Source organism: Cognatundibacterium luofuense (genome assembly GCF_018139685.1).
Lineage (GTDB): Bacteria > Pseudomonadota > Gammaproteobacteria > Burkholderiales > Burkholderiaceae_D > Undibacterium > Undibacterium luofuense.
In genome coordinates, this window is sequence record NZ_JAGSPN010000004.1 from 230,686 (window position 1) to 288,356 (window position 57,671).

Consider the following 57,671-nt stretch of genomic DNA (forward strand, 5'->3'; position numbering starts at 1 on the left):
ACGAAGGTACGTCCGCGCATAAAGTTCAGCGATTTGATCTTGATCTTGGAGCGGATCAGGTCCTGCGTCGCTGCACGTCCCCAGTCACCGGCATCGTTATCAGACTTGTTCAGCACTTCCAGATTGTCGTCAAACGCGCCCATCCATGGCGACATTTTTTCTTCCTCAGTGCCCGGCAGGAAGCCGATGTCTTCGCCAACCGGCACAGTTACACGGGTAACGATAATCTCGTTATAGGTTTTGCTTTCCAGCACCTGCGCCAGACCGGATGCCAGCGCCAGCAGCGTTTTACCGGTACCAGCCTGACCAAGCAGCGTCACGAAATCGCATTCCGGATCCATCAGCAGATTCAGTGCGAAATTCTGTTCGCGGTTACGCGCGGAAATGCCCCAGATGCTGTGCTTGACGTGGCTGTAATCACGCAGGGTTTGCAGCACGGCAGTTTTGCCATTGATCTGACGCACCTGACCATAAAACGCCGCTTCGCCGTTTTTCGGTTCCAGATATACAAACTGGTTCACCAGCAAACTAGGAATCACAGGGCCGGTAATACGGTAGAAGGTGGTACTGATACCGTTTTTGTTTTCCTGCCAGGTTTCAATGCCTTTGCCATGCTTATTCCAGAAATCATCCGGTAACTGCACGACGCCGGAATACAGCAAATCAGAGTCTTCCAACACATGGTCATTGAAATAATCTTCTGCAGCCAGACCCAGCGCACGCGCTTTGATGCGCATATTGATATCTTTGGAAACCAGTACGATAGGACGTCCCGGATATTCTGCTTCCAGTGCCTGCACCACACCCAGAATCTGGTTGTCGGCTTTCCCTTTCGGCAAACCGGCAGGCTGCGTGATTTCGGATAATCTTGTCTGGAAATACAGTTTGCCGCCGGCATCACGGTTGCCCAGTTTGGACAGCGGAATCCCTTTTTCAATCGATTGATGATCAATATCGGCGACCAGCGCATCGAGAGAACGGGACACCTGACGCGCATTCCGAGCAACTTCGGACATACCTTTTTTATGATCATCCAGCTCTTCGAGTGTGATCATCGGCAGGTAGACATCATGCTCTTCAAAGCGGAACAGGGATGTCGGATCGTGCATCAGCACATTGGTATCCAGCACAAACATTTTCGCCTGACCGGATTTGTCCGCAGCGCGGCTGATCTGCGATTTTGGCTTGTTGCCGGATTCTGTTTTCGCAGGAGCAGCCGCAGCAGGGCGTTCAGCAATAGTTTTTTTGGCTTTTTTTGCCACAGCCTGCGCTGCATTAGGAGTAGCGGCAACCGGTGCAGCCACCACTTCCGGCAAGGCTTTCGGTGTCGCTGCTTTCTTCGCAACGGTTTTAGCAGGCGCGATTTCCGGCGTATCTTTCGCTTTCACCTTCGCCGGCTTCGTGTCAGATGCCTCTGGCACGTTGTAATCTTTTTGCGCGAGCAGGGCTGCCGGCTTCGTTGGCATCTTGGGTAATGGCATACGGACCTCGGAAAAATGTGAGGAGACAGAAAATAAAAAACCGCACTGACAGCGCCGGAGCGTCCGGCTGGCTGTGGTAGTGCGGCGGCAGTAAGATATTGTCTGTAATCAAGCTGTTGGCAGTGTGCTAACGAATTGCAGAACTTCTTCGACGTGATTTGCAACTTTCACGCCTCTCCATTCTTTCACCAACACACCTTTTGCGTCAATGACAAACGTGGAGCGTTCAATGCCACGGACTTGCTTGCCATACATATTTTTCAGCTTCATCACCTGAAAAGTCTGGCACAGCGCTTCATCCGGATCGCTGATCAGTTCGAATGGCAAATCCAGCTTTTTCTTGAAACCTTCATGGGAGCGAAGGCTGTCACGGCTGATCCCGACGATGACGGTGTTATACGCATCAAACTGGGCTTGTGCATCACGGAAAGCAATGCTTTCTGTCGTGCAGCCGGGGGTATTATCTTTTGGGTAAAAATACAACACCAGATTTTTTCCGGCAAAGTCGGACAAGCGAAATTCTTTCTCACTGGTCATATTTGCGGAAAAAGAGGGAATCGGGCAATTCACCGCGATTGTATTGTCAGCCACTGTTTTCTCCTTGTTTAAACTGAGGGGGAAGTGTATTGCTGACAAACTTCCCGCCAATCAGTTCACTGCAATCAGTTCACCTGAACGCCCGGGCACGCTGGCCCACAGTAGCGGTTTGGTTGGAAAATCCTGATTTGCAATTTGTTTAAAGTAGTGCTCCATCGAAACGCAGTCATAACCCTGCGCTTTCCATCCTGACAAAAGCTGCTCGAAGATGGGGGCAAGTTTCTGACCTTCAAGTTCCGCATGCAAAGTAAATACGTGGTCACGCGGCGTTGCCGTCAGGCTCAGAATGTGTGCAGCAATATTTGCGGTCGTGATTTGTTTGCCGGCGATATCGCGACCCAGCAATTCATCCAGTGTGGGAAGCGTGGTCGGCATTTGCAGACACTGCATGGTCTTACCATCGACACTCAGGCGGTAGGGGCCTGTTGCCGGGTTTTGCAGTGAGCCATCGTCATTCAGAAGAGCACGGCCATCGGATGCATACTGCATTCCTGCACTGTCCAACTGACGGAATGCGTCACCGTTCATTTGCCAGCCAGCCGCACCGTGTGTCGGTGCCGCGTAGCCGAAAATATCGCGGAAACGTTGTTCAGCCTGCTGCATCTGACGCTGAGTCCATGCTGCATCTTTGTAGCGGACAGCATCCTGCCACAACACGTGATCCCAGGTGTGGATACCGCATTCAAATCCCTGGTCGCGTACCAGATGCATTTCTTCCCGGCACTGACCGATATCCGGCCCGGGCAGAAACACGCCGTACATCAGGGTTTTAAAACCATAATGTTCGACAACCGAGGTACGGGAAACTTTTTGAAAAAAACCCGGCCGGAAGGCGCGTTTCAGCGCCCATCCGGTGTGGTCTTTTCCCAGCGAGAACAGGAATGTTGCTCCGGCCTGATGTTTTTTCAGTATCCGGACCAGATTCGGCACGCCTTCTCTGGTTCCGCGATAGGTATCAACATCAATTTTTAATGCAATAACCGGCATCAGAGGATTAATCCATCAGTGCGCGTGCTTCGGCTACCTGAGAACGGTAAGCATCGAAAATATTGCGCATGGTGTCTTTCATCGTGGTGCTTGGATTCCAGCCCAGTTCTTCGCAGGTATTGGTGATTTTCGGAACGCGGTTTTTCACGTCCTGATAACCGTTACCGTAGTAAGCATCGGAAGTAGTTTCTACCAGCTGAACTTTTTTCGCATTTTCTGCGTATTCAGGATACTCAGCAGCCAGATCCAGCATCATGTGAGCCAGTTCACGGATAGAGTAGTTATTGGTCGGGTTACCGATGTTGTAGATTTTGCCGGAAGCGACACCGTTTTTATTGTCGATAATACGCATCAGCGCATCGATACCGTCATCGATGTAAGTGAAAGCACGTTTCTGTGCGCCACCGTCCACCAGAGAGATGTTTTCACCGCGCACGATGTGACCGAAGAACTGTGTCACAACACGGGAGCTGCCTTCTTTTGGTGTATGGATGCTGTCCAGACCTGCACCGATCCAGTTGAAAGGACGGAACAGTGTGAAGTTCAGGCCTTCCATGCCGTAACCCCAGATGACGCGATCCATCAGTTGTTTCGCGCAGGAGTAAATCCAGCGTGGTTTATTGATAGGACCGCAGATCAGTTCGGACTGGTCCGGATCGAACTCTTCGTCGTGGCACATGCCATACACTTCAGAAGTGGATGGGAATACCAGATGTTTGCCATATTTAGCTGCGGAACGAACGATAGGCAGGTTGGCTTCAAAGTCTAGTTCGAAGACGCGCAGCGGCTGTTTAACGTAAGTGGATGGTGTTGCGATCGCGACCAGCGGCAGAATCACATCACATTTTTTGACATGATACTCAACCCATTCTTTATTGATGGTGATGTCACCTTCAAAGAAGTGCATGCGCGGGTGATTAATCAGGTCGCCCAGACGCTCGGTTTGCATGTCCATGCCATACACTTCCCAGTCTGTTGTTTCGAGAATGCGTTTGGACAGGTGGTGACCGATAAAACCGTTCACGCCGAGGATGAGGACTTTTTTCATAGTATGTTCTTCTTAAAAAATGATTACTCAGGGATTTGGGTAAAACACGGTTCAGAACAGCTTTGTGAGCTGTTCCGCAGAAACCGGCTTCCCATCCAGCAGTAATTCGGAAATACAGATTGCACGACCATCGCCGCACACACCGAATATCGTATTATCTATCACTTGCAAGCCAATCGGCAAATTTCTAACTTCCTGGTCAGTTAATCTTGCTTTACCAATAACGAAGCGATGTCCGTTCTGATCGAAAAATGCACCGGGGTAGGGCGGCGCCACCGCTCTGTGCAGATTGTAGACATTCTGTGCAGACTGAGACCAGTCAACACGACCATCTTCCGGCTTGCGTCCGCCAAAATAACTGCCTTCGGCCAGGTTATTTTGCAAGCGCGGTGCTGTACCCGCAATCAGACCGGGTAAGGCATTCCACAAAGTTTGCTCTGCCGCAACGGTGAGCTTTCCGAATACTTCAAATGCAGTGTCATCCGGCAAAATCGGCACAGCTGTTTGCGCAATAATCGCGCCAGCGTCAGGCTTAGCAGCCATTTCATGCAGGGTTGCACCGGTTTCTGTTTCGCCGTGTAAAACTGCCCAGTTCACCGGAACACGGCCTCGATACTTAGGCAGTAAGGATCCGTGCAGGTTATATGCACCGCGCTTCGCGAGTGTCAGCAGGGTAACCGGCAGCATATGACGGTAGTAGAAGCTGAAAATAAAATCAGGGTTGCAGGCGGCAACTGTCTGATGCAAGGCTTCTGTCGCAGGATCATCCGGTGTAATGCAGCGTATGCCTTTTTCGGAGCACAGCGCAGCAACCGATTCAAACCAGATATTTTCTGCAGGATTGTCCTGATGGCTGACTACCAGTGCGACATCAACGCCACGCGCCAGCAAAGTACGCAGGCCACGGACACCAACATTGTGATACGCAAATACGACGGCAACCGGTTTCGTCATCACACACCATCCTTCTCAGTCAGTTCCTGGCGCTCCAGTATGGTTTGAACAACAAAACGTGGGCGACCGCGAACCTGCTGGTAAATACGACCAACGTACTCACCGAGTAAGCCAATACCAAACAGAATCACGCCCATCAGGAAGAAAGCAATCGCGAACAGGGTAAACAAACCTTCCGCTTCCGCGCCAAACGCAAAACGACGAATCAGCAGCAACGCGACCAGTCCGCCGGACAACAATGACAAGGCCATTCCCAGCATGGAGAACCATTGCAAAGGCATGATAGAAAAGCCGGTCATCAGATCGAAGTTCAGGCGAATCAGACTGTACAGCGAATATTTGGACTCGCCGGCAGCACGCTCTTCATGCTCAACAGTTATTTCAGTCGGTTTGCGTGAGAACGTATATGCCAGCGCTGGCACAAAAGTATTTACTTCGCTGCACTGGTTGATCAGATCAATCACATTGCGGCCATAAGCGCGCAGCATATTGCCCTGATCGGTAATTTTGATACGGGTGATTTTCTCGCGCAAACGGTTCATTGCTTTAGAGGCATAAGTACGCCATGCCGAATCCTGACGTTTGCGGCGAATGGAACCGACATAGTCATATCCCTCGCGCATTTTATCAACCAGCGCGCCTATTTCTTCCGGCGGGTTCTGCAAATCCGCGTCCAGCGTTACAACGATGTCACCACGGGTAGCTTTAAAGCCGGCGAGGATCGCCATGTGCTGGCCGTAATTGCCGTTAAACAGCACAACCCGCGTCACGTCCGGACGTACACGGAACTGATCCGCCAGAATCAGCGGCGTGTTGTCACGGCTGCCGTCGTTGACGAAAACGACTTCATAGCTGACACCGCGCTCAGCAAGTTTATCCAGAGCAGGGTAGAGACGGGCGAATAACTTTGCCAAACCTGCTTCTTCATTGTAAACAGGGATAACGACGGATAATTCTGGTTTCATTCTGATGCGTACCGGATATTAAAGGAGGCAGGATTTTACAGCAGACACTACCCGTTCTGCATCAGCTTCTGTCATTGCCGGAAATAATGGCAGGGTTACGATTTGTTTTCCGACACGTTCCGCTACCGGGAACATGCCATCCGTAAAGCCACGCTGGCGATACAGCGTAAACAAGTGAATCGGACGATAGTGATAACCGAGGCCAATTTTCACATCCAGCATTTTCTGCATGAATTCGGCGCGGTTAATGCGTTCTGGCAACACAATATGGAACATATGCCAGTTAGAATTTTCAAAATCCGCGACCGGCAATTCAGCGCCGGTTTGTGCGGTGAAATCGGTACCGAATAATTCAAAATACTTCGCCGCCAGTGCTTTTCGCTTGGCGTTAAATTCTTCCAGACGACGCAGCTGGCCCAGACCGATTGCTGCCGACATATCAGTCATATTGTATTTGCCGCCCAGCACATCCACATCGATACCGTCCAGACCACTGCGGCTAACGCCTTGCAAACGATAACGCTCAGCCAGTTTCGCTTCTTCCGGTGTATTCAGCACCAGACAGCCACCTTCGCCGGTCATGATATTTTTGTTGACCTGAAAACTGAAAGAAACAAAATCGCCGAAAGAACCAATACGCTTACCTTTCCAGGTCGATCCGATTGCTTGCGCCGCATCTTCGATGACGCGCAGTTTGTATTTCTCAGCAATAGCGTACAGCTTGTCCATGTCGCATGGCAGGCCGCACATATGGACCGGAATGATGGCTTTCGTGCGTGGCGTAATAACTGCTTCGACTTTATCCAGATCAATGTTGTGGGTTTGCGGATCGATATCAGCAAAGACCGGCGTTGCGCCGGTTTCGATAATCACGTTCGCAGTTGCCACCCAGGAATTCGGGGTCGTAATGACTTCGTCGCCGGGGCCAATACCGGCAATGCGCAGTGCGATTTCCATAGTGCAGGTGCCGGAATTGAAGGTACGTACCGGACGACCACCAAAAAATTCAGAAAGCTTCGCCTCAAATTCCTGCACTTTCGGGCCACTGGTCAGCCAGCCGGAACGCATGACATCCGCAACTGCAGCGATCATGTCTTCGTCTATGGTTGGCTTGGTAAAGGGCAAAAAACTCAGTTCTGTTGTCATGGAATTATCCCATCCGGAAAACCGGTATTCATCATAGAAGGCGTCAGATTATGCTGGTCTGAGCGCCGGAAAAACGGAAAAAAGCGGCAAATTGATACTTGTCAGCTTTTGACGAGCAAGGCAACACCAATAATGATGACGCCGATAGCGAGCAAACGCTGTACTGACATGATCTCGCCGAGGAAATACCATGCGCCGATCGCATTCACGATATAACCGATCGACAGCATAGGATACGCAATCGATACATCCACGCGCGATAAGCCGATAATCCAGACAACCACCGAGATCACATAGCAGCTCAGTCCGCCGATAATCGGCAATTGCGTTGCCACCTGCAAGCCGGTCGCAAACCAGTTATCCGCAGTCAGATGGATTGCACCAATCGCGTTGGTACCTTTTTTCAGTAAAAGCTGAGCAAGTGCATTCAGTAAAATGCCGCTGATAATAAAGCCAAAAGTGGAAATATTCATTGATCCGTATTCTTTTTATGTCAGTTGTGTGTAAAAACGATTATTGCGCGCTGATCACGATACGCTTAGGGTCATCACCGATCACACGCATCGGTATCCCCCGGGCACGGAAATCATCATAAATATCGCGGCGCACCACTGCAACCGCAGCTTCTTTGTTTTGCACATGCGCCAGCCAGCGATGTACAAAATCTTCACGTTGCGGTATCCACAATTGCGGCTCAATGCTGAGACCAAACTGCATTTCATCCGGGAATTCCACCAGTGTCATAGTGCGTTCCACATAGAAAGGCATGGCCTGTTCATAGCGTCCTACACCGTAAAAATGCGATCCCGGCGTCTTCAATACTTCACGCATTGCAGGTAAATGTGCGGTGCCGGCAATATATTTTCCGAACTCGTTATGGCCGAGGAAAGCGATTTGTCCGGCGATAAATCCTGTTAAACCCAGCGCCAGCAGGCTCCAGTCTTTCATTTGCTTTTGCAAAAATACCCAGCCCGCGACTGCAGCAAGCAAAAACAAAACGCCGGCAATCTGCAACCAGACCGCATAACCCTGATACAAGGGAATTTCATATTCAGGCTTACCGGCGAGCAGCGACGGCAGTTTCCATTGCACACCGGCAGTCAGTGCGATACCGAGAATGGCGGAAGTTGCCAGAGAAATTTTCTGCCAGACTTCACCGCCTTGTGCTGCCTGACGGGCACCAATCAGTGCCAGCGCCGGGAAAATCGGTACGATATAGCCCGGTAATTTGGAGCCGGAAACGCTGAAAAAGACAAAGAAAAACACAGCCCAGATCCACGCCATCAGCAGTGGCTGAAAGCGGCTCGCTTCTTTTTTCCAACCTGCGCCGACACTGCTGAACAAATAGCCCAGCCATGGCAGGATACCGAGCACCATCAGCGGAATAAAGTAATACCACGGGCCGCCGCGCTTATGCACGCCACTGGTAAAACGGTCAAAATGTTCGTGGATGAAGAAAAAATGCGGATGTTCAGGATTGCGCATCGCAATCAGGATGAACCACGGCGCCGTGATTGCAAAAAACAGCAGCAATCCTTTGCCGAAGTGCAATTTCGTCCACATGCGCAAATCGCGTGCAAGCAACGTATATAAAGTCAGTACAGCACCCGGCAATACGATGCCGATCAAACCTTTGGACAGAGTTGCCAGCGCCATCGCGGCCCAGCACAGCAGCATATAGTTGCGCTGTTCTTTTTCACTGACGCCGTCACGCTGCCCCAGAATCAGTGCGCATAAGGCAACGGCGAAAAAGCCTGAGATACCCATATCGAGGCTATTCACGTGACCCATACCAGCCCAGTAAAAACCACTGCCCAGCATCAGTGCAGCAATCCAGCCAGTGCGGCGGTCATATAACTTTGCTGCAGTAAAGCCGACGGACACGATGCCCAGCAAGGCGGTTAAACCAGTCCATAAACGCGCCTGCCACTCGCCAAGTCCGAATAAGGCAAAAGTCAGCGCATTCATCCAGTTTTGCAGCGGCGGCTTTTCAAAGTACTTAATGCCGTTTAAGCGCAAGGTAATCCAGTCACCGGTTGCCAGCATTTCACGCGCCATTTCCGCGTAACGCCCCTCATCGGTAGGCACCAGCACGCGCGCACCGAGCATGTAAAACCAAAACAACAAAAACGCGGCAGTCAGCGTGCGTACCAGCGTAGTCGATTCAAACGGTGATCGCTTCATGCCGGCTCCACGATCAGCGCCAGAGCGACTTTACGGCCTTCTGCCATCAGAATATTGTAGGTGCGGCATGCAGAATGGTTGTCCATGCATTCCACGCCGATATGACGCTGCATCAGCGATTGCATCAGGCGCGGATGCGCGAAGCGCTGCTTCTGTCCGGTGCCGAGAATCACAACATCAGGCTTGAAGGCTTCGATCTGTTCAAAGTGGGTGTTACTCAATTGTTCAAAACTGACAGGCTCCCAGACCACCGGCTTCATTTCCGGTAATACGATCAGACTGTGCTTGTACCAGATGGCGTTGATTTCTACCGCGTCTTTTTCGTAGGCGGTAATAGTCTGATATTGCTGAGTTTGAGTAGAGTGCAGTTTCATGCGTAAATCCCGGAAAGACGAACAGAAAAACGTGCGGCATTGTAACTGTTTTTCCTGTTTTTGCTGCCTGCATGCAGATAGCGCACTGCAATCGACCGGGACTTGCACAAAAAATCAGCAAACAAAGTTGCTGATCGCTTACATATGCGAAATCCGCATAAGCATATTGCAACAGAATCTGGCAAACATGCCGCCTGACTATGTGCTGATGGACGGTTTTCGGCGAAACTTGAGGACTTTCCGAAGAATTACGGAAACAAGGGCAAGGCTGTGATTGCTTTCGATGCATTCCTTGTGCAAAATGGCTTGTACGGCAGTGCAGCATTTTGCAGCACAGGCCTTCATTCGTCCTGCTCAGTCTCTTGAATAAAAAGGAATTTTCGCGTGCGCCCGATTCAGAAATCTCAGAAGTTAGCCGATGTATGTTACGACATCCGTGGTCCGGTGCTGGAAAAGGCCAAGCAGATGGAAGACGAAGGCCACAAGATCATTAAGCTGAATATCGGCAATCTGGCTGTATTCAACTTCGATCCGCCGGACGAAATCGTGCAGGATATGATTCGTAATATGCAGGGCGCAGCCGGTTATACCGATTCCAAAGGTATGTTTGCACCGCGCAAAGCGATCATGCACTACAGCCAGGAAAAACATATCCATGGCGTCACGATTGAAGATATTTATATCGGCAATGGCGCGTCTGAACTGATCGTGATGGGCATGAATGCCTTACTGAACAGTGGTGATGAAGTGCTGGTACCGGCGCCGGATTATCCGCTGTGGACAGCAGCTGTCAGCCTCTCCGGTGGTAAGCCGGTGCACTATGTCTGCGATGAAAGCGCTGGCTGGATGCCGGATATGGATGATATCCGCGCCAAAATCACACCGAACACCAAAGCGATCGTCATCATTAACCCGAACAATCCTACCGGCGCACTGTATCCGCGTGAAGTACTGGAACAACTGGTGGAAATCGCCCGTCAGCATCAGCTGGTGGTGTTTGCCGATGAAATTTACGACAAAACTTTGTACGACGGCGAAGAGCATATTTCTATCGCCTCGCTGGCAGATGATGTATTGTTTGTGACTTTGAATGGTCTCTCTAAAAATTATCGTTCTTGCGGCTACCGTGCCGGCTGGATGATTGTTTCCGGCGAAAAACGTCACGCCAGAGATTACATCGAAGGTCTGAACATGCTCGCATCGATGCGCCTGTGCGCCAACGCGCCGGGCCAGTTTGCGATTCAGACCGCGCTGGGCGGTTATCAGAGTATTCAGGATCTGGTTGGCCCCGGCGGCCGCCTGCTGAAGCAGCGCGATCTTGCGCATAAGTTGTTAACAGAAATTCCCGGAGTCAGCTGCGTTAAACCCAAAGCGGCTCTGTATATGTTTCCGAAACTGGATCCGGAAATCTACCCGATTGCCGATGATCAGGAATTTATACGCGAACTGTTGATCGAGCAGCGCGTATTGTTGGTGCAGGGAACAGGCTTTAACTGGATCAAGCCTGACCACTTCCGTGTGGTGTTCCTGCCTAATACGGATGATTTAACGGAAGCCTTCGGTCGCATTTCGCATTTCCTCGAAGCTTACCGAAAGCGTCACGGTACTAATTAACTTTTATATTGTCGAAAATCTTATGAAACCCATCAAAGTCGGTCTGTTAGGTATAGGAACTGTCGGTTCCGGAGTATTTCACGTATTACAGCGCAATCAGCAGGAAATTATGCGTCGCGCAGGCCGTGGAATTGAAATTACCATGATTGCCGCACGGAATACGGAACGGGCTCGTAAGATTTGCGGCGATACGATTCAGGTCGTCGCGCAGGCATCTGACGTCGTCAACAATCCTGAAATTGACATCGTTGTTGAACTGATCGGCGGTTACGAAACCGCGCGCGAACTGGTGCTGCAAGCGATTGCAAATGGCAAGCACGTGGTCACAGCCAACAAAGCCTTGCTGGCAATCCACGGCAATGAAATTTTCAAAGCGGCGCAGGAAAAAGGTGTGATGGTCGCGTTTGAGGCCGCAGTTGCCGGCGGCATTCCGATTATCAAAGCGCTGCGCGAAGGTCTGACAGCGAACCGCATCGAATGGATCGCCGGCATCATCAACGGTACAACCAACTTCATATTGTCGGAAATGCGTGACAAAGGCCTGAGTTTTCAGGAAGTGCTGAAACAGGCGCAGGAACTCGGCTACGCAGAAGCAGACCCGACTTTCGATATCGAAGGCGTCGATGCCGCCCATAAAGCCACGATCATGGCATCGATTGCTTACGGCATTCCTATGCAGTTTGATAAAGCCTATGTTGAAGGTATTACTCAACTGGAAGCGGTTGATATTCAGTTTGCGGAAGAACTCGGTTACCGTATCAAGCTGCTCGGTATCGCCAAACGCGTTGCTGAAGGCGTGGAACTGCGTGTCCATCCGACACTGGTACCGGCAAAACGCCTGATTGCCAATGTTGAAGGTGCTATGAATGCGGTACTGGTGCAGTCGGATGCGGTTGGCACCACACTGTATTACGGCAAAGGCGCGGGTTCTGAGCCAACGGCATCTTCCGTGATTGCTGATCTGGTTGACGTGACCCGTCTGGCAACGGCGGATCCTGAACACCGTGTTCCGCATCTGGCATTCCAGCCGGATGCCATCAGCAATCTGCCGATTCTGCCAATCGAAGAAGTCACCACCAGCTACTACCTGCGTATGCATGTGGAAGACCGCCCGGGCGTACTGGCCGATGTGACACGCATTCTGGCGGACCTGACGATTTCGATTGATGCGATGCTGCAAAAAGAACCGGGCGATGGTGCAACTCGTACCGATATCATCATCCTGACCCATCAGACCAAAGAGAAAAATATCATTGCCGCGATTGAAAAAATCGAACAACTGGCAACAGTCAGCGGCAAAGTCACCAAGCTGCGCCTGGAAGAACTGAACTAAGCTGCACTAAGCGGCAATGTCTCAGCAAACAGCAGGCTCCGGCATAAAAAACGCCCTCATGAAATAATGAGGGCGTTTTTACATTCAGACGCCACTATGCCGCTCAAAACCCTGCTGCAGTACGGATTACCCGGATTCCCGCTGGCATTGCTGTCCTTACCGGTGTATGTCTATGTGCCGCAACTGTACACCGCCAGTTACGGCTGGTCACTGACAGCTATTGGCCTGATTTTGCTGGCATCCCGTGTGGCAGATGCTTTTTTTGATCCGTGGTTTGGTGCATGGCTGGATAAACAACAGCATCCGGCGCGCTTTGCGCTCATATTCACACTGGCGACGCTGCCGGTCAATCTTGGTTTCTGGCTGTTGTTTCACCCTTTACAGACCGTACCGGCAATCAGCCTGTGCGCAGGCTTGCTGCTGGTGTATCTGGGATTCAGCAGCGCAACGATAGCCTTGCAAAGCTGGGGCGCGATTCTGGGCAATACGCCGCAAACCCGCTTGCAACTGACGTCTGCGCGGGAATTTGCCGGTTTGTGTGGCGTCATCACCGCTTCATTGTGGACTTACTGGTTTTCTGCAGCGGCAGTGTTTCAGATTCTGATGGTCTCTTGCGTGTTATCTGTTTTCGCGATCTGGCGTTTGTACGCATCCCATCCGGCAGAGATTGTTCACGCAAGCAGCCAGAATGCCGGCTCTTCACACTCACTCTCCATTTTTCAGGCAAATACCACGCGCCATCTGTATCAGACGTTTGCCCTGAACGGCATTGCATCCGCGATTCCCGCAACGCTGTTTTTGTTTTACGCAGCCGATGTGCTGCAGCGTCCGGATCAGGCAGGCTTATTGTTGCTGCTGTATTTTGTCTGTGCCGCGCTTTCCGTACCGGCATGGAACTGCCTCGGACGCCGCTGGCATGAGGCAAGGGCATGGCAGGCCGGTATGTGGCTGGCCATCGCATCGTTTAGCACGGTGTGTTTTCTCGGCGCTGGTGACTTGCTGCTGTTTGCACTGGTGTGCGCCGGTTCCGGCTTTGCGCTGGGCGCCGATCTGGCCTTACCGTCCGCCTTGCTGGCCGGCGTGATACGCCAACAGCAGGATAGCGGACAGGAGGGCTGGTATTTCGGCTTGTGGAACTGGCTCAGCAAAATGAATCTGGCGCTGGCAGCCGGTTTGGCCATGCCTTTGCTGAGTCTGGCCGGTTACGCGCCCGGCAGGCAGGATGCACAGGCAGTCAGCGCGCTGATACTGGCGTACGCAGTGCTGCCTTGTGCCTTAAAACTGCTGGCATGGCTGCGCTTATACCGGTCTTCACTGACAACGGTGTAAGGCGGCAATTTCCGGAAAAACACCGGTCTTCAGGCAAACAGATAAGCAAATCCAAAGCGTACCCAGCCTCTGAAAACGGCTGTTACTTAACGCTGTACGAACACACAATTGTGCAGAACTCCGCATGGGCGTTTTCTGAAAGCCCGGACTTTCTGCCGACGACCGCCGGATCGGTGTGCTGAAGTCCGCATTTGGGGCAAAAACAGGCATTTTGCAGCCAGAAAAACGGCGTAGCGGCTCGGTATCATTCTCAATTGGCGCATTGCAATGCGCCTTGCGGGGTACGGCTTACGGCCTTGGTGTTGTTGGACAATTTAAAACAATGTTTCCAAATTGACCTTCCCTCGATAATTAGTTCTCCATCAGATGAAAGTCATGCAGCGAGATTCTCTTGATTTTATTTCTTCATCCAGTTTTCCAAATATTGAACTGGAGAGCGTCAGTTACACGTTTGACTGCCAGCGCTTTAAACTCGGTCGTATAAGCTTTTTTGGGTATCCTGTTCATCATTTGTCTTTCCAAAGTTTCGTTGATTTTACGTCACCTTTGGGGGACTAAATTTCAGGGGAAGCTCACTGCAATATGGAAAATAAAATGAAAAGTGCGATTAAACGTATTCAATCACTAAAGACGCTTCCTACTAACAGTGAAGCGTCTCCGTCCGATGTGCTGATCGCTAGGGAATATCTTCGTAGGGTTGCGCTCATGGCGAAAGCGCTTCCTGAATGGAAGTCAGATCCTTTTTTTGATCCAAAGATAGTTACAGAAGCAGAGCTAGACGCTACTGTGAAAACAGAAATTGAAGCAGTGTTAAATCCAGTAATGCAACCAAATGCTTACGTGCGGAAGTTATGTGCGGATTACATTAAGTGGCAGGCATATGTCGATATTGGCAACGTGGTCGCATCTTCATACGCAGATATCTATGAGCCACTGTTGATACTGTTCGAACGAGGCCAAGACATTGGTTTGCATCATGGTGAACTTATGATCGGTAGTTTTGCAGTTCCATTAAATCGTTGGTTGGAATTTGCCAATTTGGCTCCCGTAGATTTAAGTAGTGAATCGTCAGAAGGATATTAGAATTTATTGGGGCAAATACAGCAGGCGAGATTGAGGCGCTTGATGCAGTAAATGCTGGCTGGCCTGGAACAGGTGGCGCTGGGCCGGTACCTGGAACTATCGGAATTTCGGATCAAACATCTGTTGCCGCATTGCGGAATTACTATCCGAAAGGTGGCGGCGTTGAGTTTGTTTATGATCCCGCCACGAATACCTTTGTTACAGGTCGTCCCGCCAGCGGGTTGTTTGAAGGATCGCCGCACCAGCAGCTTGCTCAATCGTCCGAGTAACTGTAACCCTCCCCTAATCAGTGCCAGGTATTACTAGAGTTTTGAGGCTGATGGAACAATCGGTATTCAACAGGTGTCATCCGGTTGAGTGAATCATGTTGACATTGCTCGTTGTAATCGTTCATCCATTGCCCGGATCTGACTTGAGAGTGGTCATATCAGACCGCATAAGCTCGATATTGAAGCTGGTAAGTTGAGGGGAATAGATTTCTCACTAGTCCCTGTTAGTTGAGATTTGATACCTGTCCTGACAATACGCAACTGGGTTAATCACATGTAAGGCGTATTGCAATGCGCCTACGGGCTAATGTCACCCATTATGCTTGCCGGATTGCAGGTCTTATTCGTTCCGGCGTTGTTGCGTAAGCCTGCGCAACTCGCCATTCTGGTAACGCAACGTCTAGCGCCGTCACTTTATGCTAATTTCCGCATTTGCCTTTTGCGGATAGCCAGACTTTCTGCCGACGACCGCCGGATTGCTGTGCTGAAGTCCGCATTTGGGGCAAAAACAGGTATTTTACAGGCTTGCTGGCGGGCTGAAACGATTTCCGCTCAGGTTCATCCGTCATACAAACAAAAAGGACAGTCGCCTTTATGGGAACTGTCCTCGGTGATCGTGGGGTCGATGCCGCCTGATTTGCAGCGCGTAAATGTCAGCGCAACACTTTTTCAATCAGTTGCGGCGCACGGTCGTCAAAAATGCGTACCAGCGAGGAAACCCGCGTGCCGTAATCTTCTGAAACGATGCAGGGCGAAGATAACAAGCGTTCGCGGTCGAAGGGAATGCCGGTATCCGGCAAACGGCAATCCGGCGCGGGATTGGTATTGCCCAGCATTTCAAAAAACGCATCTTCCGGCGCCAGCTGACACAGCAGGCTGCAAAATTCTGCTTTGGTACGCACTACTTTATGCCAGCACGAATCCAGCGCAGCATTGGAAACGCCGTAAATGCCCGGCGCCAGCGGCTTGCCGTTGCGCGCATCATCCTGATAGCGGTTGGAATGCCAGATCAGATCCTGTCCGTCGTACAACAACAGATTAAAGCCGTTGTACACATCGTCTTTGTTTTTCAGGCTTTGCAGATAGGCTTCGGCCGACAGGTCATTGCGCAAAAATTCGCTGACCAGATCCCCGCGACTGTGCGCATCGGCGCGGAACTCGGACGGGGCGCGTACATTGGTCACAGCGGCAAATTTACGGGCAGGGGTATTCTGCTGCGGATCCGCCTGCAAGCCCATCCATGTCCCGCCGGAACGTAAATCGCGACCCGCCAGAATCTGCGGTGCGTCCGGCCACCAGTGCGCTGCCTGCGCAGGACGTTCGTAGAACTCGTCGCGGTTTGCTGCCACCAGTAATGGCATGCCCGGAACCAGGCGCCAGGCCAGAACAATCAGACACATATCAGCAATCCACAAAAAGTTCCTGATGACGAGGAACGCTGTTCAGTAAAGGTAACGACTGGCTGGCCAGCAGGGCGCTCAGGCGGGCAGGGAAGTCCGGCGGTACATCGCGATAGACTTCCATCCAGGTCTGCAAACCGTCACGGATTTCCGGACGGCGTTGCAGCTTGCCCTGACAGCCGAGTTGCGCCGCGATTGCCTGTTGCCACAGCGCCTGTTCCTGCAGAACCTGCGCGGCTTGTGCTTGCGGCGTTTTGAAATAAACGTAGCAATCCATGCTGTCCGGCGAAACCGGCTGATGCTGACCGGATGTCATTCGGGCGTGCGGGTGATGTCGTGAATCACGTAAGGCAGTTCGCGGAATTGCAGGGCAGGGCCATCAGCGGTACCCACACGAATATCGCCTTGTTCTGCATCAGCCATGGTCATTTCTGCCAGCAACAGACTTTCACCGGCATTCAGCAATTCGACATTGACGACGTGACCGCAAGGCTGTTCCGGACTGGCCGGATTGAATAATTCCTGACCTGCCTGCAGACCGGTAGCGGCAACGCTGGCGAGGAAACTGCGGCGTTTGAGCTTACCCAGATACTGGCTGCGCGCGACGATTTCCTGACCCGGATAGCAACCTTTGCGGAAGTTCACACCACCAGTCAGTTCAAAGTTAATCATTTGCGGCACAAACAATTCCTGCGTTGCTGCCACCACGCGCGATACGCCGGACAGAATATCGCCCAGATACCAGTCGGATGAATTACTCAGCACCAATGCGTTTTTTAGCGTCTGCCAGACAGCGGCAAATTGTTCCGCTGGCACCAGCCACTGATAACGTGCCACTGCACCGGCATCTTCATGGCGCAGCAACATGCCGTTGGCTGCATCATGCACATGCTCGCCAATGGCTGGCAAAGTCGCAAAATACGTGGTCAGTAAAGCTTCTGCTTTTTCACCGCCTAAACCCAGCGGTATCAGGCTTTCTGCCAGCGATGCCAGTTTGACTTTTGAGCGCAGCACAAACATTTGCAAGCGTTTTTGCACAGCTGGCTGCTGGTTTGCATCGCATTGCAGATAAATGGTGTCGCTGTTTTTCCAGTAACTGAAACTGGTAATCATGCGGCCTTTCGCCGTGCAGTAAGCGGCGCGGCGCACAGGACCTTGCGGCAAACGTTCGACGTCGTTACTCAGCTGACCATGTAAAAAGCTTGCGGCATCGTCACAGCTTGCGCTGAAAACTGCCATATCGCCGAGAGTGGTAAAGAAACCCTGTGCCCAGTCTGCCTGCGCCGATTGCGGTGCCAGATGGGTGATGCGGCCCGAGGTGAAATCTAATGCTGTTATTGCGGAAATATCCTGCCAGTTCATGCGTCTTCCTGCGAAATCAACTAAACCAATTCACTATACCTGAATCCCTTATCTTTTGCTCAGGGCGGCGGAATTCAAGTCCGGCGCAAAAACTTGTTGCACAGACAGGCATCCCGTTCTGAACCCCCATGCGGTCTGCTACACTACGCGCCTTGTTGTTTGCAGACCTGATAACGCAGCATGAAACTTTTGAAATTTCTGATTCTGGTAACGCTGATTGTCGCTGGCGGCGCTGTTGGCTATGGTTGGCACTGGTCGCAACAACCGGTGTTTACCGAAGGCAAACCCGTGCCGTTTGAAATTAAAGCGGGCAGCTCGGTACGCGCTGTGTCGCGTCAGATCGAACAAGCCGGTGTGCCGGTACCGGCGCTGTGGTTTGAAATGCTGGTCAGAGTCAGCGGAACCGGTGCGCGTCTGAAAGCCGGTGCGTATGAACTGGAAGCCGGAAAAACGCCGCTGCAACTGATGGCTAAACTGGTGGACGGTGATTTTGCCTATGTCAGCCTGCCGGTGATTGAAGGCTGGACGTTTGCGCAAATGCGTAAAGCAGTCAACGCACATCCTTACATCAAACACGATACGGCAGACTGGAATGAAGATAAGCTGATGAAGGAAATCAGCCCAGATTACAGCCGTGGCGAAGGTTTGTTTTATCCGGACACCTATCGCTTTGCGCGTGGCAGCAGCGATCTCGATATTTACAAACAGGCACATCAGGCTTTACTGAAAAAGCTGAATGATGCTTGGGACAGCCGCTCTGCCAATCTGCCGTATAAAAATGCCTATGAGGCGCTGATCATGGCGTCGATTATCGAAAAAGAAACCGGCAAACGCTCCGAGCGTCCTTTGATTGCCGCTGTGTTTGTGAACCGCCTGCGCTCCGGTATGCTGCTGCAGACCGATCCGACTGTGATTTACGGTCTGGGTGACAAATATAACGGCAAAATTTACAAAAAAGATTTGCTGACCGATACACCGTATAACACCTATACCCGTGGTGGTTTGCCACCGGGACCGATTGCCTTACCGGGTCTGGAATCGCTGACAGCAGCCCTGCATCCGGCCAGCAGCGATGTGCTGTATTTTGTGGCACGCGGCGACGGCAGCAGTCAGTTTTCAACCAATCTTACCGATCACAACCGCGCTGTGAACAAATACCAGCGCTGAGAAGCCATGACAGGAAAATTCATTACTTTTGAAGGCATCGACGGTGCCGGTAAATCCACCCATCTGGCCTACGTTAAAGCCCGCGTTGCCGAACATCTGGCTGCCAGCGGACGTGAAGTCGTGGTATCGCGTGAACCGGGCGGCACACCGCTGGGCGAGCAGTTACGCGAGATTCTGCTGAACCAGAAAATGCATCTGGAAACCGAAGCCTTGCTGATGTTTGCGGTGCGCAAAGAACATCTGGTGCAAGTGATAGAACCGGCGCTGGCACGCGGCGACTGGGTGATTTCCGATCGTTTTTCCGATGCCAGTTTCGCGTATCAGGGCGGCGGTCGTCATTTGTCGCTGGATAAACTGAATGCGCTGGAACAATGGGTGCATCCGCATCTGCAACCGGATCTGACCCTGCTGTTTGATGTGCCGCTGGAAGTGGCGCGTGCGCGTCTGGATGCCACTCGCGAACTGGATAAATTCGAGCAGGAAAAAGCGGACTTTTTTGCTGACACCCGCAAAGAATATCTGCGCCGCGCCGCCGAATTTCCGCAACGTTTCCGTATTATTGACTCATCGCAAAGCATCGCCGCGATTCAGGCGCAGATTGATCAGATTCTGACAACGCTCTTTACGCAAAGCAGCCTATGAGCACATTGCAGGTTTATCAGTGGCAGCAGGATGCATGGCGCTATTTCACCGGCCTGCAAAGCCGTTTGCCGCATGCGTTTTTGCTGCACGGGCCAGCAGGCACCGGTAAGCGTCATTTTGCGGAGCGCATGGCAAAAGCTTTGCTGTGCGAAACGCCGGATGCGGCAGGGCAGGCTTGCGGACATTGCGGTTCCTGCGGCTGGTTTGAACAATACAGCCATCCGGATTACCGCCGGATTCGTCCGGAAGTGCTGGAGGAAGACGAGGGCAGTGGTGATGCAGACGCAGAAGCCAGCAGCGCGAAATCCAGTCGCAGCAAAGCGCCATCGAAAGAAATCGTGATTCATCAGATTCGCGCACTGGCCGAAATGATGAATATTTCCACGCACCGTAACGGTAAGCGCGTGATCGTGCTGTATCCGGCGGAAGCGATGAATATTCCGGCAGCGAATGCCTTGCTGAAATCACTGGAAGAACCGCACCCGAACACGGTGTTTATTCTGGTGTCGGACAGTCTGGATAAACTGCTGCCAACCATCGTATCGCGCTGCCATCAGTTAGCACTTGGTATGCCAACCCGTGAAGCGGCGCTGACATGGCTGCAGCAGCAGGGTGTGGCCGATGCCGCAAACTGGCTGGCTTTGCAGGGCGGGGCGCCACTGGCAGCGATGGAAATTGCGGCTTCCGAACAAAAAGCCGAGCTGGAAACCATGCTCGGTATGCTGGCGCAACCATCGGCAGATCTGAGCTTAAAACTCGCGGACAAAATGCAGAAAACCGATTTGCCGCTTGTCGTTTCGTGGCTGCAACGCTGGGTGTACGACGTGTTTTCCGTGAAGCAAACGGGCATAATCCGGTATTATCCGCGTTACGATAAAGAAATCCGTTCGCTGGCAAGCCGTTGCAACTTACATGATCTGATGCGTTTATCCAAATCACTGGGTGAACGTCAGGCCATCGCCAGCCATCCTTTGTCGCCTAAACTTTTTCTGGAGGATGTATTCCTGGAATACGCCTCTGCATTTTCATCCTGAGAAATTGACGTATGTCTGATATCAGCAATGACAGTGGTTCCGGTTCGCAGCACCGTCCTTCGGTGCTGTCGCTGGGTATTCGTGAAAAAGCTGCACTGTTTGCAGCGTACATGCCGTTTCTGGAAAACGGCGGCATTTTTGTGCCAACCAATAAAACCTATCGCTTAGGCGAAGAAATTTATCTGATTCTGACCTTGCTCGACGATCCGCAGAAATATCCGGTAGCGGGCAAAGTGGTCTGGATCACGCCGCAGGGCGCTGGCAACAATAAAACACAGGGCATCGGTGTGCATTTTCCCGGCGATGAAACCGGTAAGCGGGTACGGATTCGTATTGAAGAAGCGCTCGGTGCAGCGATTCGCTCCAGCCGCGCAACCCACACGATTTAAGGGCTGCCGACATGACTCTGCGTACCCGTCTGGCGACTGCTGACGATTTACCGGCAATCGTCGCCATTTACAATTCCACCATTGCTTCGCGCATGGTGACTGCCGATACGGAACCAGTCAGCGTGGCTTCCCGCGAAAAATGGTTTGCAGATCACACACCGGACAAGCGTCCGCTGTGGGTGAGCCTTGCAGACGATGATACAATCACGGGTTGGTTATCGTTTTCTGACTTTTATGGTCGTCCGGCGTATTCCGGCACGGCAGAATTGTCGATTTACATCCATGAAAATGCACGCGGCCAGGGTCTGGGCCGGCAGTTTCTGGAACTGGCGATTGCCCATGCACCCAAAGTAGGCGTGCATACCTTGCTGGGATTTATTTTCGGCCACAATGCCCCGAGTCTGGCGCTGTTCCGTCGTTTTGGTTTTGATACCTGGGCAAACATGCCACGGGTTGCTAATCTGGATGGCGTTGAGCGCGATTTGCTGATTCTGGGGAAACGTCTGAGCGACTGATCTTTCAGCGCACAGCACTGGCTGATGTTGACGGCAATCTGCATTGCAGGTTGCCTTTTGTTTTTAAGGAGTTTTGTTATGTTCAGTTATCGTCACGGTTTTCATGCCGGCAATCATGCCGATGTGCTCAAGCATTTTGTGATGGCGCAGATCATGGCGTATCTGAATCAGAAAGAAACGCCATACACCTATGTGGATACCCATGCCGGCGCCGGTGTGTATCAGCTCAACACCGGTTACGCTGCCAAAACAGCGGAATACGAAACCGGTATCGCCAGATTATGGAATAAAGATGATTTGCCAGCGCCGCTGGCAGACTATGTGGACATGATCCGCAGCTTCAATCCGGAAGGCAAACTGCTGCATTATCCGGGTTCACCATTCTGCGCAGAAAAACTCTCGCGTGATGAAGACCGCCTGCGTTTGTTTGAAATGCATCCGAACGAAGTCAAAGTGCTGGTACAGAACTGCGGCGCGCTGGAAGAGCAAAACCGCGCCGCCGGTTTGCGTCGCGGTGTACGCGGTAAGCGTGTCATCATCGGCGATACCGACGGTTTTGACAGCCTGAAATCGCTGCTGCCGCCACCGTCACGCCGCGCATTCGTGCTGATCGATCCACCGTATGAAGTCAAAGATGATTACCGCAAAGTCAAAGTCACGCTGGATGAAGCCATCAAACGCTTCCCGGGTGGCGTGTATGCGGTCTGGTATCCGGTGCTGCAACGTCTGGAGTCACGCCAGTTCCCTGACAAACTGAAACGCATCGCCTGCAAAGACTGGCTGCATGTGACACTGACCGTCAAAACCCCGACACCGGATGGCGTCGGCGGCTTCCACAGCAGCGGCATGTTTATCCTGAACCCGCCGTGGACACTGGAAAACACCCTGCGCGAAGTCATGCCTTATCTGACCGCTGCGCTGGATCAGGATGGCGGTGCGCGCTTCACGCTGGAAAGCGGTTCCGGCACGCCGCCAAAACCTGCAGCTCCAGCCGGCTCCCGCCGCTGATTGCAGTCCGGCGAAGCAATACGCTGGAAACAAAAAGGACAGCTCCGCGAGGAGGCTGTCCTTTTTTACTGCCTGAAAATGCCCAGAAACCTCATTTTTTGGCTCAAATGCGGTATTCAGCACAGCGATCCGGCGGTCGTCGGCAGAAAGTCTGGCTGTCCGCAAATGATGAATGCGGATAGCTGCACAATCTCAGTGCACATTCACGCCTGAAAAGCGTGCAGCGGCAATTGCCAGTAACCGACATCCAGCCATTGATTCTGTTTGAAACCGACTTCCTTAAACATCGCAGCCGGTACAAAACCCAGTGCTTCGTGCAATCCGACACTAGCGGGATTCGGCTGGGCGATACCGGCGATCACGGTACGGCGGCCACTGTCGCGTAACTGACGGAGCAGGGCGGTGTACAACTGACGACCAGCACCGCGACCTGTTTTTGCCGGATCCAGATACACCGATGTTTCCACCGAATGCCGGTAAGCAGGGCGCTCGCGCCATTTGGTGGCATACGCATAACCGGCAATACCATCTTCAGTCTCCGCCACCAGCCACGGAAAACCCGCTTCCAGACAAGCACTGATACGACCCGCCATTTGCGATTCGGTGACAGCCTGTTCTTCAAAACTGATCGTGGTATTCAGCACGTAATGGTTATAAATAGCGGCAATGGCGGCGGCATCAGCGGTGCTGACAGCGCGAATCTGCAATGCGGAAGCGTGTGTTTCCATAGATTTCCCTGTATTTCCTTGTGTTTTCCGGAAGCGTTGATGATTGTTGTATTTTTATGTTGCTATTACTGTCGTTGTCGCTGACTAAAGACCATGCTGACGCATCAGCAGATACAAGTCTTCTTTAAACGTAAACCGCCGCGCCATCCTTCATTCGAACGAACGACACGCCCGTATTCGGACAGGCTGCGGCAGCAATGGTTCCTGTAAGCAAGATTCCTGCCGTCTGTGACCAAACCCAAGACCACAGCAGCCAGCCAGCGTCACAGAGTGCGCCAACACTGGCAAGTAAGCAAAGTAAGATTTTTCCGGTCAGATTTTTCAGAACGCCGGAAAACCGTCCGCAAATCCCAAAATAGGCCCAAAAACAGCCCGAATGCGGACTACAGCACAGCGATCCGGCTGTCGTCGGCAGAAAGTCCGGGCCTCCGGAAAACGTGGATGCGGATAGCTGCACAGAGAAAGCGCCGGAACGACAGGAAATATCGCCAGCGACACAAGATCCGAAAGGCAAACGGCAAATGCATTTGGCGGATGTTTTTACCTGATGACAGGCAAGTTTTGAAAAGCACTGTTGCTGGAGGCAACCCGAAAGCTCAGAAACTCAATATTTCCGAAACCCGAAAACTTTGCAGCGAACGCTGCAAAAATCATTCGTAAACCCGCAGCGAGCATGCTCAGACCTGAATTTCAGCGCAATAATTCACCAAAAATGATCAAAAACACGCATAAAATACCTATTTTATTTAACATAAAGTAAGTTTTATTGCTCATAATCGTTATTTTGAGACTATTTAACCTACTTTATGTCAAATAATGGCGATTTTTTGGGAAATTTGGAGAAGGTGAAAGAATGGTACGGGGATTGGCGAATCCATTCTATATTTGACATAACATAAATTATACGGTCTATTAACTTAAAGCTGGCACCATTAAAGTAGCCAGCTTTTAAGGAGATTTGGAGCCTTTTTTGCTTACTCGCTGACAAATATCCGGACGAATTCCCATGGTTTCCATTTTTTTATATCGGACACCTGCCCATCTCCCAGTTCGATCAACCGAAGCTCGCCGGATTGCGCCGTAACGACATCGACAGAAAAAAACGGACTCTCTATTGCTTCGCCAATGTCTTGAACCATTGCAGGAACGATGCCATCGCGTGCGTATGCCGTTCCCTGAAAAACAAAATATCGCTCTTCGGTTTCCGGTAGTAAGTCTTCGAACTGGCGGATGCAAATTCCGCCTTCGATTGACCCGCGATATTGTTCGATCAAGCAAACGATCTCATCAATTTCGCTTGGGACGTTTGCCACAGAACCGCGTTTTGTCGTCAGTGATTTTACGAAATCTTTGACGAAATATGCTTTCCATTCTTTGTCCCGCACCAGCGCTGTGAAGTCATCGTCTCTCATTGCAAAAATGGTTTCCGGCGTCCATTGAGCACATATTGCATACCATTCTGGTAAATAATGGCATTGCCGGTACTGAGCAGCATTTGTCATTAACAGTGCGCCAGACGATTGCACTGCTGTTTCCAGCTTCTGATATGTTTCAGGCTGCATCATCCAGCCACGATAGACGATCTTTGCATCGGAAGTCAGTGCCGGACGTGTACGAAAAATACCTGCTTCAAAATCCTCAAATGAAAACAATGCACAAGAAATTCCGCGCTCACAAGCTGCGGCATATTCGTCTGCGTAGTTTTCATCAACCGTGTTTTTGCTGAACGGATCAGATGGATAAAGCAGATGCATTTTTTGCGACTCACTGGGTTGAAAGAATGCCATTATATTGCGGTAGTATTTTTTCATCTTAGCTTAAACGCAATCTCGGATTATCAGTTCAGTTGCTTTTAACGTGTTCGAAAGTCAAAAACTATGAAAATCACCGAAACCCGCATCGTTCTGGCTGTTCAAAATCTGTCTGCATCTGTTGCCTATTATCATGATGTACTCGGGCTGGAGATCGAATTTGACAGCTCCGGCTGGTGTTTTCTGTCGAGGGGTGCATTTTCTGTGATGCTCGGCGAATGTCCGGGTACACCGCCTGCATCGGCGATTGGTGATCATTCCTATGTCGCTTATTTCGTCGTGGATGATGCGCAGGCTTTATTTCAGGAATTTGCAGCGCGCGCAGTCAGCCTGATCAAGTCGATTACCGATGAGCCTTGGGGAATGCGCGAATTCGGTATTTGCACGCCGGACGGGCATCGCATGATGTTCGGACAATCGCTGGATTGATCCCGATAAAAACTGCCGCCACTCATCCCCGCCCTCACCCGTCTAACCCCGCAAATCTGCTGTTCATCACTATCCGTCTTTTTTGCTGTTGCTCATCTGCGTAGACTGCGCAGCTGTTGGCGGCGGGCGGGTTTTGTTCGCTGCGGTCTGAAAAAATCAATTCAATAAAACACAGCGGGGATGCGATGAAAAAAAGTGTGATGGCGGTTGCTGGTCTGGTAGTTGCGGGTAGTTTGTCTTTCAGTGCGATGGCTGCGGGGAATTTTCCGGCGGGTCAGTTTGATCCCAGTGGTTTGAAAGGACCTGCGCAAGGGCCGGCGACTGAGGTGTTTGTACTGGGAACCGCCCATTTATCCGGTTTGCCTGCGACATTTCAGAACAAGTCGCTGAATCTGGTGCTGGATAAACTGGCGGCGTGGAAGCCGCAGGTGATTGCGATTGAAGCCTTGTCCGGAGCGCAGTGCGATTACATGCGCCACTACCCTGCCCGCTACGCCGATACGGTAAATCGCTTCTGCCCGTCCACAGAAATCGCCAAAGCCGCTACCGGACGCGATGTGCCTGCGGCAACGGCAGAAATGGAAAGTCTGCTGGCTGCATTGCCTGCACAACCGCCTGCAACGCAGCGCCGGCAACTGGCTGCCGTGATGTTAGCCGCCGGTGAACCGGCTTCGGCGCTGGTGCAGTGGCTGCATTTGCCGGAAGCGGAACGAAAAGAAGACGGGATGCTGAATCAGAAACTGGTGGATATGCTGAACCGGATGACCCAGCGCCGTGATGAGAGTTATCAGATTGCCGTACCGCTGGCGGTGAAAATGGGTTTGCAGCGCGTCTATGCGGTGGATGATCACACAGCCGATCTGGAGTTTGATGCGGCGGAAGAAAAAGCAGCCGGTGAAGCGATTCAGGGTGCATGGAATAATCCGGCCAGCGCCAGACGCCGTGAGCTGGATAAGGCGCTGTACGCGAAACTGGATAGCAGCGAAGGCGTGCTGGATTTGTATCTGGCGTATAACGAGCCATCCGCTGCGGATCTGATTTTTAAGGGCGATTTCGGTGCGACGATGAATGAGCCCTCCGCAAAACATTATGGCCGCATGTATCTGGGTTACTGGGAAACCCGCAATCTGCGCATGGTGTCGAATATCCGCGATGTGATGGGCATCACACCGGGCAAGCGCACGCTGGCGATTGTCGGCGCATCGCACAAGCCGTATTACGAAGCCTATCTGCACATGATGCATGATGTGAAGGTGCATTTCGGGAATGCGGTGCTGAAGGCAAACGCCGGAGCTGATGCTGGTAAGGCGCCGTAAGCCACACTGAGTTTCATCCGTATTCTGCCGTCAGTCGCGGCGTTGAGCGCGACAACGATAGCTTACAGATTTCAACATCACCGGCTGCCACATGGTCTGATGCCATGTCGCAGCCGGTTTGGTTTTTAATCCAAGCGGATGTAATTGGATGCGGCCGGATGTGATGTGACTGGATATAGCTGCTGATATTTGCTGAAAATTTCAGCAAATTCCTGCATTTTTTACAGCTTGCATGAGGTTTTTTGTCAGCCCTGCAAACCGGATTTTGTTGCAATCAGGATTGGGTTCGTTTTTTTTACATTCCTGTACAAGCTGTTGCGATTTTTGCTGTTTGACAATGATAAACTCAGGCCGTTGTGGCGAAATGTTTGTCTCGGTGCTGTGCACCGGATCTTTTGCTGATGTTTTTATAATAATTCCAATCCAGGCAAAATTTTTTATGTCTCTGAGCAGTTTGTCGCCCTCTGAACACGCTATTTTGTACGGACCAGATCGTCCGGATTTCTTACAGCAGGAATGTCTCGCTGATTTACTCGAAGCTACCGCCGCCCGCAGCCCGGATAAAACCGCGCTGATCGATGGCACACGTTCGCTGACCTATGCTCAGCTGAATGCACAAGCCGCGGTCATTGCCGCCGGTTTGCTGGCCGCCGGTGCAGGCCCCGGCAAAATCGTCGGTTTATGGATGCCACGCGGAATTGACTTACTGGTGGCGCAGGCTGCCATCGCCAAAACCGGTGCGGCATGGCTGCCGATGGATGCTGATGTACCTGCAGAACGGGTACAGGTGTGTCTGGATGATGCGAATGCCTGCGGCTTGCTGAGTTCTGCGAGCTTTGCGGCGCAAACCGCGCCGATACAGCAAACGGTCTGGACAGTGGAAGCGCTGGCGCAAACCACGGAATCGCTCACCCGCCCTGTCGTAGAGGGTAGCGATCCGGCTTATGTGATTTATACCTCCGGCTCTACCGGCAAGCCGAAAGGCATTCTGGTCAGTCAGGCGTCGATTTGCCATTTCCTGCGCAGTGAAAATGCGGTGCTGGGCATACGCAGTGATGACAAGGTGTATCAGGGCTTTTCTGTAGCCTTTGATATGTCTTTTGAAGAAATCTGGATTTCGTATCTGGTCGGCGCGACGTTGTGGATTGCGCCGCGCGAGATTACCGCCGATCCGGACGCCCTGCCCGCTGCGCTGGACGCAGAAAAAATCACAGTGTTACATGCAGTGCCAACCTTGCTGGCTTTGTTCACCCGCGATATTCCGTGGCTGCGTCTGATTAATCTGGGCGGTGAAATGTGTCCGGAGAGTCTGGTCAGTCGCTGGTCTTGCGCTGGCCGCCAGATGTTCAATACCTATGGCCCGACCGAAGCCAGCGTTTCCGCCAGCCTTGCTGCGCTGGAAGCGGGAAAGCCAGTCACGATTGGTTCAGCATTGCCGAATTATGTGCTGATGGTGGTAGCAACCGAAGGTGAACTGCGTTTGCTGAAACCGGGTGAAACCGGCGAACTGTGTATTTCCGGCCCCGGTGTGGCGGTGGGTTATCTCGGCCGTCCTGATCTGACGGAACAAAAATTCCTGCCGAATCCATGGGCGCGTTCTGCGCAGGAAGCACGTTTATACCGCACTGGTGATCTGGCAGTGATTCAGGAAGATGGTTCCGTGCAATGTCTGGGCCGTGCCGATGATCAGGTCAAAATCCGTGGTTTTCGCGTAGAGCTCGGTGAAATCGAAAGCTTACTCGCTGCCGAAGCCGGTGTCGGTACGGTGGCCGTGGTGTTGCGCAAAGATGGCGGCATCGATCAGATCGTGGCATTTTTAGCGCGTGATATCAATGCGGATGCAGCGACCCTGCTGCTGAATAATGCAGAACTGGCTGCGCAACTGCGTCAGCATCTGGCCCAGCGTTTGCCACCTTACATGGTGCCTTCACGTTTTGAGTGGATGGAAGAAGTTCCGCGTTTAACGTCCGGCAAAATTGACCGCAACACCCTGAAAGCCTTGCTGCTGGCAGCACAGGCTGCATCCGGCGAATCTGACGTCGCTGAAAATGATGCGGAGCAGGTTTTATTTCCTGCGCTGGCGGCGCTGTTTCCGGGGCAACCCATTGTGCGCAGCGCGGATTTTTTCCGTGATCTGGGCGGACATTCTTTGCTGGCTGCAAAGCTGGTATCGGCAGTCCGTCAGGATGTGCGCTTTGCCGGTTTAAAAATCGCGGACATTTATCAGCACCGTCAGGTTGGTGCGATTGCTGCCGCACTGGCAACGCAACAGCGATCAAGCGTGAATGCGACCGTGAAGCCGCGCCGTATCGCACCTGTCTGGCAGCGTCTGGCCTGTGGTGCTGCGCAAGCGATGGCAACGCCGGTGCTGGTGGCGATTCGCATGATTCAGTGGCTGGCTCCGTTCTTTGCATATCACTATTTCACCGGCGATCCGGGCGATTCGATTGCGCGGGCGATGGCATTGTCAGTTCTGGTGTTTCTGGGTCTGACGGTCGCAGAGTTTTTTGTGGCGATGGCCGGTAAATGGCTGATTGCCGGTAACCTGCGTCCGGGTCGTTATCCTTTATGGGGACTGACGTATTTCCGCTGGTGGCTGGCAGATCGTCTGGTTGAAGCTGCACCGGCGTATATGCTGTCCGGTTCATCACTGTATCGCTGGTGGCTGCGTGCGCTGGGCGCAAAAATCGGGCGTGATGTGAGCATCGGTTCCATGACAATTCGTGCACCCGGTTTGCTGTGCATCGGCGATGGCGCTTCGGTTGGTAATGCCTGTAATTTCGAAAATGCGCGCGTGGAAAACGGCGAGCTGGTGCTGGGCGAAATTGTCATGGAAGCGGATTCGTATGTCGGTTCGTATTCCGTTCTGGAAGGCAATACCCGCTTAGAGGCATTCGCTCATCTGGATGGCCAGTCTGCGCTGGCTGACGGGCAAACCGTGCCTGCCGGCAGAATCTGGAAAGGTTCTCCGGCGCGGGATGCCGGTGCATTTGACCGCAGCGTGTATCCGCCGCGTCCTCCGGTCAGCAATCTGCGTCACACGCTGGAGGCACTGTATTTTGCAGCAGGTGCGCTGCTGGTCGCCGCCTTATTCTTTATGCCGGTATTCCCGGTATTTGTGATGATTGACTGGTTCGACAGCCTGGATATTCTGACACTGTTGAATGGCAATGTCGTGATGCTGCAATTGCTGAAGTATTTCCTGCTGGCCTTCCCTGCTACCGGCGTCCTGATTATCGGCACGGCCTTGTTGTCTGCCTTTATCCGCTGGGCGTTTTTGCCGCGTATGCGTAGTGGCTTGTATCCGGTACACAGCGTGACTTATTGCGCTAAATGGCTGGTGAATCAGATTCAGGAATCCAGCCTGCACGTGCTGCACGGCGTATATGCGACGGTGTATGCCCCGTTCTGGTATCGTCTGCTCGGTGCCAAAGTGGGCAAAGGCGCAGAAATTTCGACAGCGCTGGGCGTAGTGCCGGACATGCTGACGCTGGGCGAAGATACCTTTATCGCCGATGCGGTGTTGCTGGGTGATGAACAAATCGATTGCGGCTGGATGGAAGTAAAACCAACCGTCGTATCGCGCCGCAGCTTTGTCGGTAACGGTGCCTACATTCCGGATGGCACGATTCTGCCGGAAGAAGTGCTGATCGGTGTGCATACGGCTGCGCCGGAGAACGACAAAATGCAACCCGGCGATACCTGGCTGGGCTCTCCGGCGATGCATTTACCTGCACGCGAAGAAGTCAAAGGCTTTCCGGAATCGCTGACGTTTTCACCTTCGGTATTTCGCCGTATCGGACGTGGTCTGGTAGAAGCGTTCCGGATTATTTCTCCGCATGCTTTAGTCACTGCAGTGGGTTACACCGTAGTGCTGGATCTGATGCCGATGGCGGGTGATGAACGCTGGACAGAAGTGATTGTGTATCTGATTCTGGCCGGTCTGGCATATGGTTTTGGCTGCTTTGTGTTTGTGCTGGTGCTCAAATGGCTGCTGATCGGGCGTTATCGTCAGTCTGCCGTACCGATGTGGACGCCGTTTGTGTGGCTGTCCGAAGCGATTACCAATCTGTACGAAGGCATTGCCGTACCGAACTTCATGCGTTATCTGCGCGGCACACCGTGGCTGCCAATGGCGTTTAATCTGCTCGGCGCACGGATCGGTAAAGGGGTGTATATGGATACCACCGATATTACGGAGTTTGACTGCGTACACATCGGCGATCACAGTGAAATCAATGCTTTATGCTGTCCGCAAACGCATTTGTTTGAAGACCGCATCATGAAAATTGATCAGGTGGAAATCGGTTCCGGCGTGTATATGGGGCCGCGCAGTTGCGTGCTGTACAGCGCGCAGGTCGGCGACAATGTGACACTGGGGCCGCTGACACTGGTCATGAAAGGTGAATTCATCCCGGCGCAAACCCGCTGGCATGGTTGTCCGGCGGAAGTACTGTAAGCCACCCGCCGCGCCAGTCGTTCTTGTCTGGCGCGCGTGAATGCAAAAACGGCACCTGTATAGACGGTGCCGTTTTTTTATGCGGTAAGCCTTCAGCGATTCATGAGCAAGTATCAGCTTAGCTTTAGGTTCGGATTCAGCCTCAGTGTCCGGCAAACATGCGCGGTTAACAACATAACCAGGTACCAGCATGCACAGCCGGAAAACACCATCAGCGCATGATTACCATTTCGCGCAGGACAAAATCACCAGCCATTTACGCGCCAGCAAAATTTCCAGATGGCCTGGCTGCACGCCGGTGCTGCAATCCACCAGCGGATTCACCGCATACGGACGCTGACGGAAATCGCGGCAGACAAATAATTCGCGGCGGCCCAGACGCATAACGAATGCGTTAGGAGATAGTTGCAGGCTGAAGCGGGTATTCAGAGATTGTTCGAGGTATGCCATTTTTCAAACTCCAGTAAGGATGCATTGAGATCAGGGATGAACATGCCTTTGAAAAGATCGTTTGCTGCGTGACCGGTGTTGTTCGTCCATGAACAGTACTTTAGCACAAACTACTGTATATCCAATCAGTATTTTTATCAGTGTCGCATATTTCTGACGTCCGCTGACAGCGCCTCAGAGGGAAAGCCACCTGCCAGCCCCTGAGAAACTACTGTATTTGAAAATACCGGCAACTGATTTTATACTGTACATACATACAGTATTTATGCCGAGCATATCATGAATTCCCCTGAACAGATTCACCCCGCCCTCTGGCGCGCCTCGCAACTGGGTAATGCCCACGGGCGAACGCTGGATTCCGGCTTTCGTATGCTGAACCGCGAATTGCCCGGTCAGGGCTGGCCGCTGGGGCAGTTGATGGAATTACTGGTTGATGAACCCGGCACGCTGGAATGCCGTCTGCTACTCCCCGCTTTACGCCAGTTAGCGCAGGGTGCGCTGATGCTGGTAGCGCCGCCGTATGTGCCGCAAATCAGTGGTCTCAGCCATGATGACAACTTCCGTCAGCGGCTGGTCTGGGTCAATCCGGCATTGCTGAAAGACCGCCTGTGGGCCACGGAACAAATATTGCGTCACCGCAGCAGTGCGGCGGTGCTGTTGTGGGCAGATCAGTTACGCAATGATCAGTTACGCCGTCTGCATTTACTGGCACAGCAGACCGAAAGCCTGCTGTGTTTAATCCGTCCGATGAGCGTGGCGCAAACGCCTTCGCCAGCCGCGTTGCGCATTGCCGCCCTGCCCGCTTCATACGGCATGCAAGTGCGTATTCTGAAGCGACGCGGTAAAGCCATGGATGAACATTTGCCGCTGTATCTGCCAGCGCATCCGTATCTGTCGGATTTGCAGCACGACCGTCAGCCTGCCGTGGTGCAGCCAGCGCAGCGTGCTTCCCGTTTGCTGCAGTAAATCCCTGATCATGATGTCTGCGACAGCATCCGCGCCGCCTGTACAACGCAGCGGCAACGCCCCGCCAGCCACGACAGCCATCACCGTGCGCAGACCGGTGTGGGTGGCTGTCTGCCTGCCGCAGCTGGGGATGGAAGCTTTTTTTCCGCGCAGCGAGTGGCTGCACAGCCCGCAAGCCATCGTAATTATGGAACAGCAGCGGAGCTGGCTGATGAATCCGGCCGCCATACAAGCAGGTGTGCGCAGCGGCATGCGCCGTGCCGGCATCACTTTATTGTGCGAAGACGCCCGTTTTCAGCAGCGCGAACCGGCCAGAGAACAACAGTTACTGCAACAGTGCGCCGAAGTATTGCTGCAGTTCACCCCTTCGGTGTGCATGATGTCTCCAGCCACCGTGCTGATGGATGTGACCGCCAGTCTGCGCCTGTTCGGTGGCATACGCCTGTTACGCCAGCGCATACGGCATGTGCTGGCAGCGCTGGATGTCAGCGCCTGTATTGCGATTGCACCGGTGGCCATGGCCGCTGCTTTACTGGCACGCCATGCTGCCAGTCGTGGCAGACAGAATGCGCTGTGCTTATCGCCGCAACGTCTGCCCGCCCGTTTAGACCGCTTACCGGTGCATGCTTTATTGCAGGCTGCGCCGTATGTATCGCTACTGGAAGGCATCGCCTGTCACAAGCTCGGGGACTTACGCCGCCTGCCGCGCGCCGGTTTGCAGCGCCGTACCAGTGCGGCTTTGCTACAGGAATCTGACCAGTTATACGGCGAACGGCCAGCGCCGCTGGTCTGGCATGTGGAAGCGGAACACTGCGAATTCACGCAGGAATTGCCCGACCGGATGGAACGCAGCGACCAGTTACAGCCGTATCTGCAACGCTTACTAACCCGTTTATGCAGCTGGCTGCAACGCCGCCAGCTTGCCACCAGCGCACTGATCATTCGTTTGCCATATGAACGCGGCCGTCAGGCAATTGATCCGGCAGTGCTGACACTGGAACTGACTTCCGCAGGCTGGCAAATGGCAGATTTCTGGCCGCTGCTCACAGAAAAACTCGCGCTGCTCAGTCTCAGCCATCCCGTGATTGCCCTGCATCTGCAAGTGCCGCAAACGCAGGCGCTGCCTGCTGGCAATGGCGATTTGTTTCCGGATGCCGGAGTGCAGACGGCAGATCATCAGCGCCTGTTAGCTTTGCTGGCTACGCGCCTCGGTGCGGATCAGGTATGCCGTCCTGCACATTCGGATGAACATTTACCGGAACGGGCCAATCAGTGGGTTTCTGTGATGCAGCCCGTGTCTGCCCGTCAGCGCCGCCAGATCAGCGACCACACAACGGCACTGTACCGCCCCGCGTGGTTGCTGGCACAACCGCAAGCTTTAAGCCTGCGCGATGAAAAACCCTGGTGGCACGGGCCTTTGCAGATTATCTCTGCCGCAGAACGGGTGGAAACCGGCTGGTGGAGCGAACACGCCGGTCTGCGTGACTATTTCATCGCCGTTGGCAGCAACTATGTGCAGTACTGGATTTTCCGGGAGCGGCCTTTGCATGCAGGCGATATCAGCCGCTGGTATTTGCACGGAGTATTCGGATGAGCCGCGAACGCCCGCTACTGCCGGATTACGCAGAACTGTTCTGCCTCAGTAATTTCAGTTTTCTGGAAGGTGCATCGCATGCAGCCGAACTGGTGCAACGCGCGGCAGAACTCGGCTACCGCGCACTGGCAATCACCGATGAATGCTCAGTAGCCGGTGTGGTACGGGCGCATGATGCCCTGCGCAGTTACAGCCAGCAATATCACCGTGGTTTGCTGAATCCGCAAAGCCGCAGCGAAGACGGCACGCCGGACGCTGCTTTTCCGCCGCCGCAATTGCTGATCGGCAGTTATTTCCGGCTGGACGATGACGACCCCGCGCTGGCCGGTATGACGCTGGTCGTGATTGCGCAAGACCGCATCGCTTACGGCCATTTGTGCGAACTGATTACGCTGGGCCGCAGCCGTTGCAGCAAGGGCAGTTACCGCCTGCACAGCACGGATTTTTCTGCGCCGCCGGAAGATCTCAGCCATTTACGCGCCCTGCCCGGCTGCCATGTGATTCTGATTCCCGCTTATCCGGCAGAACCTGCGCAACTGGCGCAGCAAGCAGTCTGGCTGAAAAACCTTTTCGGCAATCGCGGCTGGATGGGCCTGCATTTACCGCTGCAACAAGCAGACGATTACCAGCAACAGCATGTACAGCATATCGCGCAGGAACACGGCTTGCGCGTGGTGGCGGTTGGTCACGTGCTGATGCATGTGCGCTCACGCAAACCCTTGCAGGACACCTTAAGCGCCATCCGCCACAATCTGCCATTACAGGAATGCGGCCACTTGCTGCAACCGAATGCTGAACAGCATTTGCGCTCGCGTTTTCGTCTGAGCCGCATCTACAGCGCCGACGCGCTGGCTGCTACCGTCGCACTGGCCGAAAGCTGCCATTTCAGTCTGGACAGCCTGCGTTATGAATATCCGGATGAACTGGTACCAGCCGGATTCACGCCCGAAACCTATCTGCGCAGTGAAGTGTATGCCGGTGCGCATCAGCGTTACCCGCAAGGCATCAGCGCCCGTCTGCTGAACCGTATCGAATACGAACTGGCGCTGATTCACGAACTCTCGTATGAAGCCTATTTTCTGACGGTGTACGACATCGTGCGTTTTGCGCGTGAGCAAGGCATTTTGTGTCAGGGACGCGGCTCAGCGGCGAACTCGGTGGTGTGCTACTGCCTGCATGTGACCGAAGTCAATCCTGAAGTGAATACCCTGCTGTTTGAACGCTTTATCTCGCGCGAGCGCGGCGAACCGCCCGATATTGACGTGGATTTTGAACACCAGCGGCGCGAAGAAGTGATTCAGTACATTTACCGTAAATACGGCCGCCGCCGTGCCGCGCTGGCCGCCGCAGTACACACTTTCCGCGCCCGTGGTGCGCTGCGTGAAACCGGCAAGGCGCTGGGGATTGATCCCGATCTGATCGATCAGGTCGCCCGCTCACAACGCTGGTTCGACAGCCGCGACGACTTCGCGCTGCGGCTGGCGGAATGCGGCTTACAGGCAAACAGTACGGTGGCGCAACGCTGGATTGCGCTGACCTGGCAACTGATGGGCTTTCCGCGCCATTTATCGCAACACACCGGCGGCTTTGTGATTGCGCGCGATCGCTTATCGCGGCTGGTGCCGGTAGAAAACGCCGCCATGCCGGAACGCTCCGTCATTCAGTGGGACAAAGATGATCTGGAAGCACTGGGCTTACTCAAGGTCGATGTGCTGGCGCTGGGCATGCTCAGCATGATCCGTCGCGCCCTCGATATGATGGCCTGCTTCCCCGGCAAACCCGCCAGACTGCAGGACATTCCGCGCGAAGACCCCGCCACTTACGCCATGATTTGCCGCGCCGATACCATCGGCGTGTTCCAGATCGAATCGCGCGCCCAGATGAGCATGCTGCCGCGCCTGCAACCGCAAACGTTTTACGATCTGGTGGTGCAGGTCGCAATTGTGCGCCCCGGCCCGATACAGGGCGGCATGGTGCATCCTTACCTGCGCCGCCGTCAGGGGCTGGAAGAAATCGAACATTACCCGAACCCCGGCATGCAGGAAGCACTGGAACGCACGCTCGGCGTACCGATTTTTCAGGAACAAGTCATGCAGATTGCCATGGCCGCCGCCGACTTCACGCCCGGCGAAGCCGATCAGCTGCGCCGCGCCATGGCAGCATGGAAACGCAAAGGCGGACTGGAAGGATTTCATGAACGCATCGTCAGCCGCATGGTACACAACGGTTATGACGCCGCCTTTGCCGAACGCATTTTTGAACAAATGAAAGGCTTCGGCGATTACGGTTTTCCCGAAAGCCACGCCGCCAGCTTTGCGATTCTGGCGTATTTAAGCAGCTGGATAAAATGCCATGAACCGGCAATTTTTTTATGCGCGCTGCTGAACTCGCAACCCATGGGTTTTTACAGCCCCTCGCAACTGGTACAGGATGCGCGCCGCCACCGCGTGCATGTGCTGCCCGCCGATGTCAGCGACAGCGAATGGGACAGCAGCCTGCGCACGCCGCATCCGGACAATTCCTCGCAACCCGCTGTACGGCTGGGTTTATCGCTGATCAGCGGCCTTTCTGCCGATTGCGCCCGCCGCATCAGCCACGCACGCGCACAAGCGCCGTTTGCCGATGTACCGGATCTGGCGCAGCGCGCCCGCTTAAACCGCCACGAACTGCAATGTCTGGCCCATGCGGATGCCCTGCACAGTCTGGCCGGACACCGGCGGCAGGCACTGTGGCAAGCCAGCGCCGCCGTCGCCAGCAAAGATTTGCTGCAACAAAGCCCCGTCCCCGAAACCGCACTGCAACTGCGCGCCCCCGGACTGGCAGAACAAATCCGGCAAGACTACGCCGCACAAGGCTTCAGCCTGCGCAGCCATCCGCTGGCGCTGCTGCGCAAAGCCCTGCGCGAACAGGGTTTTCAGGCTGCCGCTGTATTACAGGATTACCGCCACGGACAAGTCGCCAAAGCCTGCGGACTGGTCACCGTGCGCCAGCGCCCCGGCACTGCAAAAGGCGTGTTGTTTATGACACTGGAAGATGAAAGCGGTACGGTCAACATCATCGTCTGGCCCGCCGTATTTGAACGCCAGCGCCGCGAAGCCCTGCACGCCAGCCTGCTCGCCGTGCACGGCGTATGGCAATACCAGAACGGCGTCCGCCACCTGATCGCCGGCCGCCTAGAAGACCTCAGCCACTGGCTGCAATCCCTGACCACCCACAGCCGCGATTTCTGCTGAAAACCCGCCAAAATACCCTCAAATGCGGATTCCGGCACAGCGATCCGGCGGTCGTCGGCAGAAAGTCCGGGCTTCGGAAAATATCAGATACGGAGATTGGCACAACAATGTTGTGTTTCTCACTATTACTCAGGCGCAACTGACATCAGCGACAGCATGAATAAAAGAACACTCCGATTCAGAAAATTAAACAGCAGTCCGTAACAAAAGCCTCTCAAAGTGAGTTGATGCTTGAGCACCAGACTGGCTAAAACAAAGAAGAATGGTAGTTCTATCAAGGCATTCCAATGCCCATAACAGTAAAAATAAGCAGAAGACCCCGCAACACCAATCAGCAAACACTGTAAAAATGCCGGCAATCTGGTGCGGGCAAAGAAATTCAACATCGTAAATACGACGAAAAATTCAAACAATGGAAAGGAATATAAGAATAAATTTTCACTCCAATCTGGCAGTGACGAAAAAGACTTGCTGATCACAATAGCGGGCACTTTTTCAAGTGAATTGATGGATTCTTCAGGGTTGATTAATACACAAAGAATAAACCATATAAGCCGCGAATATGTAAAAACAGCCCACTTCGCCATTACCTCCAAAGTAGGATTAGGCCAGTTTAGTGGTGGAAAAATAATGCGAAATTTTTTTATCAGAAAAGAGAAAAAAACTGATCTACGGCTGAAATATTCCATAAAAATAAAAAATAAAATCAAAATTCCTTAAGGCATACGCTCTATGCAAACTGCAATCAAAAAAATTGTGCCATTCCAAAGAGCATGAAAACAAACTGTCCGGATATAGGCATTTATTGAATGATACCAGTTCAGATAGATTCCAGCCTGAAGAGAAAAAGACAAAATTGCATGTATCCCCAGCCATCCAAACAAAAAAATATGGAGTCCACCAAACAAAAAACCGAAACTAAGGGAAATCAATAAATCATTCATTCGAAAAAATTGGCATAAACGGCAGTACAGCGCCATCAAAGCATTTTCAATCAGTGGCGAAATTACTACAAGCATTACAAAACCGAGGAAATTTGTGCTTCTGGTTTCATGGGTATCACTTAAAGTATTTGGATCAGAAGAATCGCCAATTGCAAAAAATGAAAAACCAATGCTATAAGTAAGAACAAACAAAACACAGAATTTAATAATCAATTCTGTGTACCAGCGCTGCCCCGGCGTTAAAAAACAATATCTCAAAAACAAAATTACTTTATCAGGCGCAAACATTAATTTCACAAAAAAATTTCCTCACAAAAAAAATCAACCCACCCAATACTCAAAGAAACGTCCGAACAACATAAGAAAGACAGTCACATTAAAATTCCACAGTCCGTGAAATAAAAGAATAATTAAAAAAGCATTTTTTGAACGGTACCAACTAAGATACATCCCCGTCATTATCCAAAAAGAAAAAATTGAATGGATATAAGAAATATTATGCTCAATAATATGGAGGCCACCGAATAGCAACCCCCAAAGAAAAACCGTCCAAAAATCCCGAATATGAAACCGTACAGCGAAACGGCATACCAACATCAGCAACACATTTTCGACAAAGGCACCACCTATAAACGGGGGGATTAACTCACGAAGAAAAAAAAGGAGATTCCTTTCTTCAAATGCAAATTGCCACATATCAACGGAAACACCACCAAATACGAAAATACAATGTAAGACTCCCTGAACTACGCTATACACGCAATATTTAATTGCAAATTCCTGCTGCCACGTTTTCCCTGGCATTAAGAAGCAAAAAGTAAAAATGCGATGAAATTCTTTCAAAAAAGAAAATACAAAAACTGGCAAAGCAATCTTCATAAAAATATTCAGGAAAAAGTAGCCTCTGGAAAATAAAGCATTCTGTACATCGCTAACAGCGCCAGTAATTGAATTGCCCGTGTCAGCCATAAAATCACCAGAACATCGCGGAATGCGGACATGTTCTGCTTTTCTTTGTTTACGATAGTTGCGAGCAGTACCATGAACGGCACTTCGATCAGTGCGGTCAATTCACCAAAGTAATAAACATAAGCACTCCCCAGCACCACACCAGTCAGCGCGTGCTGAAGCCCTAGCTTTACAGGAAGTCTGCTGGTAACACGCGCCGATACGAGTACGATCAGGGCCTCAATCACCGGATATGGCAGCAAGTAAGCGTAAAAAGCCCAGTCCGTCCAGTCCGTGTCAAAATCCAGCGGCATCGCGTAACCGGCGATCGCTGGCGCAAATCCAAACCACAGTAACAGCCAGTAAAAACGGAAGACGGTAAAAAATACCCACTTAGCAGTCATTTCAGCCAAACGGTTTGGCCAGTCGAACGAATACAGGAGCGGGAATCGTGAGGAAGAAGGAATTTCAGTATTTTGCATAATTAGCAATAAAAATTGCGTGAGTACACCTGAGCGCACTCTGAAATAAAACGGAAAATTCAAAAAAATCCCGTTTCCGCAGGGGGATCAGCGGCGCGGTAACGGGGTAAGTGGGAGAGAAAAGCGTTTAAGAAAACCGTACAGAAGAGTTTGAGGACATCAGGGAAAACAACTTCACTAGCTGCGTTCGCAAAACAGCATCAACAACATCACAAAAAACACTGGCAAACATACATTGAAACTTTACATTTTTTAACAATTGGCGCTCATCTTACTGATCAATTGCAAAATTGCATATAGGCAAACATAAACACTCTTCCCCTGTAATTACAAATCACATGAAAAAATATCTCTAATTCATTGTTTTTAAATGATTAATCAGTTTTAGAGAAAATACTTTAAGTTTTTGCACAACAAGCAATTATTTCATCGAAGCAACATTACAATACGAAATGCCTGCCTCCCTTCCTCCTTTAGGCATCCCGTATCCGCCCATCCCCAAGCCCCGCAAAACTCACCGTCAAGCGCCGGATTGCTGTGCTCAGCTGCGCAACATGCTAGTTTTCTGGCTGGTTTTGTTATGATTTTTGGATATTGTCTGCGGGGTATGCGCTGTGCCTGCCCTGCTTTGTTCAACCTGACTGGTGATTCCCGATGCGTAAATCCTGTTCTGTGCTGATCAGCACTGTGTTGATGGCCTTGCCTTTGCTGGCGAAGGCGGAGCCGCCGAAGCAGCCGCCGCGCTGGGTGAATGCGGATGATGTGCGGGTGCGCAGCGGGCCGTCGGCGGAGAAGGATGTGATCGGGCGGATGTCGCGCGGGACGGAGCTGATTCTGAAAGCGCCGCCGTACGGGGATTTTTGTCTGATTGAAGGCGAAGGTTATTACGGCTATGTGGCTTGTCGTTTTCTGAGTGAGCAGAAAATCCTGCGTCCGGCCGCCGGAGTGAATGGCGTGGATGCGGCGCAGCGCTGGGTGAACGGGAATGGCGTGGTGCTGCGTGCCGCGCCGAACCGCGATGCGGAAGTGTTGCAACGCATGAGCCTGAACCGCGCGGTGAAGCTCAGTAATGAGCAAGCCGGAAATGGCTATTGTGAGGTGATGACTGCCGATGGCATCAAAGGTTTTACGGCTTGCCAGTATCTGAGCAATAAACAGGTGGTGCTGTCGCATATTCGCGGTGACCGATACGACAATCAGCCAGCGCATGCGGATTACAATCCGGAAAAAATGTTCTGGCTGAATCCAAGCTGGCCGGCGCTGGAGCAGTACGTTGCTTATATCAAAGAGCGTAACCCGGACTTGCCGCCCGAAGGCCCGTGGCCACGCAATGAAGCGTTGGAAAAAATGAAGGCGCATCTGGCGCTCGGCATACAGGGGGCGAAGCCGGAGCCAATGAAGGACTGGGATACGCTGAAGAAAAAAGCGCAGAAAGCCACAAAAGATGACACGCTGGAATTGCAGAATGCGATCGGTATCAGCGGCAGCTTACACGATACGATTTCCGCAGAAGGTGGTGCAGACCGCGTGCGCAATCTGGTGCTGGCGCTGGAGTTTCCGACGATCCAGCCTTCGTTGTTTCAGACGGAAGCGGAGCTTGCGCCACCTGCCAGCACAGCGAATATCAGCGGTCGTTTCGGCATTATTCACCGTTATGTGGTCACTCCGCGGCCTGTCAAAAAACCGAATCCTGACGAAGGCAGTTCCGCCGGTTACTACGATATGCTGGCGTACAGCACGGTGCTGGTAAAGCCGGTGCAGCAGCATTTGCTGTTCCGTAAAGGACAGATTCAGTCGCAGGCCAGTTATGTGAAACAAAAAGAAGTCTTGTGGCGCGATGTGGATGAACCTATGTGTCAGGGCTGGATTGCCGGATTCGGTATGGGCGATGCAGATCCCGCCATCTGGCGTTACTTCGACAGCGAAGCTGATAAACAAGGCGGCAAACAGGCGCAAAAGGAAAGCCGAGCTCGTTTGCCAGCCGACAGTTTGCTGCGCTTTTATACGCCGTCAGCCTTGCCGCAGCAAATGGCTGTCGTCAGTGAAACCCGTGTTCCGATGGACAGAAAGAAAACCGGCTTCGTACAGGGCATACAACTGACCTATGACCTGAACGGCGATGGCATACCGGATCTGGCAGTGTGGGAAGGCATGGGCAAAGGCCCCGGCCATCTGGGCGACATGAGTCCTTACGATGACCGCTGGTATCGCCTGTTTATGGTGAATATCGCCGGAAAATGGAAAATCCTGACCGCCGATCAGTTTGGCTATGGCTGCGGTTGCTGAGAGGATTCGGGCGATCAGCCCCCCTGCCCTGTGCAGCTATCGTCATACGCCTGTTTTGCAGAGCCGGACTTTCTGCCGACGACCGCCGGATTGCTGTGCTGAACACCGCATTTGGGTGTTTCAGGCAGGTTTTCCGGCACCTTCAGACAGTTTTTGAAAGAAGTTCAGTAAAGCCATGTTCCCGACAAGACATAAGCCGATGCTGAAAACATAGGATAATAGGCGCCCTTACGAAGTAAAGCCGCGTCTGCCACGCTGACTGGCTGGTCTTACGTCAATACATCGCAATTCAATCAAGGAAATACCATGGCAAAGAAAAAAGAAGAACTGGACGAAGAGACGCTGGCGCTGATCAACTGGTGTATCGAAGTAGAAGGCTTTCTCGTGAAGGGTGGAGCGACGCAGGCACAGGCGCAAGAGTTTATCGAAGAGGATATTGAAAATCTGACGGATCAGTTTTACGACGGTTTGACGCCTGAAGAAGCAGCAAACATCGCGCTGAGTGATTAAAGCGCAAACAAGATGCTGAAACAAAAACGCCTGCATTCAACGCAGGCGTTTTTGTTTGTGAAGCGAGCAAGTAATGGTCAGGCAGCATCCATGGCCTGTATATGTTGCAGGATCACGCTGGCGCTGGTTTGCAGGGCCGCGTGTTCTGCTTCGTTCAGCACGGGTTTTAAGGTGCCGGTTAAGCCGTTGCGGCCGATGATGCCGGGCAAGGATAACGAAACTGACGGAATCCCTTCAACTTCGCTGTGCATCGCGCTGACGGTATACACGCAGCGTTCATCAAACAGCACGGCGCGGCTTAAGGCGGTAATGGCGGAAGCGATACCGAAGTAAGTCGCGCCTTTGCCCTGAATGATCTGATACGCCGCGCGGCGTACACCGTGATCGACTTCGGCACGAAGCGCATCATCCAGCGCAATACCGCGTGCGGCAGCAAAATCCGCCAGCGGAATGCCACCGATATGCACGCTGGACCAGATCAGCACTTCAGAATCGCCGTGTTCCCCCAGCACATACGCATGCACTGAACCGGAAGCCACACCCAGACGTTCGCCCAGCAAGGCGCGAAAGCGTGCGGTATCCAGCATGGTGCCGGTGCCGATCACACGGCTGGCAGGCAACCCGGCAGCCACCGCAATGCGGGTGGCAATGTGGGTCATGATGTCGAGCGGATTGGTGGCGATGATCAGCACAGCGTCCGGTGCGGCTTGTACGATTTGCGGAATCAGTTCCCCGAAAATCGCAGCATTCCGCTGCAACAGCGCCAGACGGGTTTCGCCCGGTTGCTGATTGACACCGGCTGCCACCACGACCAGATCGGCACCGCGTAAATCGGCGATGTCGCCGGAGCGGATTTGCACCGGATGCGAAAACGGCACGGCATGCAGAATATCCATGCCGTGCGCCTGCGCCAGTGCGGGTTGATGATCGACCAGCACCAGTTCGCTGCCCACGCCTTGCATAGCCAGCGTGTAGGCGGCGGTACTGCCGACGAATCCGGTTCCGACTACGCCGATTTTCATGAGCGATCCTTTCAGCCGGCTTTTTTGCTGCGGATGGCCAGATCAATCAGCGCTTCCATCGCGGTGAACGATGCAGCGTGGACATCATCTTTTGCCAGATTCAGATTGGCGTCGGCAATCATGGTTGGCGATGTCAGGAAACGGCCATCAATCACAAAGCTCGGTGTGTATTGCACCGCGTACTGATCCAGTGTGCGCGGCAGGCGGCGCATGGTGGCTTGTACCGAAAAGCTGTTGTACACATCGAGGAATTTCTGACGGTCGATGCCGTTGGCGACAACAAACGCGACATTGTCATCATCCGTGCGCAGGCGTTTGCGTTCTACGTGCCATGCATCCAGAATTTTCTGGTGTAGTTTTTTGTCCAGCCCCATGGCTTCCAGCGTCACAAACAAATGCGCTTCCGGATCGGTGACACCGTGATAAGGCAGATGGAAACGACGAAAATCAATTTTGTCGCCCATTTTTTTCACCCACGCCATCAGCTCCGCTTCCAGTGCATTACAGGCCGGGCAGTGATACATAAAAAATTCGATCACTTCAATTTTGCCAGCCGCAGCGCGTACCGGCATCGGTGCCGGTAACTGAATGTACTCAACACCCGCCAGCGGTTTGGCAGGCGATGCAACAGACCACGGCGCCACCAGCATGCCAGCGGCCAGACCCAGTACAGAACGGCGTTTCAACTGCATAAATTAACCTTCCTTATAAAAACAGCGTTGCGAACAGCAAAATCAGTCACATCAGCAAAACTGCCAGTTTGCCTGAAACCATGATGATGTCACAAGCCCGTGCATACTGCAGGCCGACAAAAGCCACAGTGCAGCAGATAAGCGAGCGGATTAATGACCGTGTTCGCCCGGTAACATCAGGCGACCGGTGTGGTAATCGTACTCATACACTTCACCGTAACGCCCCCATTCAATCGCCACTGCCAGCACACGCTGCGCTTCTTCCGGCTTCAGGAAATCTTCCAGCATTTCCAGCAAAGGTTGCTCCGGCATACTGCCCGCCGGATCTGATTCCAGTGCGCGACGGATATGCGCTGCCAGCGGCACATGCATCAGCAATTGCTGACCGAACAATTCCTGCTTACGCGCCTGATCTGCGGTCACATAGTCTTTGCCCAGCGCCGTCAGCATGATGTCGCCCTTCTCCAGTATCGCCAGACCCAGCAGACTCATGGCTTCATACACAGGGAACAATTCTTCGTCCGGCAATTCCGCTTCTTCTGCCAGTTGCGGCAAATCGGCGCGACCATCAAACGGCGCATCCATCAGCATATCCAGCACGCCTTCGATGCGGGTGACATCGGTATCCGGCAAGCGGTAACCGATATGGCGTACCAGTCCGGTTTCAGGATGCAGATCACCGGACGAGCGCATGGTCATCAGGCCATACACTTCATCAATCAGCGCGCGCACTTCGGCAGAATCCGGATCACGCGGACGTGGCAGATTGACCGGAATTTCACAACGTACACGACCGGGATCGCTGGATAACAGAATGATGCGGTCTGCCATCATCACCGCTTCTTCGATATTGTGCGACACCACCAGAATGCCTTTGGTGGAAATACGGCGCTCCTGCCAGAGTTCCAGCATATCGTCGCGCAGGGTTTCGCCGGTCAGCACATCCAGCGCGGAAAAGGCTTCATCCATCAGCAAGATATCTGGATTCATGACCAGCGCACGCGCAATACCGACACGCTGTTTCATCCCGCCGGACAATTCACGCGGCAAGGCACCGCCGAAACCGGCAAGGCCGATCAGTTCCAGCACCGCATCGGCACGCTGCGCACGCTCTGCCGCACCAACGCCCTGCGCTTCCAGCCCCAGTTCCACATTTTGCTGTACGGTCAGCCACGGAAATAAAGCAAACGACTGAAACACCATCGCAATGCCAGGCACAGGGCCGCGGATTTCCTGACCGCGATACACGGCGCTGCCTTTATCTGCGCTGATCAAGCCCGCCATCACACGCAACAGTGTGGATTTGCCGGAACCGGATTTACCGAGCAAAGCGACGATTTCGCCATCCTGCAGACTGAAATCCACTTTATCCAGAATCAGACGGGATTGGCCGTCTGCCGCTTTAAATGATTTTGCTACCTGTGTTAATTCGAGTAATGCCTGACGGGTCATATATCCTCCGTATTGCCGCTGTGCGGCGCAGATGCGGTATGTCGCATTGTTTTTGCAGCAGACCGGCGTGGTCTTGTATGGTGTTGCGCAGCCAGTCTGCAGTGATTTATTGATGTATAGGCTGAATGCTTAACAAGTTCAGCGATCAGCGAAGGTGGCGCTCTGCCAGATCGTATAAACGACGCCAGAAAAAGCGGTTCAGCAGCATCACAAAAATACACATCATGCCGATGCCCAGCGCGATACGCTGAAAGTCACCGGCTTCAGTCATTTGTTTGATATAGCTGCCAAGGCCATCCGCCACCAGCGTTGTTTTACCCCAGGTCACATATTCCGCGACGATGCTGGCATTCCATGAACCGCCGCTGGCAGTAATCGCGCCGGTAATGTAGCTCGGAAAAATCGCCGGCAGATAAACACGCTTCCATTTCAGCCAGCCTTTCAGCCCCAGATTGTCTGCCGCCAGCCGCAATTCATTCGGAATGGTCGCCGCACCCGCCACCACGTTAAACAGGATGTACCACTGCGTACCGAATACCATCAGCGGACTGAGCCAGATATTCGGCGACAAATCCAGCGTTACCATTACCAGCACCACGCCGGGGAATAAAAAGTTGACCGGAAACGCCGCCAGAAACTGCGCCACCGCCTGCACTTTTTGCGAATACGCGGGCCGCAAACCTATCCACACCGCCACCGGCACCCACACCAGCGAAGCAATCGCAATCAGCACCATCACCCGCACCAGCGTAATGCTGCCCAGTACCGCCACATGCCCGACTTCTGCCCAGCCGACTTCGCTGTGAATAAAAAAAGTTAAACGGATAAAACCAGCCAGTATCATCAGCCCGATCAGCACTTCAATCCAGAAACCGGAGATTTGCCAGCGCGCCCAGAATGCAGGCTTGTTGCTGCGCTGACTGACCGGCGGCAGCACAAACCAGCTCAGGCTGCGGCCCAGCCAGCGCCAGAAACGGTTGCCCGCGCGGCGGAACCAGTGGCTGTTGCGCATCCAGTCCAGCAACCACGATTTCTGCGCGGTTTCGCTCTGGGTTTCTTCAAAACGGAATTTATCGGCCCACGCCAGCAAAGGCCGGAAGAACAGCTGGTCGTACAGCAGAATGCCGCTCAGCATCGCAAAAATCGCCCACAGAATCGCGGAAATCTGGCGCTGTTCAATCGCCACCGCAATATACGAACCGATACCGGGCAGTTTAATATCCTGTCCCGCCACCGAAATCGCTTCAGCAGCCACCAGAAAAAACCAGCCGCCGGACATCGACATCATCATATTCCACAGCAAACCGGGCATCGCAAACGGCAACTCCAGCCGCCAGAAGCGCTGCCACGCCGACAAGCGGAACACCCGCGCCGCTTCCTGTAATTCCGACGGCACGGTGCGTATCGACTGATACACAGAAAATGCCATATTCCAGGCTTGCGACGTAAAAATCGCAAACACGGCGGCACATTCCACACCAAGCAGATTGCCGGGGAACAAGGCAATAAACGGCGCAATTGCAATCGCCTGAAAACCGAGAATCGGCACCGATTGCAAAATATCCAGTAAAGGAATCATGATGCGTTCCGCCAGCCGGAAACGCGCAGCAATCGCTGCAAACACCAGACTGAACACCAGCGACAAAAACAGTGCAGTGAACATGCGCAATATCGTGCGCAGCAGGTAATACGGCAGCACCGCAGGGTCCAGCGACACCGCCAGCGTCTCGCCCACCGCAAACGGCCGGCTCATTTGCATCGCCGCATACGCAAACAGACTGAGCACCGCCAGCACCACCGGCAGCAAAGCCCAGTCCCAGCGATTCGGTTTAGCGGCGACAGAAGTCGCAGACGACGGATTTTGAAAAACAGAAAACACAAACACTCCTTACCGCCACGCACGGACGGAATCACCTCTCAGCGGAGGAACACAGGAAAAACGTGATTTGTGAGCAGAAGATAAGGAAAACTGCTCTTGCTTACGGCAAGAAGCAGCGACAGTGCTGACAGCTTGCCTTTATTGACGATACGGTCGGGGGCAACTGTGACTGTCCATGGAAATGTCCTTAAAACATAGAGACCAAAACTGTAACATGCATTCCGCATCGCAGCCAAGATGCTGCGCCGCAAAAATTTGCTTCGCTTTGTATCAGAATCATCGGTTACGGCATCAAACCCCGCATATTGCACCGCGAAAACAGCAGTAACTTCACACAACACCAAGCCGCCTGAGCGAACCGTTCCAGCTTGCGCTGGCATACATTCATACGCAGAACAGACAGGAAACCTTGTGCAATTATCGTCATCCGGCCAATTCGAAAGCCCAGACTTTCTGCCGACGACAGCGGGGTTGCTATGCCGGAATCCGCATTTTGGGTGAAAAACGCGGAAATCCGGGAGTCAAAATGTGATTCACCCGCAGCTTGGGTTTCTTAAATCTACGTCTATCTGCGTGTTGCCCAACTGTCTTATTCCGTTGGCTGGGCCATTTTTACCGTAACCGTGTCCAGAATTCGGCGGACCGTAATTGTTTGAGAGAAGTGTGCGCGGAGACTGGCTCTCATCGTACAGCTTGATTGCCAGTAAGCTGTGAACTTTATTTTTCACTGCAAATTTCTTATTTATTTCTGAACTCGCCGGTTCTACGAGTACGCTCAGAACACGATTATCGACAGAAAAAGACTGCAAACCCGCACCCAACTTCCATTTCTTAATTTCTTTGCCTTTAGAACTGACAATAATTTCCTGAAACTGCCTATCTACAGTGCAAGTTGCATGAGCCGGGGCATTAAAAAACACCGCAAAAAGCACAATAAGAAAGATTTTCATTGTCAGACTCCTGTCGTCAATCACTCGCTGCATTCAGCATCCGATATGCTGTTACACCTGCTTGAACTAATACACCTAATTCCATACTAATTACCCTCAGCGGAACATATCTTTTCGGGCACTCATCATCGTTCTGTCTCTCAGAGCACAACGCTCCCGCATAAATCCGACCATGCATCGCCAGCATTTCGTTGCAAACCGATATATGCGAAGGAAAGTACCGATACGGCAAATTGGCTCACAGAGATCGTGCGCTGGAATGTCTGATTATTTTATTATCACCCATTTGGCGTATATATTGTGCAACTATCGTCATCCGGCAAACACGAAAGCCCGGACTTTCTGCCGACGACAGCGGGGTTGGTATGCCGGAATCCGCATTTGAGGCATTTTCGGGCAGTTTGAGCTGATTTTTGCCGGCTTTGAGAAACTGCAGACCAAAGCAAAAACACCGGCGTCTGGATTCAGAGGCCGGTGCTTTTTGTGTGCCAGTCGGGCTGGCAAAGCAAGCGGTGGTCAGCGTTTGACGGCGGTACTCAGGACTTCGATTAAGTCTTCGCGGGCGTTTTGTTTTGCCAGATCCATGGCGGTCTGGCCTTTCTGGTTGCGCAGCGCGGCATCTGCGCCCTGCTCCAGCAATAATTCGACCACAGCTCTTTTGCCGAACAGCACGGCCATCATCAGCGGTGTGAGGCCGTTTGGCGCTTCTGCGTCGATATAGGCGTGATTTTCCAGCAGATAGGCGACGACTTCGGTGTTGCCGCTGGCGGCGCCGTAATGCAGCGCTGTCCAGCCTGGCTGATTCACTTCTGCTTCGGCTTCAACCAGTATCTTCACGGCTGGCAAAGAGCCGCCGAACGCGGCCAGCATCAGCGCGGTGTCGCCGTTACTGGCGCGGGCTTCTTTATCCGTTTTCGGGTGTCTGGCCAGATAGCTGAGTGCCTTCAGCGATTTTTCGCGGGCGGCGATCATCAGCAGGGTTTCACCACGGGCTTTTTCGCGGGTATTCACGTCAAAACCCGCTTTCAGCATGGTTTCTATCGTACCCGGATCATTGAAGCGCACCGCGAACAGTAAATCATCGACGGTCTCCTGCGCCATGGCAGCCACGGCAAACAGGGACAGCACACAACTCAGCAACAGGCGGCGCAGGCTCAGCATGGTTTATCCCGGAATCTGAAACAGACGGAAGAAGTTGTCGGTAGTGGCGCGTTGTACTTCGGTGCTGGGCACGCCTTTCAGGTCAGCGATGAAATCGCCGACATGTTTGACGAACGCCGGTTCATTGGTTTTGCCACGGAAAGGAACCGGTGCCAGATACGGCGAATCGGTTTCGATCAACATACGGTCCAGCGGTACGGCGCGCGCTACTTCCTGCAAATCCTTTGCGCTTTTAAAGGTGACGATGCCGGAGAAGGAAATATAAAAGCCCATTTCCATTGCTGCCAGCGCCACTTCCATCGATTCGGTAAAGCAGTGCATTACACCTGCCACGCCGCCATCCTGCACTGCAGCGCCCTCTTCTTTCAAAATCCGCAGCGTATCTTCGGATGCAGAGCGGGTATGAATAATCAGTGGTTTGCGGCTCAGGCGGGAAGCGCGGATATGCTGGCGAAAGCGTTCGCGCTGCCATTCCAGATCGCCGGTTAAGCGGAAATAATCAAGGCCGGTTTCTCCGATCGCGACGATTTTCGGGTGTTTGGCGGTCTCGGCCAGCATTTCTGCGCTGGGTTCCGGCGTATCTTCATAATCCGGATGCACACCAACCGAAGCGTAAATGTTGTCATGCGCTTCTGCCAGTGCCAGCACCTGCGGGAAATCCGGCAGATTCACCGACACGCAGAGTGCGTGACTGACCTGATTTTGCTGCATTTTTTCCAGCATTTCAGGAAGGCGGGCCGCCAGTTCAGGGAAATTAATATGGCAATGGGAATCGATATACATGACAGACAACAAAAAAAGAAATTCCGGTACGAAGACCGGAATCATACTTGAAATACGGAACGGGCGAAAAACGCCGAAGAAAACCGGCGTCGACACAAACAATGTGCTGCAATCAGCGTGACTGTGCGATCACTTTCATCACGGCTTCAGCAGTGACATTGGCGCTGTCGCGCAACAGGCTCGCGTGCATCGCACTGAAACGCTCGGTCAGATGAGCGCGGTTAGCATCATCGGTGAGTTGCGTCCACAGTGCATCTGCCAGCGCCTGCGGCGTCGCAGCGGATTGCAGTAATTCCGGCACGATAAAGCGTTGTTCCAGAATATTCGGCAAGCCCACCCACGGCTGATAACCCATATGACGCAGAATCTGCCATGAGGCTTCCATCATCTTATAGGCAATGACCATCGGCTTTTTGTACAGCGCCACTTCCAGCGTGGCTGTACCGGACGCCACCATTACAGCGTCAGCTGCGGCGATGCAAGTGTGCGATTTGCCATCGGTCACAATCAGTGGCACGTCGTCGAGTTTGTTTTCGACCAGCAGGCGGATAAAGTATTCGCGCTGTTTTTGCCCTGCCATCGGTACCAGAATCTGCAGATTCGGTTCGCGCTGCATCAGCAAACGGGCTGCGCCGATAAAAGCGGTGGTGTTGTATTTAATTTCCGACATGCGGCTGCCAGGCAGCATCGCAATCACCGGAAAACGCGGATCCAGCCCCAGCTCCTGACGTGCTCCCTGCACGTCGACTTGTTCAGGAATCACCTGAGCCAGCGGATGACCGACATAGGTGGCCGGAATACCGGCTTGCTGATAAATCGCTTCCTCAAAAGGAAACACCACCAGCATATGGGATACGGCTTTTTTAATCTTTTTGATGCGTCCGCCACGCCAGGCCCAGATCGACGGGCTGATGTAATGCATGGTCGGAATACCGGCTTCGCGCAAATCGGTTTCCAGCCCCAGATTGAAATCCGGCGCATCAACACCGATAAACACATCCGGACGCTCTGCCAGCAGACGTTCGCGTAACTGATTGCGGATACCGCTGATTTCGCGGTAATGCGCCAGCACTTCAAACAAGCCGCGTACCGATAGTTTTTCCATCGGCCAGTCGTTCACGAAGCCGTATTCGGCCATACGCGGACCACCGATGCCATGCATCAAAGAGTCCGGCAAGCGCGGACGCAGGCCGGACAATAAACGGGCAGCAAGCATGTCGCCGGAGGTTTCACCGGCCACCATGCTGATGACCGGATGCTGACGGGATGCGCTCATTTCAGCGAACGATGCCGCGTTGCGACAGATCGAGGAAGCTGCGCATGCGCTGTACGGAATCGGCAGCATCAGCCGGTAATTCAGCGATTTGCTGCTCCAGCGCGGCTTTCGCCTCGTCCAGAGTCAGCCCGGATTTGTACAATGCTTTGTACGCATGACGAATTGCATGAATCTGATCGCGGCTGAAGCCACGACGTTTTAAACCTTCGAGATTCGCACCGTGTGCTTCGGCAGGATTGCCGGATACCAGCACATACGGTGGCACGTCCTGCGTCAGGCTGGTGTTCATGCCGACGAAGGCATGTTCACCAATCCGGCAGAACTGATGGACTGCGGAAAAACCGCTCATAATCACCCAGTCACCAACGTGCACATGGCCCGCCAGTGCGGCGTTATTCGAAAATACGGTATGACTGCCCACTACACAATCATGTGCGATATGCACGTAGGCCAGAAACCAGTTATCGCTGCCTACGCGAGTGACACCCATATTCTGAGCAGTACCGCAATTAAAAGTGCAAAATTCACGCACGAGATTGCGATCGCCAATCTCTAAGGATGAATCCTCACCAGCATATTTCTTATCCTGTGGCGGACCGCCAATCGATGAGAATGCATGAAAATTGTTCTCTTTACCGATCGTGGTGTGTCCGCTGATCACAACATGCGGACCTACTTTCGTACCGGCGCCGATGCTGACATCGGGGCCGATAATCGCATACGGCCCGACTTCGACAGTCGAATCCAGTTGTGCTTTAGGATCAATGATGGCGGTGGAGTGGATCAGCATTATTTCTCCGCTAATTCGTCAGTGGTGCGCATCGTACACATCAGTTCACCTTCGACAACCAGCTGGCCGTCAACGGTACCTTTTGCCGCATATTTCCAGATGCCGCGTGCAACTTTAATGATTTCCACATCCATTTTCAGCTGGTCGCCGGGACCTACCGGACGTTTGAAACGTGCGCCGTCAATGCCGAGGAAAAACACCACTGTTTTTTCATCCGGCTTCACATCCATAGTCAGGAAAGACAAAATCGCCGCGGTTTGCGCCAGCGCTTCAATCATCATCACACCAGGCATAACTGGCTTGTTCGGGAAATGACCGTTAAAGAATTCTTCGTTAACGGTCACGTTTTTGATCGCAGTAATACGCTTACCGCTTTCCCAGTCGAGCACGCGGTCAACCAGCAAAAACGGGTAACGGTGCGGCAGATATTCTTTAATCTGGGTAATGTCGAGGGACTTCGTCGTCATAAGTTGCTATTCCTTGTTTTTCGTTATTTTTTCCAGCTGGCGCAGTTTTTCACGCATGGTTCCAAGATTACGCACGATGGCGGCGGTCTTTTCCCAGTCTGCATTTTTTGCCAGCGGGTAAAATCCGGTGTACTGGCCGGGCTCAGAGATGGACCTCGATACCAGACTGCCGGATGAAATATGTACATTGTCGGCAATGGTCAGATGTCCGAGGATCATTGCTGCACCACCGAATGTACAGTGTTTGCCGATTTTTGCACTACCGGCAACACCTACACAGCCTGCCATCGCTGTATGCGCTCCTATATGGCAGTTGTGACCTATCTGAATCTGATTATCAAGTTTGACACCATCTTCAATGACTGTATCAGCCAGCGCGCCGCGATCGATACTGGTATTCGCGCCGATTTCGACATCGTTACCGATCACAACACGGCCTGTTTGGGGAATTTTGACCCAGCTGCCTTTATCATTCGCGAAACCAAAACCATCCGCACCGATCACAGCGCCGGAATGGATTATGCAGCGGTCACCGATGACACAGTCTTCATATACGGATACGTTGGGATAAATACGGCTGCCGGCACCGATACTGACGCCACGCGCCAGCACCACACCCGGTTCAATCAGCGTATGTTCGCCAATGACAACTTCTTCGCCGATGACGGCATTTGCACCGATAGTCGCTGTCGCGGCAATCACGGCCGTTGCAGCTACTGATGCATCCGGATGCACACCTGCCACCGGAGCCGGTGTATTCAGCGTAACGAACCACTGTGCAACCCTCGCAAAGCAGACATACGGGTTAGGTACAATCAGGCAAACGCCCTGAAAATCAGCACCAATTTGCGCGTAATCTGCTTCAGTCAGCATCAGTGCAGCCGCTTGCGATGCAGCGGCAACATGCCGGAGTTTGGAATTAGAAAGAAAGGTAATGTGACCGGAGCCAGCTTCGCTGACCGGTGCAATACCCGAGACTGCAATGTCCGGCGAGCCGGTCAGCCGCCCTCCCAGGCGATCTGCCAGCTCACCCAGACGAATACTCGTCGTGGTCATAAATTATTTTGTGAGTGCTTTGAGAACTTTGTCGGTAATGTCAACGCGGGCGTTGTAGTACACCGCATCCTGCACCACGATGTCATATTTTTCCTGCTCAGCAATCTGACGAATCGTTTTACGCGCTTTTTCGATAAATGCATCCACTTCTTCGTTACGGCGCAGGTTGAAATCTTCGTTGTAGATACGCTGTTTGCGTTTGAAGTCCTGATCAAGATCAGTCAGCTCACGCTGGCGGCGCAGACGCTCTGCATCAGACAACGAGGCTGACTCGCGATCCAGTCTGTCCGCCAGTGTTTTGATTTTCACCGATATGTCCTGCAGTTCTTTTTTTTGCTTCGCGAATTCACTGTCAATCTTCGCTTCGGCTACCTTCAGCGCCCCGGACTCCTTCATGACACGGTCAGAGTTGAAGAAAGCAACGCGAATGTCCTGAGCGCTTGCAAAACCAGCACTGGATAAACCGCCTACGCAAAATACGACATTACGGATAAATCTGGATACGTTCATAGCCTGACTCAATCAAAATACAGTCAAATACATCTTCACCGCTAACCGGATCAGAAACCGGTACCCATCTGGAACTGGAAGCCTTGTTTCTTATCATCCGGTTTCGCATTCAATGCTTTACCAAAACTCAGCTTCAGCGGACCGACAGGAGAAATCCAACTGATACCGATACCGGCACCAAAACGGAAGTCCTGCGTACGCATTCTCTGACCTTCATCAAACACCTGGCCACCATCAAGGAAAGCGAACCAGCGCAACGACTTGTCAGCGCCCGGGAACGGGATCTGTAATTCTACATTACCGATAATCCGTTTAGCACCCCCTTGCGACTCGCCGAACGCATCTTTCGTGCCGAGAGAGCCTGGTTCATAGCCGCGTACAGATCCGATACCACCGGCATAGAAGTTTTTAAACACCGGATATTTCTGACCTGACAGACCGTGACCGTAGTCAAACTCACCATTCAGCGCCAGAACCACAGAACGGTAAATCGGCTGATACAACTGTGCCTGATAAATTGCGCGGTAATAACGCGAGTTACCTGCCGCAGCCAGTTCCAGATTGGCGCGTTGAAAACGGCCAATGGTCGGTGTCATGACGCTATCGCGGCTGTCACGTTGCCACGCCACGGTCAGCGGGAAGGAATTGGTGGTTGCCTCGCCAAGACCGTAAGTATCCGAAATCGGATTAGTGTCAATACCAACACCATTTGTTGCTACAAAATTACGATAAGAACGCGGACTGATACCAGTTGTAAATACGTGGGTACGCTCAACACCAAGGCCAAAGAAAACCGTATCAACCTCAGAGAAAGGGACGCCAAAGCGCAGATTGCCACCCATAGACTGCACTTTATAGTCCTGGGAATAACCGGCGAATGGCCGCTGTGTACGGAAGAAACCATCAACACTGCGGCTGACACCGTCATCCGTAAAGTAAGGATCGGTATGCGCAAGAACAATGGTCCGGTTCTGACGGCTGGTGTTCAGCTCCAGCGCCATCGTGTCACCACTACCGAACGCATTTGCCTGAGAAATCGAACCTGAAAGTGTCAGACGCTCCGCACTGGAATAACCTGCACCGAACATCAGACTGCCTGTCGGTTTTTCTTTCACAGACAGGTTGATATCCACCTGATCAGCACTGGTCGCGACTTCCGGTGTTTCCAGCTTAACGTCTTCGAAGAAACCTAAGCGTTCAACACGGTCTTTCGACGCCTTAATTTTTTCACCGTCGTACCATGAACTTTCGAACTGACGGAATTCACGACGAATCACTTCATCACGTGAACGGGTATTACCAGCCAGATTGATACGACGCACATAAACACGCTTACCTGCATCGACCTGAATCGTGAATGATGCTTCGCGTGTTTCCTCGTTAATCTGAGGAACTGCGTTCACATTTGCAAACGCATAACCAAAATTACCCATACGCTCAGAAATGCGCTTTGTACTTTCTGTCAGACGCCCGGCATTGTAAGTATCACCTTTTTTCAGCAACATCAGCGAGGCAAGTTCGGCATCCCGTCCGAACAAATCGCCGTCCAGCTTGATCTCACCGATCTTGTATTTCTCACCTTCAGAAATATTTACGGCAATATAAATATTCTTCTTGTCCGGACTGATAGAAATCTGCGACGAAAGAATCTGCATCGTCAGATAGCCACGGTTCTGATAAAAAGAGCGAACGGACTCAAGATCGCCAGACAATTTCTGCTTGGAATACTGATCCGCTTTGGTGTACCACGAGAACCATGTTGATGTATTCAGCGCCATCAGATCGCGCAACTCGCCGTCCGAAAATGCTTTATTTCCGGTGATCTTAATTTCAGCAATACGGGCGATCTCACCCTCTTCTACTGCGAAAGTCACACGGACACGGTTACGCTCAAGCGGCGTAATCGTCGTCGTGATCTGCATGCCATACAAACCTTTGGAGAGATACTGACGTTTCAGCTCCTGCTCTGCACGTTCAACAGTCGCCTTATCCAGAATACGGGATTCGCCGATACCGATATCTTTCAGTGCCTTTACCAGCGCATCTTTTTCAAACTCTTTAGTGCCGGTAAATTCAACGCCGGCAATTGTAGGACGCTCTTCGAGAATGACAACGAGCACACCATCCTGCTCTTCAATCTGAATGTCTTTGAAGAAACCTGTTCCGTAAAGGGATTTAATCGCGGCAGTACTTTTCACATCATCAAAGACCTCGCCGACTTTCACAGGCAGGTAACTAAAGACTGTACCAGCCTCTGTACGCTGCAATCCTTCTACACGAATATCTTTGACGGTGAAAGGCTGAATCGCCCAGGCACTGCCAGAACATAATGCCAACGCAGCAAGAGAAAAGGCGTGACGGCGAAATTGAGACAAAGAGAAGTGCTCGTTAGATAATTTCATTGGTTGTATGGATCTTTGATTGAGCTTATTTTGCGATCTGAACGATTTTTTATCAGCCTGCTATTTTGACATATTGACGCGCAATGTCATTAAAAAATGCTAATGCCATTAACATCACCAGAAGTGCTATTCCAACCTGCTGCAGCCTTTGGGTTGTCAGGTCAGATAATGCCTTTCCGCGCAAAATTTCCAGC

At 52.5% G+C, this 57,671-nt stretch carries 53 protein-coding genes (2 of these 53 only partly in view); 18 read left to right on the top strand and 35 right to left on the bottom strand.

Annotated features, from left to right (window positions below; translation table 11 throughout):
- The 10 genes from KDM89_RS07805 to KDM89_RS07850 all read right to left on the bottom strand — a co-directional run.
- Positions 1–1,481, bottom strand: partial view of a PhoH family protein gene (locus tag KDM89_RS07805; protein WP_212687380.1) — the 5' portion only. Its footprint begins 259 nt before the window's first position; the window shows 1,481 of its 1,740 coding nt (coding positions 1–1,481); its start codon is at positions 1,479–1,481; the stop codon falls past the left edge of the window.
- Between the two features lie 108 nt (positions 1,482–1,589).
- Complete coding sequence (locus KDM89_RS07810; RefSeq protein ID WP_329604634.1) at positions 1,590–2,072, bottom strand: peroxiredoxin; 483 nt, start codon at positions 2,070–2,072, stop codon at positions 1,590–1,592.
- A gap of 57 nt (positions 2,073–2,129) precedes the next feature.
- On the bottom strand, positions 2,130–3,065 hold the full coding sequence (locus KDM89_RS07815; RefSeq protein ID WP_212687381.1) for a polysaccharide deacetylase family protein: 936 nt from the start codon (positions 3,063–3,065) through the stop codon (positions 2,130–2,132).
- A gap of 7 nt (positions 3,066–3,072) precedes the next feature.
- On the bottom strand, positions 3,073–4,113 hold the full coding sequence (locus KDM89_RS07820; RefSeq protein WP_212687382.1) for a bifunctional UDP-4-keto-pentose/UDP-xylose synthase: 1,041 nt from the start codon (positions 4,111–4,113) through the stop codon (positions 3,073–3,075).
- A gap of 51 nt (positions 4,114–4,164) precedes the next feature.
- Positions 4,165–5,067, bottom strand: coding sequence for a formyltransferase (locus tag KDM89_RS07825; protein ID WP_212687445.1), 903 nt, complete (start codon positions 5,065–5,067; stop codon positions 4,165–4,167).
- Positions 5,067–6,032 (bottom strand): glycosyltransferase, encoded by a 966-nt coding sequence (locus tag KDM89_RS07830; protein WP_212687383.1) that lies wholly within the window; start codon positions 6,030–6,032, stop codon positions 5,067–5,069. The genes KDM89_RS07825 and KDM89_RS07830 overlap by 1 nt, the downstream gene beginning before the upstream one ends.
- A gap of 18 nt (positions 6,033–6,050) precedes the next feature.
- Positions 6,051–7,178, bottom strand: a complete 1,128-nt coding sequence (locus KDM89_RS07835) for a DegT/DnrJ/EryC1/StrS family aminotransferase (protein WP_212687384.1) — start codon at positions 7,176–7,178, stop codon at positions 6,051–6,053.
- 101 nt (positions 7,179–7,279) lie between these two features.
- On the bottom strand, positions 7,280–7,651 hold the full coding sequence (locus tag KDM89_RS07840; RefSeq protein ID WP_212687385.1) for an EamA family transporter: 372 nt from the start codon (positions 7,649–7,651) through the stop codon (positions 7,280–7,282).
- Positions 7,652–7,691: 40 nt separating this feature from the next.
- Entirely contained in the window at positions 7,692–9,362 is a 1,671-nt protein-coding gene (locus tag KDM89_RS07845; RefSeq protein WP_212687386.1) for a glycosyltransferase family 39 protein, read from the bottom strand.
- Complete coding sequence (locus KDM89_RS07850; RefSeq protein ID WP_212687387.1) at positions 9,359–9,736, bottom strand: Mth938-like domain-containing protein; 378 nt, start codon at positions 9,734–9,736, stop codon at positions 9,359–9,361. The genes KDM89_RS07845 and KDM89_RS07850 overlap by 4 nt, the downstream gene beginning before the upstream one ends.
- Before the next feature lie 384 nt (positions 9,737–10,120).
- Between KDM89_RS07850 and KDM89_RS07855 the strand changes: the two genes are divergently transcribed.
- The 4 genes from KDM89_RS07855 (at position 10,121) to KDM89_RS07870 (ending at position 15,095) form a co-directional block, all read left to right on the top strand.
- A complete protein-coding gene (locus tag KDM89_RS07855; protein WP_212687388.1) occupies positions 10,121–11,350 on the top strand; it encodes a pyridoxal phosphate-dependent aminotransferase in 1,230 nt (409 codons plus the stop codon).
- A 22-nt stretch (positions 11,351–11,372) separates the two neighbouring features.
- Positions 11,373–12,683 carry a homoserine dehydrogenase gene (locus KDM89_RS07860; RefSeq protein WP_212687389.1) on the top strand — a complete coding sequence of 437 codons (1,311 nt, stop codon included), beginning with the start codon at positions 11,373–11,375 and terminating at the stop codon, positions 12,681–12,683.
- 96 nt (positions 12,684–12,779) lie between these two features.
- Positions 12,780–14,012 (top strand): MFS transporter, encoded by a 1,233-nt coding sequence (locus KDM89_RS07865; RefSeq protein ID WP_212687390.1) that lies wholly within the window; start codon positions 12,780–12,782, stop codon positions 14,010–14,012.
- A 594-nt stretch (positions 14,013–14,606) separates the two neighbouring features.
- Positions 14,607–15,095: a hypothetical protein gene (locus KDM89_RS07870; RefSeq protein ID WP_212687391.1), complete on the top strand. Its 489-nt coding sequence runs from the start codon at positions 14,607–14,609 to the stop codon at positions 15,093–15,095.
- A 922-nt stretch (positions 15,096–16,017) separates the two neighbouring features.
- On the opposite strand, the gene KDM89_RS07875 is transcribed toward KDM89_RS07870, so the two are convergent.
- The 3 genes from KDM89_RS07875 to ygfZ are packed head-to-tail and all read right to left on the bottom strand — an operon-like array spanning position 16,018 to position 18,126.
- Positions 16,018–16,779, bottom strand: a complete 762-nt coding sequence (locus KDM89_RS07875) for an NRDE family protein (RefSeq protein WP_329604635.1) — start codon at positions 16,777–16,779, stop codon at positions 16,018–16,020.
- The gene (locus tag KDM89_RS07880; RefSeq protein WP_230427735.1) at positions 16,766–17,080 is read right to left on the bottom strand and encodes a DUF4936 family protein; all 315 of its coding nucleotides are present in this window, start codon (positions 17,078–17,080) and stop codon (positions 16,766–16,768) included. The genes KDM89_RS07875 and KDM89_RS07880 overlap by 14 nt, the downstream gene beginning before the upstream one ends.
- The gene (gene ygfZ, locus KDM89_RS07885) at positions 17,077–18,126 is read right to left on the bottom strand and encodes a CAF17-like 4Fe-4S cluster assembly/insertion protein YgfZ (protein WP_212687392.1); all 1,050 of its coding nucleotides are present in this window, start codon (positions 18,124–18,126) and stop codon (positions 17,077–17,079) included. The genes KDM89_RS07880 and ygfZ overlap by 4 nt, the downstream gene beginning before the upstream one ends.
- A gap of 180 nt (positions 18,127–18,306) precedes the next feature.
- Between ygfZ and mltG the strand changes: the two genes are divergently transcribed.
- The 6 genes from mltG (at position 18,307) to KDM89_RS07915 (ending at position 22,881) form a co-directional block, all read left to right on the top strand.
- Positions 18,307–19,293 carry an endolytic transglycosylase MltG gene (gene mltG, locus KDM89_RS07890; RefSeq protein WP_212687393.1) on the top strand — a complete coding sequence of 329 codons (987 nt, stop codon included), beginning with the start codon at positions 18,307–18,309 and terminating at the stop codon, positions 19,291–19,293.
- 6 nt (positions 19,294–19,299) lie between these two features.
- Positions 19,300–19,935, top strand: coding sequence for a dTMP kinase (gene tmk / locus KDM89_RS07895; protein ID WP_212687394.1), 636 nt, complete (start codon positions 19,300–19,302; stop codon positions 19,933–19,935).
- Positions 19,932–20,969, top strand: coding sequence for a DNA polymerase III subunit delta' (gene holB / locus KDM89_RS07900; protein ID WP_212687395.1), 1,038 nt, complete (start codon positions 19,932–19,934; stop codon positions 20,967–20,969). The genes tmk and holB overlap by 4 nt, the downstream gene beginning before the upstream one ends.
- Positions 20,970–20,980: 11 nt before the next feature.
- Entirely contained in the window at positions 20,981–21,358 is a 378-nt protein-coding gene (locus tag KDM89_RS07905) for a PilZ domain-containing protein (RefSeq protein ID WP_189355121.1), read from the top strand.
- A gap of 11 nt (positions 21,359–21,369) precedes the next feature.
- A complete protein-coding gene (locus KDM89_RS07910) occupies positions 21,370–21,873 on the top strand; it encodes a GNAT family N-acetyltransferase (RefSeq protein WP_212687396.1) in 504 nt (167 codons plus the stop codon).
- 78 nt (positions 21,874–21,951) lie between these two features.
- Entirely contained in the window at positions 21,952–22,881 is a 930-nt protein-coding gene (locus tag KDM89_RS07915; RefSeq protein WP_212687397.1) for a 23S rRNA (adenine(2030)-N(6))-methyltransferase RlmJ, read from the top strand.
- A 203-nt stretch (positions 22,882–23,084) separates the two neighbouring features.
- Here KDM89_RS07915 and KDM89_RS07920 read toward each other — a convergent pair whose 3' ends face one another.
- Positions 23,085–23,609: an arsinothricin resistance N-acetyltransferase ArsN1 family B gene (locus tag KDM89_RS07920; RefSeq protein WP_212687398.1), complete on the bottom strand. Its 525-nt coding sequence runs from the start codon at positions 23,607–23,609 to the stop codon at positions 23,085–23,087.
- Positions 23,610–24,583: 974 nt separating this feature from the next.
- On the bottom strand, positions 24,584–25,396 hold the full coding sequence (locus KDM89_RS07925) for an ATP-grasp domain-containing protein (protein ID WP_212687399.1): 813 nt from the start codon (positions 25,394–25,396) through the stop codon (positions 24,584–24,586).
- 90 nt (positions 25,397–25,486) lie between these two features.
- Here KDM89_RS07925 and KDM89_RS07930 point away from each other — a divergent pair, with 90 nt between their 5' ends.
- The 3 genes from KDM89_RS07930 (at position 25,487) to KDM89_RS07940 (ending at position 31,624) form a co-directional block, all read left to right on the top strand.
- Positions 25,487–25,849, top strand: coding sequence for a VOC family protein (locus KDM89_RS07930; RefSeq protein ID WP_212687400.1), 363 nt, complete (start codon positions 25,487–25,489; stop codon positions 25,847–25,849).
- A gap of 185 nt (positions 25,850–26,034) precedes the next feature.
- A complete protein-coding gene (locus KDM89_RS07935; protein WP_230427736.1) occupies positions 26,035–27,165 on the top strand; it encodes a DUF5694 domain-containing protein in 1,131 nt (376 codons plus the stop codon).
- 439 nt (positions 27,166–27,604) lie between these two features.
- Positions 27,605–31,624, top strand: a complete 4,020-nt coding sequence (locus KDM89_RS07940) for a Pls/PosA family non-ribosomal peptide synthetase (RefSeq protein WP_212687401.1) — start codon at positions 27,605–27,607, stop codon at positions 31,622–31,624.
- A 222-nt stretch (positions 31,625–31,846) separates the two neighbouring features.
- Here the strand turns inward: KDM89_RS07940 and KDM89_RS07945 are convergent, their stop codons facing one another.
- The gene (locus KDM89_RS07945; RefSeq protein WP_189355114.1) at positions 31,847–32,074 is read right to left on the bottom strand and encodes a hypothetical protein; all 228 of its coding nucleotides are present in this window, start codon (positions 32,072–32,074) and stop codon (positions 31,847–31,849) included.
- A gap of 279 nt (positions 32,075–32,353) precedes the next feature.
- Here KDM89_RS07945 and imuA point away from each other — a divergent pair, with 279 nt between their 5' ends.
- Genes imuA through KDM89_RS07960 form a run of 3 tightly spaced genes read left to right on the top strand, consistent with a single transcriptional unit; the run spans position 32,354 to position 37,867 of the window.
- On the top strand, positions 32,354–33,040 hold the full coding sequence (gene imuA, locus KDM89_RS07950; RefSeq protein ID WP_212687402.1) for a translesion DNA synthesis-associated protein ImuA: 687 nt from the start codon (positions 32,354–32,356) through the stop codon (positions 33,038–33,040).
- A 10-nt stretch (positions 33,041–33,050) separates the two neighbouring features.
- On the top strand, positions 33,051–34,634 hold the full coding sequence (locus tag KDM89_RS07955) for a Y-family DNA polymerase (RefSeq protein ID WP_212687403.1): 1,584 nt from the start codon (positions 33,051–33,053) through the stop codon (positions 34,632–34,634).
- On the top strand, positions 34,631–37,867 hold the full coding sequence (locus tag KDM89_RS07960; protein ID WP_212687404.1) for an error-prone DNA polymerase: 3,237 nt from the start codon (positions 34,631–34,633) through the stop codon (positions 37,865–37,867). Before KDM89_RS07955 ends, KDM89_RS07960 begins: the two co-directional genes overlap by 4 nt.
- A 125-nt stretch (positions 37,868–37,992) precedes the next feature.
- Here the strand turns inward: KDM89_RS07960 and KDM89_RS07965 are convergent, their stop codons facing one another.
- The 4 genes from KDM89_RS07965 to KDM89_RS07980 form a co-directional block, all read right to left on the bottom strand.
- Complete coding sequence (locus KDM89_RS07965) at positions 37,993–38,454, bottom strand: hypothetical protein (RefSeq protein WP_212687405.1); 462 nt, start codon at positions 38,452–38,454, stop codon at positions 37,993–37,995.
- A gap of 129 nt (positions 38,455–38,583) precedes the next feature.
- Positions 38,584–39,108, bottom strand: coding sequence for a hypothetical protein (locus KDM89_RS07970; protein ID WP_212687406.1), 525 nt, complete (start codon positions 39,106–39,108; stop codon positions 38,584–38,586).
- Positions 39,109–39,132: 24 nt separating this feature from the next.
- Positions 39,133–39,690, bottom strand: coding sequence for a hypothetical protein (locus KDM89_RS07975; RefSeq protein WP_212687407.1), 558 nt, complete (start codon positions 39,688–39,690; stop codon positions 39,133–39,135).
- 8 nt (positions 39,691–39,698) lie between these two features.
- The gene (locus tag KDM89_RS07980) at positions 39,699–40,304 is read right to left on the bottom strand and encodes a hypothetical protein (protein ID WP_212687408.1); all 606 of its coding nucleotides are present in this window, start codon (positions 40,302–40,304) and stop codon (positions 39,699–39,701) included.
- A 591-nt stretch (positions 40,305–40,895) separates the two neighbouring features.
- Here KDM89_RS07980 and KDM89_RS07985 point away from each other — a divergent pair.
- Together KDM89_RS07985 and KDM89_RS07990 are read left to right on the top strand one after the other, a co-directional pair.
- Positions 40,896–42,527 (top strand): SH3 domain-containing protein, encoded by a 1,632-nt coding sequence (locus KDM89_RS07985; RefSeq protein ID WP_212687409.1) that lies wholly within the window; start codon positions 40,896–40,898, stop codon positions 42,525–42,527.
- A 306-nt stretch (positions 42,528–42,833) separates the two neighbouring features.
- The gene (locus tag KDM89_RS07990; RefSeq protein WP_212687410.1) at positions 42,834–43,037 is read left to right on the top strand and encodes a hypothetical protein; all 204 of its coding nucleotides are present in this window, start codon (positions 42,834–42,836) and stop codon (positions 43,035–43,037) included.
- 77 nt (positions 43,038–43,114) lie between these two features.
- Here the strand turns inward: KDM89_RS07990 and KDM89_RS07995 are convergent, their stop codons facing one another.
- The 15 genes from KDM89_RS07995 to rseP form a co-directional block, all read right to left on the bottom strand.
- The gene (locus KDM89_RS07995; protein WP_212687411.1) at positions 43,115–44,059 is read right to left on the bottom strand and encodes an L-lactate dehydrogenase; all 945 of its coding nucleotides are present in this window, start codon (positions 44,057–44,059) and stop codon (positions 43,115–43,117) included.
- A gap of 11 nt (positions 44,060–44,070) precedes the next feature.
- The gene (locus KDM89_RS08000) at positions 44,071–44,751 is read right to left on the bottom strand and encodes a thiol:disulfide interchange protein DsbA/DsbL (RefSeq protein WP_212687412.1); all 681 of its coding nucleotides are present in this window, start codon (positions 44,749–44,751) and stop codon (positions 44,071–44,073) included.
- A gap of 150 nt (positions 44,752–44,901) precedes the next feature.
- Complete coding sequence (locus KDM89_RS08005; RefSeq protein ID WP_212687413.1) at positions 44,902–46,203, bottom strand: ABC transporter ATP-binding protein; 1,302 nt, start codon at positions 46,201–46,203, stop codon at positions 44,902–44,904.
- A 145-nt stretch (positions 46,204–46,348) separates the two neighbouring features.
- Positions 46,349–47,962: an ABC transporter permease gene (locus KDM89_RS08010; RefSeq protein ID WP_212687449.1), complete on the bottom strand. Its 1,614-nt coding sequence runs from the start codon at positions 47,960–47,962 to the stop codon at positions 46,349–46,351.
- Positions 47,963–48,120: 158 nt separating this feature from the next.
- Entirely contained in the window at positions 48,121–48,462 is a 342-nt protein-coding gene (locus KDM89_RS08015) for a hypothetical protein (protein WP_212687414.1), read from the bottom strand.
- 153 nt (positions 48,463–48,615) lie between these two features.
- On the bottom strand, positions 48,616–49,032 hold the full coding sequence (locus KDM89_RS08020) for a hypothetical protein (RefSeq protein ID WP_212687415.1): 417 nt from the start codon (positions 49,030–49,032) through the stop codon (positions 48,616–48,618).
- Between the two features lie 516 nt (positions 49,033–49,548).
- The gene (locus tag KDM89_RS08025) at positions 49,549–50,193 is read right to left on the bottom strand and encodes an ankyrin repeat domain-containing protein (protein WP_212687416.1); all 645 of its coding nucleotides are present in this window, start codon (positions 50,191–50,193) and stop codon (positions 49,549–49,551) included.
- Positions 50,194–50,196: 3 nt separating this feature from the next.
- Entirely contained in the window at positions 50,197–50,976 is a 780-nt protein-coding gene (locus KDM89_RS08030; protein ID WP_212687450.1) for a TatD family hydrolase, read from the bottom strand.
- 112 nt (positions 50,977–51,088) lie between these two features.
- Positions 51,089–52,252, bottom strand: a complete 1,164-nt coding sequence (gene lpxB, locus KDM89_RS08035) for a lipid-A-disaccharide synthase (protein WP_212687417.1) — start codon at positions 52,250–52,252, stop codon at positions 51,089–51,091.
- A 1-nt stretch (position 52,253) separates the two neighbouring features.
- The gene (gene lpxA / locus KDM89_RS08040; RefSeq protein ID WP_212687451.1) at positions 52,254–53,045 is read right to left on the bottom strand and encodes an acyl-ACP--UDP-N-acetylglucosamine O-acyltransferase; all 792 of its coding nucleotides are present in this window, start codon (positions 53,043–53,045) and stop codon (positions 52,254–52,256) included.
- Complete coding sequence (gene fabZ, locus KDM89_RS08045) at positions 53,042–53,509, bottom strand: 3-hydroxyacyl-ACP dehydratase FabZ (RefSeq protein ID WP_189355097.1); 468 nt, start codon at positions 53,507–53,509, stop codon at positions 53,042–53,044. Before fabZ ends, lpxA begins: the two co-directional genes overlap by 4 nt.
- Positions 53,510–53,515: 6 nt before the next feature.
- A complete protein-coding gene (lpxD, locus tag KDM89_RS08050) occupies positions 53,516–54,565 on the bottom strand; it encodes a UDP-3-O-(3-hydroxymyristoyl)glucosamine N-acyltransferase (protein WP_212687418.1) in 1,050 nt (349 codons plus the stop codon).
- Between the two features lie 3 nt (positions 54,566–54,568).
- Positions 54,569–55,075, bottom strand: a complete 507-nt coding sequence (locus KDM89_RS08055) for an OmpH/Skp family outer membrane protein (protein ID WP_212687419.1) — start codon at positions 55,073–55,075, stop codon at positions 54,569–54,571.
- 50 nt (positions 55,076–55,125) lie between these two features.
- Positions 55,126–57,477 (bottom strand): outer membrane protein assembly factor BamA, encoded by a 2,352-nt coding sequence (gene bamA / locus KDM89_RS08060; protein WP_212687420.1) that lies wholly within the window; start codon positions 57,475–57,477, stop codon positions 55,126–55,128.
- Positions 57,478–57,529: 52 nt separating this feature from the next.
- Positions 57,530–57,671, bottom strand: the 3' end of a protein-coding gene (gene rseP, locus KDM89_RS08065) for an RIP metalloprotease RseP (protein WP_212687421.1). It continues 1,214 nt past the right edge of the window; 142 of the gene's 1,356 nt are visible here — the last part of the coding sequence; the start codon falls outside the window, past its right edge — the gene reads right to left on this strand; its stop codon occupies positions 57,530–57,532.

What these genes read in the sequence shown, in the direction of transcription:
- KDM89_RS07880 (WP_230427735.1), bottom strand. Translation starts at nt 17,080, where the DNA reads ATGACATCCGGTCAGCATCAGCCGGTTTCGCCGGACAGCATGGATTGC.
- KDM89_RS07870 (WP_212687391.1), top strand. Translation starts at nt 14,607, where the DNA reads ATGAAAAGTGCGATTAAACGTATTCAATCACTAAAGACGCTTCCTACT.
- ygfZ (WP_212687392.1), bottom strand. Translation starts at nt 18,126, where the DNA reads ATGAACTGGCAGGATATTTCCGCAATAACAGCATTAGATTTCACCTCG.
- KDM89_RS07985 (WP_212687409.1), top strand. Translation starts at nt 40,896, where the DNA reads ATGCGTAAATCCTGTTCTGTGCTGATCAGCACTGTGTTGATGGCCTTG.
- KDM89_RS08055 (WP_212687419.1), bottom strand. Translation starts at nt 55,075, where the DNA reads ATGAACGTATCCAGATTTATCCGTAATGTCGTATTTTGCGTAGGCGGT.
- KDM89_RS07925 (WP_212687399.1), bottom strand. Translation starts at nt 25,396, where the DNA reads ATGGCATTCTTTCAACCCAGTGAGTCGCAAAAAATGCATCTGCTTTAT.
- KDM89_RS07995 (WP_212687411.1), bottom strand. Translation starts at nt 44,059, where the DNA reads ATGAAAATCGGCGTAGTCGGAACCGGATTCGTCGGCAGTACCGCCGCC.
- KDM89_RS07905 (WP_189355121.1), top strand. Translation starts at nt 20,981, where the DNA reads ATGTCTGATATCAGCAATGACAGTGGTTCCGGTTCGCAGCACCGTCCT.
- KDM89_RS08005 (WP_212687413.1), bottom strand. Translation starts at nt 46,203, where the DNA reads ATGACCCGTCAGGCATTACTCGAATTAACACAGGTAGCAAAATCATTT.
- imuA (WP_212687402.1), top strand. Translation starts at nt 32,354, where the DNA reads ATGAATTCCCCTGAACAGATTCACCCCGCCCTCTGGCGCGCCTCGCAA.
- KDM89_RS07860 (WP_212687389.1), top strand. Translation starts at nt 11,373, where the DNA reads ATGAAACCCATCAAAGTCGGTCTGTTAGGTATAGGAACTGTCGGTTCC.
- KDM89_RS07830 (WP_212687383.1), bottom strand. Translation starts at nt 6,032, where the DNA reads ATGAAACCAGAATTATCCGTCGTTATCCCTGTTTACAATGAAGAAGCA.
- KDM89_RS07955 (WP_212687403.1), top strand. Translation starts at nt 33,051, where the DNA reads ATGATGTCTGCGACAGCATCCGCGCCGCCTGTACAACGCAGCGGCAAC.
- KDM89_RS08030 (WP_212687450.1), bottom strand. Translation starts at nt 50,976, where the DNA reads ATGTATATCGATTCCCATTGCCATATTAATTTCCCTGAACTGGCGGCC.
- KDM89_RS07990 (WP_212687410.1), top strand. Translation starts at nt 42,834, where the DNA reads ATGGCAAAGAAAAAAGAAGAACTGGACGAAGAGACGCTGGCGCTGATC.
- holB (WP_212687395.1), top strand. Translation starts at nt 19,932, where the DNA reads ATGAGCACATTGCAGGTTTATCAGTGGCAGCAGGATGCATGGCGCTAT.
- mltG (WP_212687393.1), top strand. Translation starts at nt 18,307, where the DNA reads ATGAAACTTTTGAAATTTCTGATTCTGGTAACGCTGATTGTCGCTGGC.
- KDM89_RS07820 (WP_212687382.1), bottom strand. Translation starts at nt 4,113, where the DNA reads ATGAAAAAAGTCCTCATCCTCGGCGTGAACGGTTTTATCGGTCACCAC.
- KDM89_RS07940 (WP_212687401.1), top strand. Translation starts at nt 27,605, where the DNA reads ATGTCTCTGAGCAGTTTGTCGCCCTCTGAACACGCTATTTTGTACGGA.
- tmk (WP_212687394.1), top strand. Translation starts at nt 19,300, where the DNA reads ATGACAGGAAAATTCATTACTTTTGAAGGCATCGACGGTGCCGGTAAA.
- KDM89_RS07825 (WP_212687445.1), bottom strand. Translation starts at nt 5,067, where the DNA reads ATGACGAAACCGGTTGCCGTCGTATTTGCGTATCACAATGTTGGTGTC.
- KDM89_RS07845 (WP_212687386.1), bottom strand. Translation starts at nt 9,362, where the DNA reads ATGAAGCGATCACCGTTTGAATCGACTACGCTGGTACGCACGCTGACT.
- KDM89_RS07835 (WP_212687384.1), bottom strand. Translation starts at nt 7,178, where the DNA reads ATGACAACAGAACTGAGTTTTTTGCCCTTTACCAAGCCAACCATAGAC.
- KDM89_RS08020 (WP_212687415.1), bottom strand. Translation starts at nt 49,032, where the DNA reads ATGAAAATCTTTCTTATTGTGCTTTTTGCGGTGTTTTTTAATGCCCCG.
- KDM89_RS07975 (WP_212687407.1), bottom strand. Translation starts at nt 39,690, where the DNA reads ATGAAGATTGCTTTGCCAGTTTTTGTATTTTCTTTTTTGAAAGAATTT.
- KDM89_RS07850 (WP_212687387.1), bottom strand. Translation starts at nt 9,736, where the DNA reads ATGAAACTGCACTCTACTCAAACTCAGCAATATCAGACTATTACCGCC.
- KDM89_RS07865 (WP_212687390.1), top strand. Translation starts at nt 12,780, where the DNA reads ATGCCGCTCAAAACCCTGCTGCAGTACGGATTACCCGGATTCCCGCTG.
- KDM89_RS08025 (WP_212687416.1), bottom strand. Translation starts at nt 50,193, where the DNA reads ATGCTGAGCCTGCGCCGCCTGTTGCTGAGTTGTGTGCTGTCCCTGTTT.
- KDM89_RS07945 (WP_189355114.1), bottom strand. Translation starts at nt 32,074, where the DNA reads ATGGCATACCTCGAACAATCTCTGAATACCCGCTTCAGCCTGCAACTA.
- bamA (WP_212687420.1), bottom strand. Translation starts at nt 57,477, where the DNA reads ATGAAATTATCTAACGAGCACTTCTCTTTGTCTCAATTTCGCCGTCAC.
- KDM89_RS07910 (WP_212687396.1), top strand. Translation starts at nt 21,370, where the DNA reads ATGACTCTGCGTACCCGTCTGGCGACTGCTGACGATTTACCGGCAATC.
- KDM89_RS07815 (WP_212687381.1), bottom strand. Translation starts at nt 3,065, where the DNA reads ATGCCGGTTATTGCATTAAAAATTGATGTTGATACCTATCGCGGAACC.
- KDM89_RS07920 (WP_212687398.1), bottom strand. Translation starts at nt 23,609, where the DNA reads ATGGAAACACACGCTTCCGCATTGCAGATTCGCGCTGTCAGCACCGCT.
- lpxD (WP_212687418.1), bottom strand. Translation starts at nt 54,565, where the DNA reads ATGACCACGACGAGTATTCGTCTGGGTGAGCTGGCAGATCGCCTGGGA.
- KDM89_RS08015 (WP_212687414.1), bottom strand. Translation starts at nt 48,462, where the DNA reads ATGCCAGCGCAAGCTGGAACGGTTCGCTCAGGCGGCTTGGTGTTGTGT.
- KDM89_RS08000 (WP_212687412.1), bottom strand. Translation starts at nt 44,751, where the DNA reads ATGCAGTTGAAACGCCGTTCTGTACTGGGTCTGGCCGCTGGCATGCTG.
- KDM89_RS07930 (WP_212687400.1), top strand. Translation starts at nt 25,487, where the DNA reads ATGAAAATCACCGAAACCCGCATCGTTCTGGCTGTTCAAAATCTGTCT.
- lpxB (WP_212687417.1), bottom strand. Translation starts at nt 52,252, where the DNA reads ATGAGCGCATCCCGTCAGCATCCGGTCATCAGCATGGTGGCCGGTGAA.
- fabZ (WP_189355097.1), bottom strand. Translation starts at nt 53,509, where the DNA reads ATGACGACGAAGTCCCTCGACATTACCCAGATTAAAGAATATCTGCCG.
- KDM89_RS07840 (WP_212687385.1), bottom strand. Translation starts at nt 7,651, where the DNA reads ATGAATATTTCCACTTTTGGCTTTATTATCAGCGGCATTTTACTGAAT.
- KDM89_RS08010 (WP_212687449.1), bottom strand. Translation starts at nt 47,962, where the DNA reads ATGCAAATGAGCCGGCCGTTTGCGGTGGGCGAGACGCTGGCGGTGTCG.
- KDM89_RS07935 (WP_230427736.1), top strand. Translation starts at nt 26,035, where the DNA reads ATGAAAAAAAGTGTGATGGCGGTTGCTGGTCTGGTAGTTGCGGGTAGT.
- KDM89_RS07960 (WP_212687404.1), top strand. Translation starts at nt 34,631, where the DNA reads ATGAGCCGCGAACGCCCGCTACTGCCGGATTACGCAGAACTGTTCTGC.
- KDM89_RS07965 (WP_212687405.1), bottom strand. Translation starts at nt 38,454, where the DNA reads ATGGCGAAGTGGGCTGTTTTTACATATTCGCGGCTTATATGGTTTATT.
- KDM89_RS07915 (WP_212687397.1), top strand. Translation starts at nt 21,952, where the DNA reads ATGTTCAGTTATCGTCACGGTTTTCATGCCGGCAATCATGCCGATGTG.